Source organism: Pseudomonas sp. NPDC087639 (assembly GCF_044743385.1).
GTDB lineage: Bacteria > Pseudomonadota > Gammaproteobacteria > Pseudomonadales > Pseudomonadaceae > Aquipseudomonas.
Genome location: NZ_JBIUWI010000036.1, coordinates 1 through 54,949, shown reverse-complemented (window position 1 = coordinate 54,949; position 54,949 = coordinate 1). Strand labels below are relative to the sequence as shown.

Genomic DNA, 54,949 nt, shown 5'->3' with positions numbered 1-54,949 from the left:
GTCGGCGTCAACGGCGCCGGCAAGACCACCACCATCGGCAAACTGGCGAAGAAGCTGCAACTGGAAGGCAAGAAAGTCATGCTCGCCGCCGGTGACACCTTCCGCGCCGCCGCTGTAGAGCAATTGCAGGTCTGGGGTGAACGCAACAAGATCCCGGTGATCGCCCAGCACACCGGCGCTGATTCGGCTTCGGTGATCTTCGACGCCGTGCAAGCCGCCAAGGCCCGTGGCATCGACGTGCTGATCGCCGACACTGCTGGCCGTCTGCACACCAAAGACAACCTGATGGAAGAACTGAAAAAAGTTCGCCGGGTAATCGGCAAGCTCGACGCCGACGCGCCGCACGAAGTGCTGCTGGTGCTCGATGCCGGCACCGGCCAGAACGCCATCAACCAGGCCAAGCAATTCAACCAGACCGTCGAACTGACCGGCCTGGCGCTGACCAAGCTCGACGGCACCGCCAAGGGCGGGGTGATTTTCGCCCTGGCCAAGCAGTTTGGCTTGCCGATCCGCTACATCGGCGTCGGTGAAGGCATCGACGATTTGCGTACTTTTGAAGCCGAACCCTTTGTCCAGGCACTGTTTGCCGAGCGGGAGCGTTCATGATTCGTTTCGAACAGGTCGGTAAACGGTATCCGAACGGTCACGTCGGCTTGCATGAGCTGAGCTTTCGAGTCCGTCGTGGCGAGTTCTTGTTTGTCACCGGTCACTCCGGCGCGGGCAAGTCCACGCTGTTGCGCCTTTTGCTGGCGATGGAACGTCCAACCAGCGGCAAATTGCTGCTGGCCGGGCAAGACCTGAGCACCATCAGCAATGCACAGATTCCGTTCCTGCGCCGGCAGATCGGCGTGGTGTTCCAGAATCACCAGTTGCTGTTTGATCGCACGGTGTTCAACAACGTCGCGTTGCCGCTGCAGATTCTCGGGCTGTCCAAGGCCGAGATCGCCAAGCGTGTCGACTCGGCGCTGGAGCGCGTGGCGCTGTCGGATAAAACCGATCTGTACCCCGGCGACCTGTCCACCGGTCAGCAACAGCGCGTCGGCATTGCCCGCGCCATCGTCCATCGCCCGGCCTTGCTGCTGGCGGACGAACCGACCGGTAACCTCGACCCGCGTCTGGCGGCCGAGATCATGGGCGTGTTCGAAGACATCAACCGGCTGGGCACCAGCGTGTTGATCGCGAGTCACGACCTGGCACTGATCGCGCGCATGCGTCATCGCATGCTGACCTTGCAACGTGGCCGATTGATCGGCGACGGGGAGGCCGGCGAATGAGTGCGACACGTAGCCCCAAGGTTTCCGAGCGCGTGGCCCCCAAGGCCGCCGATCCGCAGCCGCCGAAGAAGAAAAAACACGACGATGATGACGGGCCGGACTTCGCCACGCTTTTCCGCGCCTGGGTCGAAAGCCATCGTGCCAGTTTGCTCGACAGCCTGCGTCGTCTCGGCAAGCAGCCGATCGGCAGCTTCTTCACCTGCATGGTGATGGCCGTGGCGCTGAGCCTGCCGATGGGGTTGTCGCTGCTGCTCAACAACGTCGAGCGTCTCGGCGGTTCGTGGCAGCGGGCGGCGCAGATTTCGCTGTACCTGCAACTCGACGCCAGCCCGGAGCAGGGCGAATCGTTGCGCGAGCAGATCAAAGGCATGCCCGGCGTAGCTGATGCTGAATATGTCGGCCGCGATCAGGCGCTGGAAGAGTTCCAGCAGCAGTCCGGATTGGGCGAAGCCCTGCGCGAGCTGCCGGAAAACCCGTTGCCGGGTGTGGTGCTGGTGACCCCGAACGAGGTCGACAAGCCGACCCTGGAAGCATTAAGACAAAAACTTTCCGAGCTGCCCAAGGTACAACAGGCACAACTTGATCTAGTCTGGGTCGAGCGTCTGGCCGCCATCCTCAAGCTCGGCGATCGTTTTGTCTTCGGTCTGACGGTGTTGTTGGTTTCTGCATTACTTTTGGTGATAGGCAATACCATTCGTCTTCATATTGAAAACCGCCGCACCGAGATAGAAGTGATTAAACTCGTCGGCGGCACCGACAGCTATGTACGTCGTCCCTTCCTTTATATGGGCGCGTTGTATGGCTTCGGTGCGGGACTGCTGTCCTGGGGCGTATTGGCGTTCGGCCTGAACTGGTTGAATGATGCGGTGGTTGGACTGGCCGGCTTGTACGGCAGTGATTTCGCACTGGCCGGAGTGCCAGTTGCCGACGGTCTGTCGCTCTTGCTTGGCGCGGTGCTGTTGGGTTATATCGGTGCATGGATTGCAGTCGCACGTCATCTCAGGGAGCTGGCGCCGAAGTAGAATCTTTTTTGCGCGTGATTGGCCTTGCGGTTTTTTTGGGAACTTGTACTTGAGTTCCCGGTCAATTTTTCGCAGTGCCGAAAGGCGCGAGTTATGTAAGTCGGAGGTTTTTTCGTATGACCAATTCTTTGCAACCTGCGTACGCGTTGGTTCCAGGTGCGAACCTGGAAGCCTATGTGCACACCGTGAACAGCATTCCACTGCTGACGCCGGAGCAGGAGCGTGAACTGGCCGAGAGTCTCTACTATGAGCAGGATTTGGGGGCGGCTCGGCAGATGGTGCTCGCCCACCTGCGTTTTGTCGTACACATTGCCCGTAGCTATTCCGGCTACGGTCTGGCTCAGGCTGACCTGATCCAGGAAGGTAACGTCGGCCTGATGAAGGCCGTCAAGCGCTTCAACCCGGAAATGGGTGTGCGTCTGGTGTCGTTCGCCGTGCACTGGATCAAGGCGGAAATTCACGAGTTCATCCTGCGCAACTGGCGCATTGTGAAAGTCGCGACCACCAAGGCCCAGCGCAAGCTGTTCTTCAACCTGCGCAGCCAGAAGAAACGTCTGGCGTGGCTGAACAACGAGGAAGTCCACCGTGTGGCGGAAAGCCTCGGCGTCGAGCCGCGGGAAGTGCGCGAGATGGAAAGTCGCCTGACCGGCCACGACATGGCCTTCGACCCGGCCGCGGAAGCGGACGACGACAGCGCTTTCCAGTCGCCGGCCAACTATCTGGAAGACCACCGGTACGACCCGGCGCGTCAACTGGAAGATGCCGACTGGAGCGACAACTCCAACAGCAATCTGCACGAAGCGCTGGAAGTGCTGGACGAACGCAGCCGTGACATCCTTTACCAGCGTTGGCTGGCAGAAGAAAAAGCCACGCTGCACGACCTGGCGCAGAAGTACAACGTGTCGGCCGAGCGTATCCGTCAGCTCGAAAAGAGCGCGATGAACAAGCTCAAGTTGTCGATTGCCGCGTAACCGGCGCCTCGGCAAATAAAAACGCCCCGATCAGCAATGATCGGGGCGTTTTCGTTCAGCAGATCAAGAGATCGCAGCCTTCGGCAGCTTCTACAGGTGAAATGCAATCCTGTGTAGGAGCTGCCGAAGGCTGCGATCTTTTGCTTTATGGCGCTACTGCGCCCAGGGCGCCCGGCGCGAATCATTGAGCCCGAGCAGATAGCTCGTCCCGCCCAACTGACTCATCTGCTGGCGAATCCACCCGGCTCGGCGCGAAACATACGCTGTCGGATGGCTCGCACTCCAGACCCGTGGGTTCGGCAGGACAGCCGCCAGATAGCTTGCCTGCTGCCGGGACAGCGACTTGGCGCTTACGCCAAAGTGATGCCGGGCCGCCGCTTCAGCGCCAAATACCCCGTCATCCCACTCGACGCTGTTCAGATACACCTCAAGAATCCGCTGCTTGGGCCAGAACACCTCGATCAGCGCGGTAAACCAAGCTTCCAGACCTTTTCGCAGATAACTACGACCGGCCCACAGAAACAGGTTCTTCGACACTTGCTGGCTCAACGTACTGGCGCCGCGAATCGAGCCTCCGAGTTCGTTATGGGCCAGCGCGGCCTGGATGGCGCTGAAATCAAAGCCCCAATGCTCGGGAAACTTCTGATCCTCGCCGGCCATGACCGCCACCTTAAGATCATCGGAGATCTCATCCCACGGTTTCCAGGTGCGTTGCAGGTCGATCGGCTCGCCGTCGACCCAGGATTCGACCTTGCGCTCGACCATCAGCGCCGTGCCGGGCGGCGGCACAAAGCGAAACAACAGGACCAGCAATACGCTGCCGCCCGCGAACCAGAGCAGGGCCTTCGTGAGACGACGGAAAATTGAACGGAGCATAGAGATGGCTTGGCCGAACCCGTGGAGCGGGCCATTATACAGACCCTGCCGATCGAGTCTGACTGGAGTTCCACATGCTGCGTGGCTTTCTGATGCTGGCCGCTTTCTTTGGTTTTACCGGGGTTGCATTGGGTGCATTCGCCGCCCACGGCCTGAAAAACCGCCTGACGCCCGAGTATCTGGCGATTTTCCACACCGGCGTCACCTATCAACTGGTGCACACTTTGGCGCTGTTCGGCGTGGCGCTGCTGGCCACACAGATTCAGGGTCGGCTGGTGACCTGGGCTGGCGTTTCGTTCTCCATCGGCATTTTGTTGTTCTCCGGCAGTCTGTACCTACTGACCATCACCGGCATCAGCAAGCTTGGCATCATCACCCCGTTCGGCGGCCTGGCGTTTCTGATCGGCTGGCTGTGCCTGGGGCTGGCCGCCTGGCGGCTGAGCTGACCGGGTAGTCCATTTCACGATGAATGGCTTGGGTCGCCCCGTCTGATCGGGCTAGAATGCCAGCCCCTAAAAATGATGGCGGCCTTGCGCATGCGCATTCAGTTGAACGGCGAATCCCTTGAACTGCCCGACGGTGAAACCGTTGCGGCCCTGCTGACCCGTCTGGATCTGACCGGACGCCGGGTAGCAGTCGAACTCAATCTGGATATCGTCCCGCGCAGCCAGCATGCCGACACCACGCTCAACGACGGCGACAATGTCGAAGTCGTGCACGCCATCGGCGGCGGCTAGTCGTTCGGCCCGCAAGGGCACAGAATTCTGCAAGACCCTCACCCCTAAAGAGGATTCCCCATGAGCATCGTTCGTAGCGACAAGCCTTTTGTGCTGGCCGGTCGTACTTACCAGTCGCGTTTGCTGGTCGGTACCGGCAAGTACCGTGACATGGAAGAAACCCGCCAGGCGATCGAAGCCTCGGGTGCCGAAATCGTCACCTTCGCCGTGCGCCGCACCAACCTCGGCCAGATCGAAGGCGAGCCGAACCTGCTCGACGTGCTGTCGCCGGATCGCTACACCTTCCTGCCGAATACCGCTGGTTGCTACGACGCCATCGAAGCCGTGCGCACCTGCCGCCTGGCCCGCGAACTGCTCGACGGCCACAACCTGGTGAAGCTGGAAGTGCTGGCCGACCAGAAAACCCTGTTCCCCAACGTGATCGAAACCCTCAAGGCCGCCGAAACGCTGGTCAAGGAAGGTTTCGACGTGATGGTCTACACCAGCGATGACCCGATCATCGCCCGTCAACTCGCGGAAATCGGCTGCATCGCGGTGATGCCGCTGGCCGGTCTGATCGGTTCGGGTCTGGGGATCTGCAACCCGTACAACCTGCAGATCATCCTCGAAGAAGCCAAGATCCCGGTGTTGGTGGATGCCGGTGTCGGTACCGCTTCCGACGCTACCATTGCCATGGAGCTGGGCTGTGACGCGGTGCTGATGAATTCGGCCATCGCCCACGCCGGGCAACCTGTGATGATGGCCCAAGCCATGCAACACGCGATCGTCGCGGGCCGTCTGGCCTACCTCGCCGGCCGCATGCCGAAAAAACTCTATGCCAGCGCCTCCTCGCCGCTGGATGGTCTGATCAAGTAAGAGCCATTGATGACTGAATCGAACGACACGCCTATCCAGACGGAAGAGGGCGACGAGCGCCAACACCGCCGCATCAAGAGTTTCGTGATGCGCGCCGGGCGCATGACCGAAGGCCAGCAGAAAGGCCTGGATCAAGGCACGCCGCTGTTCGTGCTGCCATTGGCTGACGCGCCGGTGGATTACGATCAGGTGTTCGGCCGCTCGGCACCGCGCTCGCTGGAGATCGGTTTCGGCATGGGCCACTCGCTGCTGGAAATGGCCGCGGCGGCGCCAGAGCAGGATTTCATCGGCGTTGAGGTTCACCGTCCGGGTGTCGGCGCGCTGCTCAATGGCGTGCTGACTCAGGGCCTGACCAACCTGCGCGTTTACGACTGCGACGCGATCGAAGTGCTCAACCGCTGCATCGCCGACAACAGCCTTGATCGCCTGATGCTGTTCTTCCCGGATCCGTGGCACAAGAGCCGTCACCACAAGCGTCGTATCGTTCAGGCGTCGTTCGCTGAACTGGTGCGCAGCAAGTTGAAGGTCGGCGGTATTCTGCACATGGCCACCGACTGGGAACCGTATGCCGAATACATGCATGAAGTGATGAGCGTCGCCCCGGGCTACCGCAACCTCGCCGAAGACGGCAAGTGCGTGCCACGCCCGGCCGAACGCCCGATCACCAAGTTCGAACGCCGCGGCGAACGACTTGGCCACGGCGTGTGGGACCTGAAGTTCGAAAAACTGTCCTGAGCCTTACGCAATAAAATCTGTAGATAAACCTGTGGGAGCGAGCTTGCTCGCGAATGCGATGGATCATTCAGCACTGAGTTGACTGACACCAAGTTTTCGCGAGCGAGCTCCCACAATTGTTTTCGGAGTTTGTTCAAGATTGCTGGTGATCCGCCGAAAGATCTTCGTCCCCCCCCCACTTGTAAAGGAAGACGAGTCTTGAAAGCCCTTTTCACCTGCATGCTGTTGTTGGGTCTGCTGTTTTCAGCGGCTTGCGAGCGCGTGGTAACGCCCGATGAATACTTCGCCAGCGCGCAAAGAGTGGCCGAAAAAATCCAGCGTGACGCCGATGAGCGGATCAGGCGGGAAGGCGCCGGGGAGCCGGAACTCGCGTATACGCCGGAGCAGTTGCGCAATGCCGAAGGCGATTTTGCAGCGCTTGCAGACAATCTGAAAAAGGCCTCGGATGGCGGGCATATGCTCGCAACGTACTTGCTGGCCAACCTTCAGGACAATCCGATGTTCTCTGAGCGAACGCGGATGGAGGCCTGTGGCCTTTACCAGAAAGCCATGGATCAGGGGTTGCTGGCGGCTGCGGTGGGTTACTACCATTTATGCGACAAGGCATACGAAAGGTTTGATCTGCAAAACGCGGATCATTTGAAGTTCTTGCAGTCGCTGCAACAGTTATTGAGCAAGCCCGACGCTTATGCCCACGTCTATCCTTTGCAGGCCAAGCGTTCGCTGTGCTTCTTCGACGAGAGGGCGCCCGCCGGACAGCAAGGCAAATTGGCGGCAATGCGGGCCCGCGCTGTCGCGCTGTTATTGTCAGAAGATCAATATCGGGCTGAGGCCAACTACATTCTTGCGCTGACGCGTGTAAACGAGAATGACCGTCACGACGGTCAGAATATTGCGTATCTGGACAATGCAGAAGCGTTGGGCTGTAAGGACTACTACGGGCTCAGTGCGATGATTCGAAGTGAGGTCAAAGCCAGCGCTGAATAGATGACGAACGTGTCGAGGACTACAACGTAGAGATGAAGCGCACTGGTACTTGCTCTGTTAGCCAGACGCCATTCTCGGCCTGATAGAACTTGAAACCTTGTTCCTGCATCTGCCGCGCGGCGACTTTCAGGATCACCACGGTGCCGTAGCGTTGGCCTACGGCTGAGGCGGTGGTGGTTTCTGCCGAGAGATGCACGTGATGACGCGATCCGGGGATCAAGCCTTGCTGGTTGATCGAGTCCATGAAGCGCGTCGCCGTGCCGTGATACAGCGTTTCTGGTGGCTGCTTTTCCTCAAACTGCAGCTCCACGCTCTTGGTCGAGTGACCCTGCACGGCGCGGATCTGCTGGCCGTCCTCGGATATCGAAAAGCGTTTCTTGTCGCTGCTCGCCACGACAGTTTCGATCAGCGCGCGATCGAGAGTGCGACCGTCGCGTGCCGCGCCGCTGATCAGCGCTTCGATATTCGCCCAGCCTTCAGAGTCCAGCCTCAGGCCAATGGCCTGAGGCTCGTGGCGCAACACATAGCTGAGAAACTTGCTCGTTTCGTCCATCTGTTTCTTGCTCATGAACTTCCCTGTTTGAATTCAATGATCAGCGGCGGTCTGCGACTACGCCGATCAACACCAGCACCACCAACAGCACCGGTGCCAAGCTGTAATTGTTGAACTGGCTCAATCCCTTGATTACCCAAGGTGTGGCGTAGATCAGTGCTGCACCGCTGCCAATCAAGCACAGCAGGGCCATGAGCGGTACGCGCAGGGCGCCGGCGATGCTGCCCAAGCGTTGTTCGACCCAGCCTTTGAAGTCGGCGCCGAACAGCACCAGCAGGCAGCCGACCAGCGCCAATGCGATTTCCGAGAGGTTGCTGCGGCTCCAGCGGGAGACGGTAGCGAGCAGGTCGAGTATCAAATCCATGCGTTTTCCCTTGGGACAGAAGTTGAGGGTTGGGCTCAGTTCAGGAATTGTTGCAGCAAGTCGTTGAGGAACAGCTGTCCGCGCTCGGTGGCCGCCAGATGTGACGGTTCGACCTGCAACAGACCGCTTTGTTCTGCCGCTGCCCGGCCTTCGGCGAGGCTTTCCAGCGACAGGCCGGTGCGTTCCGGATATAGGCGCGATTCCACGCCTTCTGTCAGTCGCAAGGCGTTCATCAGGAACTCGAACGGCATCTCATCGTTGGTCAGGGCTTTCTCGCCGGCCTGAAAGCATTTCGCCGGGTTGAGATAGTCCTTCGGCAGGCGCGTCTTCCAGGTACGCACGATGCGCCCGTCCGGATGGCTGAGTTTGCCGTGAGCGCCGGCACCGATGCCGATGAAGTCGCCGAAACTCCAATAATTGACGTTATGCCGCGCCGGGCGACCGGGTTGGGCGTAAGCCGACACTTCGTATTGCGCGTAACCGTGCTCGGCCAGTAGCGCTTGCCCGGCCTCTTGAATGTCCCACAGCGTGTCGTCTTCCGGCAGCACCGGCGGCTGGTTCCAGAACACCGTGTTCGGCTCAAGCGTCAGCTGATACCAGGAAATGTGCGTCGGCTGCAGTTCGATGGCCTGGCGCAGATCGCTCAAGGCGTCGTCCAGCGACTGATCGGGCAAGCCGTGCATCAAGTCGAGGTTGAAGTTATCGAACCCGGCCTGCCGCGCCATGCCTGCCGCGCGTACTGCTTCGTCGCCGTTATGAATACGGCCGAGCGCCTTGAGCTTTTCCTGCTGGAAACTCTGGATACCGATCGACAGGCGATTGATCCCCAGCTTGCGGTACGCGACAAACTTCTCTTGTTCGAAGGTGCCGGGATTGGCTTCCAGAGTGATCTCGATGTCTTTGGCAAACGGAATGCGCTGCTCGACGCCTTCCAGCAAACGCCCAAGGGCTTGGGCGCTGAACAGGCTCGGTGTACCGCCACCGAAGAAAATCGAGCTGATTTCACGGCCATAAACCGCATGCAGGTCCTGATCGAGATCGGCCAGCAACGCGTCGACGTATTCCTGCTCCGGCAGCACCGGGCTGGCGGTGTGCGAGTTGAAATCGCAATACGGGCATTTGCGCACGCACCATGGGATATGGATGTACAGCGCCAGGGGCGGCAGCGTTGGCAGCGGCGCCCGAGGCGAAGAAGCGGCGCCGCCGATGATCAGCGACGACGCAGAGGGGGTGTCGGTCATTTCAGGCCCAGACGCTGGCGCAGCAGATCCATTGCACGGGCGCGGTGGCTGATCTGATTCTTGTCGGCCGGGCTCAGTTCAGCGCTGGAAACATCGCGCTCCGGCACCCAGAACAGCGGGTCGTAACCAAAACCGTGTTCGCCGCTGGCGGCAGTCAGGATGCGTCCGTGCCACAGGCCTTCGCAGAGGATCGGCAACGGATCGTCGGCGTGACGCACCAGTGCCAGCACGCAGACGAACTGCGCGCCGCGTTCGGCTTCAGGCACGTCTTTGAGGGCGTCGAGCAGTTTGGCGTTGTTCGCTGCATCGCCCTTGCCGTCGGCATAACGCGCCGAATAGATGCCCGGTGCACCGCCGAGGAAATCCACTGCCAGACCGGAGTCGTCGGCCAGCGCGGGCAGCCCGGAAATACGTGCGGCGTTACGCGCCTTGAGGATCGCGTTCTCGACGAACGACAGACCGGTTTCCTCCGGCTCGACCTTGCTCCACTCGCCGATCGAGCGCAGTTGCACCGAGTCGCCGAGCATGGCCTGGAGTTCTTTGAGTTTGCCGGCGTTATGGCTGGCCAGTACGAGCTGCTTGAGATTCATCATTCGCCGGGGAAAAGTTCTTGGTTGAAGTTGATGGTGTCGATCTTGTCACCGGTCTGCACCTTGATTTCGAAGGTGCGGGTTTCCTGCTGAGGCACCGGGTATTGGGCGATGTAATAGATCGCACCCTGCTCGGTGACTTGCTTGAAGTTCAGCGGCACGCTCTGGCTGGTCAGGTCTTTGACCGTGCCGGTAACGTTGGCGATCAGCGGTTTGCCGCCCTTGATCACCGAGACATTGATCACGCCCTGATTCTTGCTGCGGATCAGCTCGGCAGCCTTGGCGATGTCCGGCGTCAGGAAGGTGGAGTTGAAAGTGTTGTAGTGCACGGTGACATCACCGAACACTTCCTTTCGCTCGCCCTTGATGACATCGGCGGCCATGGCGCCGACGCTCAGGCAGGCAGTGATTAACAACAACGCTAAACGACCCATGATCATCCTCCTCGAAATGTCGTGGCTCAGACCGCGACCCGATGATCTGCAAGCACCGGGCTGCTGACGCGGTAGATACCAATTTCACCTAACAGATTAGGCCATAGCTTACTGGCCCACCCGTGGCGGTGCTGTTGATCCACGGCAAGCCGATCAATGACCTTCGCATCACGTTCGCGACAAAGTTCTTCAAAGTCTTCGAAGGTGCAGAAGTGGATGTTCGGCGTGTTGTACCAGGTGTACGGCAGAAACTCGGAGACCGGCATCCGCCCCTTGCTCGCCAGATACCAGCGGCAGCGCCAGTGACCGAAGTTGGGGAAGGTGATGATGCACTGACGGCCGACCCGCAGCATTTCGTCGAGGATCTTGTCCGGGTAATGCACGGCTTGCAGCGCCTGGGTCATCACCACGATGTCGAAACTGTTGCTGGCGAAGTTGCCCAGGCCTTTATCCAGATCCTGCTCGATGACGTTGACGCCTTTGGCCACGCATTGAGCGATGTTGTCGGCGTCGTTTTCCAGGCCATAACCGGTGACCTGCTTGTGGTCGCGCAGCCAGGTCAGCAACTCGCCGTCACCACAGCCCAGGTCGAGGACGCGGCTGCCGGCGGGGATCCATTCCTGGATGATTTCCAGATCAGCTCTCATGGCTTTCTCACAACGAAATGCGGTTCATGTAATTGCCGAACGCCTGCAAATAGCGCGGGATCGGAATCAGGAAGGCGTCGTGGCCCTGCGGCGCGTCGATTTCCAGGTAGCTGACGTCTTTACGTGCTGCCATCAGCGCGTCCACCAGTTCGCGTGAACGAGCCGGGGAAAAACGCCAGTCGGTGGTGAACGACATCACGCAGAACTTGGCCGTGGCGTTCTCGAAGGTTTTCGCCAGGTTATCGTCGAAGTTCGCTGCCGGATCGAAGTAATCCAGCGCCTTGGTCATCAATAGATAGGTGTTGGCGTCGAAGCGTCCGGAGAACTCTTCGCCCTGGTAACGCAGGTAGCTTTCGACCTGGAACTCGACACTGTGGAAGTCGTAGTTGAGCTTTTCGCTCTTCAGGCCTCGGCCGAATTTCTCGCCCATGGAATCGTCGGACAGGTAGGTGATGTGCCCGACCATCCGCGCCAGCATCAGGCCGCGTTTGGGGATCACGCCCGCTTCCTGGAACGAACCGCCGTGGAATTCCGGGTCTGTAAGAATCGCCTGGCGCGCCACTTCGTTGAAGGCGATGTTCTGCGCCGACAACTTGGGGGCCGAGGCGATCGCCAGACAATGGCGCACGCGATCCGGGTAGGTGATGGTCCATTGCAGCGCCTGCATGCCGCCGAGGCTGCCGCCGATCACCGCTGCCCATTGGCCGATGCCGAGCAGGTCGGCCAGACGCGCCTGGCTGTGTACCCAGTCTTCCACGGTGAGTACCGGGAAGTCGGCACCGAACGGTTTGCCGGTCTCCGGGTTAATACTGCTCGGGCCGGTGGAACCGTTGCAGCCGCCCAGATTATTCAGGCTAACCACGAAGAATTTGCTGGTGTCGATCGGTTTGCAGGGGCCGATGCAGCTGTCCCACCAACCGGGCTTGCGGTCGTCGGGGCTGTGATAGCCAGCGGCGTGGTGATGGCCGGACAAGGCGTGGCAGATCAGCACGGCGTTGCTCGCCTGCGCGTTCAGCGTGCCGTAGGTTTCGTAGATCAGGTCATAAGCGGCCAGCGAACGGCCACAGGCCAGGGCCAGCGGTTCGCTGAAGTGCGCCGTTTGCGGCGTCACCAGACCAACAGAATCGGGGGGAAAGGCAGTTGGCATCGACCCTGCTCTCGTTGAAATGAGGCGTAAGTCTAAAGACCGGGGGGGTTAGCGGCAAGCAACGATCGGGCATGATCGTTCATTGAGCGAAGTCCCCTGTGGTGAGGGGATTTATCCCCGATGGGCTGCGTAGCAGCCCTGTAATCACTTGGCAGTGCCAAGTGATTGGGGTTGGCAACAACCAGGGGGCCGCTCCGCGACCCATCGGGGATAAATCCCCTCGCCACAGGGTGATCAGGAGCGCATCAGGTCAGGCAATTCCGGCAACTTCTTCGGCGAGCAAATCTTCACCCGCTTCTGCCGGTTCAACTCACCGCTGAGTAAGCTGACCTGGCTCTTGGATACCCCAAACGCCTTGGCCAGAAAACCCATCAGATAGGCGTTGGCCTTGCCCTCGACCGGCGGCGCGGTCAGGCGGATCTTCAGCCGATCACCATGCAGCCCGGCGAAGTCATCGCTACGGGCCGCAGGTTGCAGGTGACATTCCAGAATCAGGTCGTCACCGTCCCAGCGAAACCAGCTCACATCAGCAGGCGCAGGATTTCCGGCATCATCGTCATCGCCGCGAGGTTGTTGATCACCAGCATGTCGATCAGCTTCAGCGCCAGGAACGCGAAGATCGGCGACAGGTCGAGCCCGCCGAGGCTCGGCAGGAACTTGCGGAACGGCGCCAGGGCCGGTTCGCAGATCTGGTTGACCAGCTCAGCGCCCGGGTTGTGGCTGCCCGGGGCGACCCACGACAGGATCACGCTGATGATCAGGGCGAAGAAGAAGATCTTCAGGAACAGCGCGGTCACGCCGATCAGCGACCAGATAAACAGTTGCAGCGGGTTACCGGTGGTGCCGTAAGTCAGCAGCAGGGTCAGCGCCATCAACGCCAGTTGAACCAGAATTGCCAGTACCAGCGACGACATGTCGAGGCCAAACATACTCGGGATGATCCGGCGCAGTGGCTTGAGCAGCGGCTGAGTCGCTTTGACGATGAACTGGCAAAGCGGGTTGTAGAAATTCGCCCGTACCAGTTGCAGGACGAAGCGCAACAACACGATCAGCAGGTACAGACTGCCGAGGGTTTGCAGCACGTAAACCGCTGCGGTGTTCAATCCAATCATGTAAGGCTCCTTATTTGCCCAGTTGTTCGGCCATTTCGGCCGAGCGGTGCGCGGCGGCGCCGAGTGCTTTTTCTACCAGGGCTTCGAAACCACCGGCCTGGAACGATTTGATTGCAGCTTCTGTAGTCCCGGCCGGCGAGGTCACGCGACGGCGCAGTTCGGCGGCATCGACGTCACTGGAAGCCGCCATGTGCGCGGCGCCCAGAGCGGTTTGCAACGTCAGTTGTTCGGCAGTTTCTTTCGGCAGACCGAGTTTGACGCCAGCGGCGGTCATGGCTTCGATCAGCAGGAAGAAATACGCAGGGCCGGATCCGGACACGGCAGTCACCGCGTCCAGTTGCTGTTCTTCGTTCAGCCACAAAGCGATGCCGACGGCGGACAGCAGCTCTTCGGCTTGCTGGCGCTGTTGGGCGGTGACTTCGCTGGTGGCGTACAAGCCGCTGACGCCCTGACGCAGCAGCGCCGGGGTGTTGGGCATGCAACGCACGATCGGCTGCTCGCCGAGCCATGCGGTCATGCTGGCGCAAGTGATGCCGGCGGCAATCGAGACCACCAGTTGATTCGGTTTCAGGCTCGGGCGAATCGCTTCGCACACGGCTTTCATCGCCTGAGGTTTGACCGCCAGGACGACGACGTCGACGCCATCGATGGCCTGGGCGTTGTCGGCAAAGGTTTCGATGCCGTGTTCGGCGCTGACTTTGGCGCGGGTTTCTTCACCCGGGTCGCTGGCGCGGATGTGCGCGGCTTCCAGACCCTTGGCCCGCAGGCCGCCGATGAGGCTGGCGGCCATGTTGCCGGCACCGATAAAGGCAATACGTGTGTCGCTCATGTCAGTCCTTATCCAGAAATGTTCAAGATTGGGAATAGTCGCGGGCGCCGAAAAGGGCCGTACCGATACGAACCCGGGTGGCGCCCTGGGCAATGGCCGACTCGAGGTCGTGGCTCATGCCCATGGAAAGTGTGTCGAGCGGTAGATTCAGGCTGTCCTGCAAACGTTGCACGGCAGCAAAAGCGGCATCCTGTTCGGCGCGATCTTCGGTCGGTTCGGGGATCGCCATCAAACCGCGCAGTTTCAAGCGCGGCAGGGCGCTGATGGCGTTGGCCAGGGCCGGCAGGTCGTCCGGGGTGCAGCCGGACTTGCTGGCTTCACCGCTGACGTTGACCTGAATGCAGATGTTCAGTGGCGGCAGATCCGCCGGGCGCTGTTCGGACAGACGCTGGGCAATTTTCAGACGATCCACGGAATGCACCCACTCGAAATGCTCGGCGATGGCGCGAGTCTTGTTCGATTGAATGGGGCCGATGAAGTGCCAGATCAAGGGCAGGTCGGCCAGTTCGAGCTGTTTGCTCAAGGCTTCCTGCAGATAGTTCTCGCCAAAGTCGCGCAGGCCGGCGGCATACGCTTCACGCAGGGCTTCGGCGGGTTTGGTCTTGCTGACCGCGAGCAACTGCACGCTGTTTTCAGTGCGCCCGGCCGCTGCGGTGGCAGCCTGGATGCGCGAACTAACCAGTTGAATGTTGTCTGCTATCGTGGACATCAAGAGGCGCCAGCGGTCTGAAGGTTCGCGGCATTCTACTGGAATTGAGGAGCGCTATGGATATCACTGAACTACTGGCCTTCAGCGCCAAACAGGGAGCTTCCGACCTGCACCTGTCGGCCGGTCTGCCGCCGATGATCCGCGTCGATGGTGATGTGCGGCGGATCAATCTGCCGGCGCTTGATCACAAGCAAGTGCACGAATTGATCTACGACATCATGAACGACACCCAGCGCGTCGACTTCGAGAAACATCTGGAAACCGACTTTTCCTTCGAAGTCCCCGGTGTCGCGCGGTTCCGGGTCAACGCTTTCAATCAGAACCGTGGTGCCGGCGCGGTATTTCGCACCATCCCGTCGAAAGTGCTGAGCATGGAAGACCTCGCCATGGGTGATGTCTTCCGCAAGATCACCGACGCCCCGCGTGGACTGGTGCTGGTCACCGGGCCGACCGGTTCCGGCAAGTCGACCACGCTGGCAGCGATGATCGATTACCTCAACACCCATCGCCATCACCACATCCTCACCATCGAAGATCCGATCGAATTCGTTCACGAATCGCGCAAATGCCTGATCAATCAGCGCGAAGTCCACCGCGATACCCGCAGTTTCGCCACCGCTTTGCGTTCAGCGTTGCGGGAAGACCCGGATGTGATTCTGGTGGGCGAGATGCGCGATCTGGAAACCATTCGCCTCGCACTGACCGCCGCGGAGACCGGGCATCTGGTGTTCGGCACGCTGCACACCACTTCGGCAGCCAAGACCATCGACCGGGTTGTGGACGTATTCCCCGGTGACGAGAAGTCGATGGTGCGCTCGATGCTGTCGGAGTCGTTGCTGGCGGTGGTGTCGCAGACGCTGATCAAGAAGATCGGCGGCGGGCGCGTGGCAGCGCACGAGATCATGCTCGGCACGTCGGCGATCCGTAACCTGATCCGCGAGGACAAGGTGGCGCAGATGTATTCGTCTATTCAGACGGGTGGGTCGTTGGGGATGCAGACACTGGACATGTGCCTGAAGGATCTGGTGACCAAGGGCTTGATCAGCCGGGAGCATGCGCGGGAGAAGGCGCGTACGCCGGATAACTTCTGAGAGAGGCGTGATCGTTCCCACGCAGAGCGTGGGGACGATCTGCGGTGTTAGCGTTGAACTACACGCAGCTGCTTGCTGGCAGGTTCTTTCGGCAACACCCGCTTGGCAACCACGTAATGCTTTTGCCAATACGGCTTGTTCAGCGTATCGATGCTCACCGATTTGCCACGGCGCGGGGCGTGGATGAAGCGGTCGTTGCCCAGGTAGATGGCAACATGGTTGACCTGACGGCTCTTGATATTGAAGAAGATCAGGTCGCCCGGTTTCAGATCCTTGCGCTCGACTTTCTCGCCGTGGCCGCTGGCCATGGCGTTGGAGGTGCGTGGCAGGTCGAACGTGGCGTCGTTGAACGCGTATTTCACCAGACCGCTGCAGTCGAAGCCTTTACTTGGGCTACTGCCGCCCCAACGATAAGGAGTACCGAGGACGTTCACCGCGCGGCTAAGGACATTGCTGCTTTCCTTGCTCGCCATCGGTGGCACCAGCTTGCTGTTGCCCTTGCTGCTCAGCGTGGTGACTTTGCTTTGCTTGCTTTTGCTCGAAGGGGCAGAAGCATGGGATTTAGGGGTAAAGCCGTTAACGTTGGGAAGACGTTGCTCACGATTGGTGGCGTGGGCGGCCAGTGGCATTAATAGGCAAATAGTTAGCCATGTCTTGAAAAATGGTCGCATTAGGCGTGGCTCTTAAGTGGTAGCGCGCAACTTTATAACAGCTTTTTTGTCCCTTCCGAGTCCGTTGGTCGATTCAATCGGCAGGCAACGGAACCAAATAAGCGGCAAATTGACGCGATTGTCTGACAGAAGTCCGGTGCTATAAGGCTTTGACGGTTGCAACGGTAACATTTGCCATACGTCGGCTACCTGTAAAAAAGTCACAAAGAATTCAAGAATATTTATCTATCGAGTGAAACGAGGTCTTCATGAACAGCTATCAGCTACCCCGTGTGAAGGAAAAAGACACCCACAGCAAACTCATCGGTTACCTGCTGTGGATCTTCGGATTTACCGGCGCTCACCGTTTTTATTACGGCAAGCCAGTGACCGGAACGATCTGGTTCTTCACCTTCGGTTTGCTGGGCATTGGCTGGCTGATCGACGTGTTTCTGATCCCGGCGATGGATCGCGAGGCAGATTTGCGGTTTGCCGAGGGGCCGATCGAGTACAACGTAGCGTGGATTCTGCTGACGTTCCTTGGGGTGTTCGGTGTGCACCGGATGTATCAGGGGAAGTGGATCAGCGGGTTGATCTACCTGCTGACGGGCGGGTTGTTCTTTATTGGCGTGCTGTATGACTTCTGGACGCTGAATGACCAAGTGTCGGTGCGCAACATGCAGAATCGCGGCGCCTTCCAGTAAGTCTTCGCGAGCAAGCTCGCTCCCACAGGGGATTTGTGTCGTTCACAGATCCAATGTGGGAGCGAGCCTGCTCGCGAATGGGGCAACCCGGTATCAAGCCTGGTGGCTGATCCGCCCATCCACCAGGGTGTAACGAACCACACCCGGCAGACTGTGCCCAAGGAACGGGCAGTTCTCACCCTTCGACAACCAGCCTTCGCCAGCCACCGTCGACGCTTTCGGGTCGAACAGCACGATATCCGCTGCACCCCCCACCGTCAGTTTGCCCGCCGGCAGGCGCAGCGCCTCAGCCGGGCCAGCGCTCAGGCGCGCTAGCAGTGTCGGCAGATCGAGCAGACCATCCTCAACCAGCGTCATCGCCAGCGGCAGCAGCAATTCAACGCTGCTGATGCCTGGCTCGGTCGCGCCGAACGGTGCTAGTTTGGCATCGCGCTCGTGGGGTTGGTGATGGCTGGAAATCGCCGAGACCACACCGGACTTCACTGCTTCACGCAGGGCATCGCGATCCGCGCGGGTGCGCAGCGGCGGCTGGACGTGATAGAGGCTGCTGAAATCGATCAGTGCTTCGTCAGTCAGGATCAGTTGATACAGCGCGACATCCGCCGTCACCTTCAAACCACGAGCCTGCGCCTGAGCGATCAGGGCCACGCCGCGAGCGCTGGTCAACTGGCTGAAGTGCGCGCGCACGCCGGTTTGCTCTACCAGCAGCAGATCACGGGCCAGCGCCACGGTTTCAGCAGTTTCCGGAATCCCCGGCAGGCCAAGGAAACTGGCGACGGCGCCTTCGTGGGCCAGGCCACCTTCGGCCAGATCGTGATCCTGCGAGTTGAAGATCACCGTCAGGTCGAACGTCGCCGCGTAATCCAGCGCCCGGCACAGGGTGCGGGTGTTGCGGAAACTCTCCAGACCGTTGCCGAACGCCACACAACCGGCGTCGCGCAACGCAACCAGTTCCGCCAGTTGCTCACCGTCCAGACCTTTGCTCAGTGCGCCAATCGGGAACACCTTGGTGTTGCCGGCCTCGCGGGCGCGGTCGAGGATCAGTTCGGCCACGGCGGAGGTGTCGAGCACCGGTTTGGTTTTTGGTGGGCAGCACAGGCTGGTCACGCCGCCGGCCGCTGCCGCGCGGGTTTCGCTGGCGATCGAACCTTTGCGGCTGTAGCCCGGCTCGCGCAGGGCGACGTTTAGATCGACCAGCCCCGGAGCGGCCACCAGACCTGTGGCGTCGATAGTTTCTACAGCGGTGAAACCGGCCGGTGCCGCGCCGAGGGCGACGATCTTGCAGGCTTCAACGTGAATGTCGGTGATTTGATCCAGGCCGCTGCTTGGATCGATGACGCGGGCGCCGAGAATGCTGAGCTTCACTGGGCGTTCTCCTGCTCGAATTGGCGCTGGGCTGTTTGCCCGCTCATGGCCATGGACAACACAGCCATACGAATCGCGATGCCGTAAGTGACCTGATTGAGGATCACCGAGTGCGGGCCGTCGGCCACTGCCGACTCAATCTCCACCCCACGGTTGATCGGCCCCGGGTGCATGACGATGCAATCGGGCTTGGCCCCGGCCAGGCGCGCGGTGGTCAGGCCGAACAGGCGGTAGAACTCGCCTTCGCTTGGCAGCAGGCCGCCGGTCATGCGTTCACGCTGCAGGCGCAGCATGATCACCACGTCGACGTCTTTCAGGCCTTCGGTCATGTCGGTGTAAACCTTCACGCCGTATTGCTCGATGCCGATCGGCAGTAGGGTTTTCGGCGCGATCACGCGGATGTCCGGGCAGCCGAGGGTTTTCAGTGCAAGCATGTTCGAACGCGCGACCCGCGAGTGCAGGATGTCGCCGACGATGGCCACCGAGAGGTTTTCGAAACCGCCCTTGTGCCGACGGATTGTCAGCATGTCGAGCATGCCCTGCGTCGGGTGAGCGTGACGGCCGTCGCCGCCGTTGATGATCGCCACTTGTGGGCAGACATGCTCGGCGATGAAGTGCGCGGCGCCGGAATCCCCGTGACGCACGACGAACATGTCGGCGGCCATGGCTTCAAGGTTGCGCAGGGTGTCGAGCAGGGTTTCACCTTTACTCGCCGACGAGGTCGACACGTTCAGGGTGATCACGTCCGCCGACAGCCGCTGGGCCGCCAGTTCAAAGGTAGTGCGGGTGCGCGTGGAGTTTTCGAAGAACACGTTGCACACGGTCTTGCCGCGCAGCAACGGGACTTTTTTCACGGCCCGGGCTCCGACTTCGAGGAACGAGTCGGCAGTGTCGAGGATTTCCGTCAGCAACTCGCGGCGCAGGCCGTCGAGCGAGAGGAAGTGGCGCAGCTGGCCCTGATCATTGAGCTGCAGCGGGCGCTTGGTATCTAGAGGCGTCATCGCGAGGGGGACTCTCAATAGGGCGGATTAAAGGGCAAAGTCTTGCAGTTCGAGCGTCAGCGGCTCGGGGCCGGACAGCTTCACGCGCTCGTGGGTGGCCAGCGACAGGGTCGCGCCCACCACGTTCGGGCGGATCGGCAGCTCGCCGGCGTCCAGGTCAAGCAGGCAGACCAGCGTCACGCTGGCCGGGCGGCCGTAGTCGAACAGTTCGTTCATGGCGGCGCGGATGGTGCGGCCGCTCATCAGTACGTCGTCGATCAGCACCAGATGCTGGCCTTCGATCTCGAAGGGCAGGGCGGACGGGCGCACTTGTGGGTGCAGGCCGTTCTGGCTGAAGTCGTCGCGGTAGAAGGAAACATCCAGCGTGCCCAGCGGCGCGTCGCTGCCCAATTCCTTGAGCAAGGCTTGCGCGACCCAGATGCCGCCAGTGCGGATGCCGATGTAACGCGGTTCGCTGATGTCGCGCTGTGCAAGGTGCGCCTTGAGGCGTGTCGCCATCTGGCTGATCAGATCGGCGGGATTGGGCAGGCTCATGGTTGCTCCTTCTTCGACCCGAGCCGCGTCCTGCCGGACGTGGCTGGGGGTTTAGCCAAAAGAAAAGCGCCGTAGCGCTTTTCAGAATTAAATGCAGTCAGGATTGAAACAGTGCGGTGTTTTCATCGAGCCAGCCCTGCAACAGCAGAGCGGCGGCGATGGCGTCCACCGGGTTGTCGCGGTAACTGCCCTTCTGGCCGCCACGCACCAGACGTTCGCCCTTGGCCTCGAAAGTGGTCAGGCGTTCGTCGTGGGTATAGAAGGGCACATTGAAGCGGCCGTTGAGGCGGCGGGCGAACTTCTCGGCGCGCAGGCACATCTCGCTGGGCGTGCCGTCCATGTTCAGCGGCAGGCCAACGACGACGGCGTCGGGTTTCCATTCCTTTATAAGGGCTTCGACCTGATTCCAGTCGGGCACGCCGTTTTGTGCTTTCAAGGTGCACAGTTCGCGGGCCTGACCGGTGATCACCTGGCCGACGGCAACGCCGATCTGTTTGGTGCCGTAGTCGAAGCCGAGAATCAAGCGCAGGGCCATCAGGCGTGACCTGCCTGGCTGGTCAGCAGGTTGAGGTCGATCCCCAAGTGCCTGGCTGCCGCGTCCAGACGCAGTTCGCTGCTGGTGTTAAACAGAATGTCGGTGTCATACGGGCAGGTCAGCCAGGCGTTGTCGGCCATTTCGGCTTCCAGTTGCCCGGCTTCCCAACCGGCGTAACCGAGGGCGATCAGGCTTTTTGCCGGGCCCACGCCGTCAGCGATGGCGAACAGCACGTCCTGCGAAGTGGACAGTGCCAGGTCGCCGTCGAGCTGGGCGGTGGCCTGGAAGGTCTTACCTGCCGGGTGCAGGACAAAACCGCGATCGGTCTGCACCGGGCCGCCAATGAAGATCGGTACATGCTGGCAGAGGCCCGGCGGATCGATGTCCGGTCGCAGTTGCTCGAGGATGTCAGCCAGATTCAACTCTTGCGGCCTGTTGACCACAATCCCCATGGCGCCATTGGCCGTGTGCTCGACGATGTAGGTCAAGGTGTGGGCAAAGTTCGGGTCGGCCATGTGCGGCATGGCGATCAGGAAGTGATGCTTGAGGTAGCTGGGGCTGACGTTTTTCATGTGCGCTAGTGTGGCGTTCAAGGGGCGAACTGACAAGCTGGGGATGTAAGCAGTACACAGATCAAATGTAGGAGTGTCAGTTGCTGGAGAGCTTGTCGCCCCGGGCGAATTTCCAGGTGCGGATGATTTCCAGTCGGTCGATATCCGACAGATCACCGGTAAACGGTGCAAATGGCGCCGCCAGTCGGACAATGCGCTGTGCCGCCTGATCCAGCAGCGGCTGCCCCGACGATTCCAGCACCAGCACCTCATACAGCGAGCCGTCGCGGTTGATCGAGACCATCAGGCGCAAATTGCCGTAGATCTGCTTGCGCCGTGCTTCTTCCGGATAGTTCAGGTTGCCGATGCGCTCGACCTTCTTGCGCCAGTCGTCCTTATACCAAGCGCCTTTGTCACGCATGGTCGACGCCGCGCTCAAGCGGTGAATTCGCGGGCGCTTGGCGTACAGCTGTTGTTCCTTGGCCAGTTCCGCTTCGAGGCTGGCGATGTCGCTGGACAACTGCGAGCTGTCGAACTCCGGCGCGTCGACGGTCGGTTTGACCTCGGTCTTGGTTTCTTCTTTTTTGGTCGGGGCTTTTTTCGGCTTAGGCGCGACAGTCGTCACCGCAGCCTTGGGCGCGGCTTCCTGTACTTCAGGCTTGGCGGCGGGCGGGGGCGTGACCTTTTTGACCTGATTGTCCTGGAACGGCGCGACCTCGGTGGTCTTCGGAATCGCCTTCTTGTCCAGCGTGCCGCTGCCTTCCTGGTGTTCCTGCGCGAGGAAATCAGCCTTCTCGGGCTTCTTTTCGCTCTTGAAGGTGGCGAGGGTGATTTCCAGGGTTTTGCTGATCTGCTTGGGCTCGACCATGGTGAAGCCGACGCCCAGCAGCAGCGCCAAGTGAATCAGCGCTGCGAGAAACAGGGTAAATCCGAGGCGATCGGCCGGGCGCACGCCACGATGGGCGAGTTCTGCGGGCAGATCGGACGGGAGGGTCATGACAAGAAAACCAACATCGCGCTTTTCAGAGGCTGCGCATGATAACGCAATGTTGGTTTCACGCCTTGGGCTTCACGCTTCAAGCGACAGACTGCATGTGACACACATCAAGCTTGCGGCTTTTTGCCGGCGGCTTGCAGCTTCTTGTCGATGGCATCCATCAGCATGCCGCCGATGTCGGTGCCGAAAGCGTTGTCGATTTCGCGGATGCAGGTCGGGCTGGTGACGTTGATTTCGGTGAGGCTTTCGCCGATCACGTCCAGACCCACGAACAGCAGGCCCTTCTCGCGCAACGTCGGGCCGACCTGAGCGGCAATCCAGCGATCCTTTTCAGTCAGCGGACGCGCTTCACCACGACCACCGGCCGCGAGGTTGCCACGGGTTTCGCCCTGGGCCGGAATCCGCGCCAGGCAGTAATCCACCGGCTCGCCGTCAATCATCAGGATGCGTTTGTCGCCGTCCTTGATCGCCGGCAGGTAGGCCTGGCCCATGATCTGCTGGCCGCCGAGGGCAGTCAGGGTTTCGAGAATCACCGACAGGTTCGGATCGCCGGCACGGTGACGGAAGATCGAGGTGCCGCCCATGCCGTCCAGCGGCTTGAGGATCACGTCGCCGTGCTTGGCAGCGAATTCGCGCAGGACATCGGCGCGGCGGCTGACGATGGTCGGTGGCGTGCACTGCGGGAACAGCGTGGCGAACAGCTTTTCATTGCAGTCGCGCAGGCTCTGCGGTTTGTTGACCACTAGCACGCCGGCGGTTTCTGCCTGCTCGAGCAGGTAGGTGGAGTAGACGAACTCCATGTCGAACGGTGGGTCCTTGCGCATCAGGATCACGTCGAGATCGCTCAGCAGGTTGTCCTGCTCGGCGTCCAGTTCGAACCATTTTTCCGGGTTGGCGAAGACTCGCAGCGGCTTCATCCGCGCCCGTGCCTGACCTTCGGCCTGATACAGGTCGCGCTGTTCCATATAGAACAGTTCCCAGCCGCGCTTCTGCGCAGCCAGCAGCATGGCCAGCGAGCTATCCTTTTTATAGGAAATGCTGGCGATAGGGTCCATGACAATCCCGACGCGAACGCTCATTGGGTTTTCCTCGAAAATTGGCTACCGGATCGGTATGAAAAAAGTGCCGCCAGAGTGGCGCCGGGCGGGTTTGCGGTCAAGGGAAAACCCGTCGATAGATTGCATCTGGAGACTGTGCTAAAAAGGCTGCCATGCAGTGCTGGCCCTTGAACATCAAGGGTTTCCAGCCATTACTCATCGCAAAACGGACAATTTGATTCGCAAAGGCGACGGTAGAGCCCCCTTATGGAACAGCAGTCCAGCGCCTTGAAGGTCATGGTGATCGACGACTCGAAAACGATTCGCCGCACCGCTGAAACCTTGTTGAAAAATGTGGGGTGCGAAGTCATTACGGCGATCGACGGTTTCGACGCTTTGGCGAAGATCGCCGACAACCATCCCGGCATCATCTTTGTCGACATCATGATGCCGCGTCTGGATGGTTATCAGACCTGCGCTTTAATCAAGAACAACAGTGCGTTCAAGGCCACGCCGGTGATCATGCTGTCGTCCCGTGACGGGCTGTTCGACAAGGCCAAGGGGCGGATTGTCGGCTCCGATCAATTTTTGACCAAGCCTTTCAGCAAGGAAGAACTGCTCAGCGCGATCCAGGCCCATGTTCCGGGCTTTGCCGCCGCTTTGCCGCAGTAAGACACGTACAGTGACGCTCGGCCAGCGGGCCGGATGTCGACAAGAAAAATGGGGAAAACCATGGCACGTATCCTGATCGTCGATGATTCGCCGACTGAAATGTACAAACTGACCGGCATGCTGGAAAAGCACGGCCATGAAGTGCTCAAAGCCGAAAATGGCGCCGACGGCGTTGCCCTGGCCCGTCAGGAAAAACCCGACGCGGTGCTGATGGACATTGTCATGCCCGGCCTCAACGGCTTTCAGGCGACCCGTCAGTTGACCAAGGACCCGGACACCGGGCATATCCCGGTGATCATCATCACCACCAAGGATCAGGAAACCGACAAGGTCTGGGGCACCCGCCAAGGCGCCAAGGACTACCTGACCAAACCGGTCGATGAAGAGACTCTGATCAAGACCCTGAACAACGTGCTGGCCGGTTGATCGCGCGGCCATGAGCGAATCGCTGACCGCGTTCGAACTGCTCTGGCAGATTGACCAGCGCTGCCGCTTGCTCGCGGCCGACCTGCCATCGCAACCGGCGCGTCAGGATCGCTGGAGCGGTATCGGTTTTCGCCTCGGCGAACACTGGTATGTCGCGCCGATGGGCGAAGTCAGCGAAGTGCTGCACGAACCGCGCTGCACTCAGTTGCCTGGGGTAAAACCTTGGGTCAAAGGGGTGGCTAACCTGCGTGGGCGGTTGCTGCCGATCATGGACCTGTGCGGTTTCTTCGGGCATGAGCTTTCACCGCTTCGTAAGCAGCGGCGGGTATTGGTGGTGGAGCATGGCGACGTGTTTGCCGGGCTGATGGTCGATGAGGTCTTCGGCCTGCAGCATTTCGAGCAAGACAGCTTTGAACCGCTGTCGATCAGCAAGCGCCAGGGTTCCAAGGCCGAATTCGTCAAAGGGTACTTCCGGCGTGAGCAGAACTGGCGGGTGTTCAGCCTGTTTGCGCTGGCCAAATCCCCGGTGTTCATGAGCGTCGCAATTTAGTCGAAACACCACCCAAACCTGTGGGAGCGGGATTTGTGGTGAGGGGATTTATCCCCGATGGGTCGCGCAGCGGCCCCAAAACCTGAATTGAATCTGGGACATCGCAGGTGCAGGTTTTGGGTCGGCTTCGCCAACCATCGGGGATAAATCCCCTCGCCACAGAGCTCGTTCCCACAGTGGGCCGTTGCAGGTTTCATAGGCGAGGACCGATGACAAAAGCAAAAACAGGCAAGCCGGCGGAAGGATCGCGCAGTCGCTCGCAGATCATCGTGCTGTTCATCGCACTGATCGTGTTCATCATGCTGCTGTTCGCCAACTTCGCTTACCTCAACACCCAGGCGAACTACGACAAGCAGTACATCGGTCACGCCGGTGAGCTGCGCGTGCTGTCGCAACGCATTGCCAAGAACGCCACTGAAGCCGCCGCCGGCAAGGCTGCCGCGTTCAAGTTGCTCAGCGATGCGCGCAACGATTTCGCCCAGCGCTGGAGTTACCTGAAGAAGGGCGACCCGGCCACCGGTCTGCCCCCGGCGCCGTCGACCGTGCGCCCGGAAATGCGCGCCGTGCAGCTCGACTGGGAACGCCTGCTGAAAAACACCGACGCCATTCTCTCCAGCGAACAGACCGTGCTGTCGCTGCATCAGGTCGCCGCGACCCTGGCCGAAACCGTGCCGCAGTTGCAGATCGAATACGAAAAAGTCGTCGAGATCCTGCTCCAGCGCGGCGCTCCGGCGGCACAAGTGGCGATGGCCCAGCGCCAATCGTTGCTGGCCGAACGCATTCTCGGTGCGGTGAACACCGTGCTGGCCGGCGATGAAAACTCGCAGCAGGCTGCCGATGCGTTTGGCCGCGATGCCACTCGCTTCGGCCAAGTCCTCAACGGCATGCTTCAGGGCAACCCGGCGCTGAAGATCAGTCAGGTCGAAGACCGTGATGCCCGCGCGCGCCTGAGTGAGATTTCCGAGCTGTTCCAGTTCGTTTCCGGCTCTGTCGATGAAATCCTCGAAACCTCGCCGGAGCTGTTCAAGGTTCGCGAGTCGGCCAGCAACATCTTCAACCTCTCGCAAACCCTGCTCGACGAAGCCTCGCACCTGGCCAACCGTTTCGAAAACCTCGCGGGTGGGCGCAACACCGACACCATCGGTGGCTACGTGCTCGGCTTGCTGGCGCTGGCGTCGATCATCCTGATCGGTCTGGTCATGGTCCGCGAAACCAATCGCCAGTTGCGCGAGACCGCCGAGAAGAACGAACGCAATCAGAACGCGATCATGCGTCTGCTCGATGAAATCGAGGATCTGGCCGACGGCGACCTCACCGTGACCGCCTCGGTGACCGAAGACTTCACTGGCACCATCGCCGACTCGATCAACTATTCCGTCGATCAACTGCGCGATCTGGTGGCGACCATCAACCTCACCGCCGGCCAGGTCGCGGCGGCAGTGCAGGAAACCCAGGCCACCGCCATGCACCTGGCCCAGGCCTCGGAGCATCAGGCCCAGCAGATTTCCGAAGCCTCGACCGCGATCAACGATATGGCCCAGTCCATCGATCAAGTCTCGGCCAACGCCGCCGAGTCCTCGGCGGTAGCGGAGCGTTCCGTGGAAATCGCCAACAAAGGCAACGAGGTGGTGCACAACACCATCCACGGCATGGACAACATTCGCGAACAGATTCAGGACACCGCCAAACGCATCAAGCGTCTAGGCGAGTCGTCGCAGGAAATCGGCGATATCGTCAGCCTGATCGACGACATTGCCGACCAGACCAACATCCTCGCCCTCAACGCCGCGATTCAGGCGTCGATGGCCGGCGATGCCGGGCGTGGTTTTGCCGTGGTCGCCGACGAAGTACAACGGCTGGCCGAGCGCTCGTCCGCTGCCACTCGGCAGATCGAAACGCTGGTGCGGGCGATCCAGACCGACACCAACGAAGCGGTCATCTCCATGGAACAGACCACCACCGAAGTGGTGCGCGGCGCGCGGCTGGCGCAGGATGCCGGGGTGGCCCTGGAAGAAATCGAAGGCGTGTCGAAGACCCTTGCGGCGCTGATTCAGAGCATCTCCAACGCGGCGCAGCAGCAGACGACGTCGGCCGGGCAGATCTCGCTGACGATGAACGTGATCCAGCAGATCACCACGCAAACGTCGTCGGGCTCCACGGCCACCGCCGAGAGCATCGGCAACCTGACGAAAATGGCCAGTCAGTTGCGTCGTTCGGTGTCAGGTTTCACCTTGCCGGCGGCATCCGCGTCGGCGACGGATAAAGTGTGATTGGAGCGGTTATGGGTGATCGCCACGACTACGTGGCCCTCGAGTGGGTCAAAGGCGAAATTGCCGAAACGCTGAAACTGGCGCATCAGGCGATTGAAGCCGTGCTCGATGATCCGCACGCATCCGGCGGGCTGGACGAGTGCCTGGCGTACATCCATCAGGTTCACGGCAGCTTGCAGATGGTCGAGTTCTACGGCGCCGCGCTGCTCGCCGAAGAAATGGAGCATCTGGTCGAAGCCTTGCAGCAGGGTCGCGTCAGCCATCGCGACGAAGCCCTGCACTTGCTGTTGCAAGCCTTGGGGCAATTACCGATCTACCTCGACCGCGTACAGAGCGCCCGCCGTGATCTTCCTCTGGTCGTGCTGCCGCTGCTCAATGATTTGCGCAGCGCTCGCGGCGAAAGCCTGCTGTCGGAAACCAGTCTGTTCAGCCCGCAACTGCCCGAGCTGCCGCCGCTTGGCGAAGAGGCGCTGGCGCTGCTGGAACCGGCAGAGCTGCCGAATGTGCTGCGCAAGTTACGCCAGATGCTGCAAATGGCGCTGGTCGGTTTGCTGCGTGAGCAGGATGACCAGACGCACCTGGGTTATCTGGTGAAAGTCTTCACCCGTCTCGAAGCGCTGAGCGGCGACGCCCCGTTAAGTCCGTTGTGGCAGGTCGCATCCGCCTTGGTCGAAGGTATGCGCGAAAGCGTGATCGCCAACAGCCCGGCACTGCGCAGCCTGTTCAAGGACGCCGACAAGGAGCTCAAACGCTTGCTCGAACAAGGCATGGCGGGCCTCAACCAGCCGCCCCCGCCAGAGCTGCTCAAAAGCCTGTTGTTCTATATTGCCAAAGCCGAACATCCCACCAGGCAGATGCTGACCATGAAAGATCGCTACTCCCTGGACGACGCCTTACCCGACAGCGCGATGGTCGATGAAGAACGCGCGCGCCTGGCCGGCCCCGACCGCGATGCGATGCGCTCGGTGCTGGCGGCATTGTGCGAAGAACTGGTGCGGGTCAAGGAACGCCTCGACCTGTTCGTGCGCAGCGACCGCCAACATACGTCGGACCTGGAAAGCCTGCTGGCGCCGTTGCGGCAGATCGCCGACACCCTCGCGGTGCTCGGTTTCGGCCAGCCGCGCAAGGTCATCATCGATCAACTGGCGGTGGTGCTCAGCCTCGTCCAAGGCCAGCGTGAACCCAACGACGCGATCCTGATGGACGTTGCCGGCGCCTTGCTCTACGTCGAAGCGACACTCGCCGGGATGGTCGGCACCGTCGAGCCGGAAAGCCCCGAAGACTCGCGCCTGCCCACCACCGACCTGACGCAGATTCATCAGATCGTGATCAAGGAAGCGCGCATCTGCCTGCAACAGGCCAAGGACATGATCGTCGACTACATCGACGCCGATTGGGATCGCCAGCAACTGCAACCGCTGCCGGAACTGCTAACCCAGGTGCGCGGGGCGCTGGCGATGATTCCGCTGAGTCGTGCGGCGAATCTGGTCGAGGCCTGCAACGGTTTCATCCGCGAACATCTGCTGCTCGATCCGCACGAACCAGGCTGGCAGCAACTGGACAACCTCGCCGACGTCATCACCAGCCTCGAGTATTACCTTGAACGCTTGAGCGATGACCCGCTGGCGCCGAGCGAACAATTGCTGGATGTCGCGCAGAAGAGCCTCGCCAGTCTCGGTTATTTTGCAAACGAAGAGGCCAATGAGCAGCCCGGCGAACAGCGTGTGCCAGTGCTCGATGACGTGCTCAGCCCAAGCGAAGCACTGGTGATGCAGGACCTGCAGGCGCTGGACGACCCGGACATCGTGCAGTCGCTGGCCGATGTGTTGGCCAGCCCGGTGCCGGCGATCAATCCGCCCGCCGTGGTCACACCCGGCAGCCTGATGCCGCCACCGGCCGATGAAGAACCGGTGGACGACGAACTGCGCGAAGTGTTCCTCGAAGAGACCGATGAGGTACTTGAGGTTCTCCACGAATACCTGCCGCGCTGGACAGCCAATCCGCAGGATCGCGCCGCGCTGACAGAGCTGCGCCGCGCCTTCCACACCTTGAAAGGCAGCGGACGCATGGTGCGTGCGCTGATCCTCGGTGAACTGGCCTGGGCGGTGGAAAACCTGCTCAATCGCGTGCTGGAACACAGCGTCGAACCCGGCGCCGTGGTGCCGCAATTACTCACCGACACGGTGTTGCTGCTGCCGGAACTGGTCAGCGAATTCGCCACCAACAGCCAGCGTCAGCGCAGCGATGTCGATCAATTGGCGGCGCGCGCCCATGCCTTGGCCAAGGGTGAAGAACCGCTGGCTGCCGAAGACGTCGATGACGTTGCGGCGCTCGATCCGCTGTTGCTGGAGATCTTCCGCAACGAAGCCGAAACCCACCTCGCCAGCCTCAACCGCTTCCTCGATCAAGCGGCCGAGCATGTTCCGCTGCCGGCCAGCGACGAGTTGCAGCGCGCTTTGCACACCCTCAAGGGCAGCGCGTCGATGGCCGGTGTGTTGCCGATTGCCGAACTGGCGGCATCGCTTGATCAATTGGCCCGAGAGTTCAAGGCCCATCAGTTGCCGCTCGATCTCGATGAAGTCGAGTTGCTGCTCGAAGCCGAAGGGCTGTTCCGTGTCGGCTTGCGCCAGCTCAAGCATGATCCGCTGGCGCCGATTGTCGGCGCGCAGTCGCTGATCAAACGCACCGATGCACTGCTCGGCGAGCGTCTGGAAGCGATCCTCAATGCGCCGAACACTGGCCTGCGGATCAAGCACGATCCGCAACTGATCAACAACTTCCTTGCCCAAGGCATGGACATCCTGTTCGACGCCGAAAACCTTTTGCAGCGCTGGCAGCAACACCCCGGCGAACGCCAGGAACTCAGCGCGTTGCTGGATGAGCTGACCACCCTCGGTGAAGGCGCGCACTTGGCGGATCTGCTGCCGGTGGATGTTCTGTGCGAAGCCTTGCTCGATCTCTATGGCGCCGTGGAAGAAAGCAGCCTGGCGGTCAGCGACCGGTTTTTCCACGAAGCGCAGAACGCCCACGAAGCGCTGATCAACATGCTCGACGAACTGGCCGCCGGCCAGGAAGTCACGCCGCAGCCGGAGCGCATTCGCGCCTTGCATGATCTGCTCGACGAAAGCCTCGACCCCTCGTCCATGGGCCTGATTCGCAGCGACGGCAGCCGCACCTTGAGCATCCGCGAGCTGGGCGCGGCCACCGCCGAGCTTTCGCAAACCAGCGCTGCCCAGGAGCCGGACGATGAAATCGTCGAGATCTTCCTCGAAGAGGCAGTGGACATTCTCGACAGCGCCGAGCAAGCCTTGCAGCGCTGGCTGAGCGACCCGGACAATGCCGCGCCGCTGTCCTCGTTGCAGCGTGATTTGCACACCCTCAAGGGTGGTGCGCGCATGGCCGAAGTCGACGCCGTCGGCGATCTGGCCCAGGAGCTGGAAAGCCTTTACGAAGGTCTGGTCGATCGTCGCTACAGCCACAGCGAAGCCCTTGGTCGCTTGTTGCACAAGAGCCATGAGCGTTTCACCCGGCTGCTTGAGCAACTGCAAAACCATCAGCCGCTGGAGCCGGCAGAGGATCTGATCGAAGCGCTTCGCCAGGTACGCCAAGGCTCGCCGACCCCTGCCGAAACGACGCAACCTGCCGTCGATCACGAAGGTACCGGGCACGATCCCGAGTTGCTGGAGATCTTCCTCGAAGAAGGTTTCGACATCATCGAGAACTCCGGCGCCGCGCTGCTGCGCTGGCAGGCTGAGCCGGGCAACCGTCAGGAAGTCGAAACCCTGCTGCGCGACCTGCACACCCTCAAGGGCGGCGCGCGGATGGTCGAGATCGGCCCGATCGGCGACCTCGCCCATGAGCTGGAATACCTTTACGAAAGCCTCTCCGCCGGCTCGCTGCAAGCGTCTGGCGAATTGTTCGCACTGGTGCAGCGCGGCCATGACCGACTGGCGCAAATGCTCGATGGCGTGCGCGCCGGGCAACCGTGTCCGCCGGCGGATCGGTTGATCAATGCGATCCAGAACTTCAGTCATCCCGTGACGCCTGAAGCGCCGCCGTTGCTGCCGCTGCCGGTTAAAACCGAGACCGCAGCACCGGCCGCCGACGCCGGCGCGGACATGGTCAAGGTCTCCGCCGAACTGCTCGACGAATTGGTCAATCTGGCCGGGGAAACCTCGATTTTCCGTGGACGCATTGAACAGCAAGTCAACGACGCGCAAGTCGCGCTCAACGAGATGGAAACCACCATCGAGCGCATGCGTGATCAGTTGCGCCGCCTCGATACGGAAACCCAGGGGCGCATCCTCAGCCGTCAGCAAGTCGACGGCGAACGCCTCGGTTACGAAGAATTCGATCCGCTGGAAATGGATCGCCATTCGCAGTTGCAGCAACTGTCGCGGGCGCTGTTCGAATCCGCCTCCGACTTGCTCGACCTGAAGGAAACCCTCGACCGCCGCAACCACGACGCCGAGAACCTGCTGCAACAACAAGGGCGGATCAACACCGAATTGCAGGAAGGCCTGATGCGCTCGCGCATGGTGCCGTTCGAACGCATGTTGCCGCGCCTCAAACGCATCGTCCGCCAGGTTGCCGAAGAGCTGAACAAAGACGTCGCTTTCGTCGTCGGCAACGCCGAAGGCGAGATGGATCGCAACGTGCTTGAGCGCATGGCCGCACCGTTGGAGCACATGCTGCGCAACGCCGTCGACCATGGTCTGGAGTCCACCGAGGTGCGGCTGGCGGCGGGGAAACCGGCGCAAGGGCAGATCAGCCTCGAGCTGTCCCGCGAGGGCGGCGACATCGTTTTCGACATCCGCGACGACGGCGCCGGTGTGCCGCTGGAAGCGGTGCGGAGCAAGGCGATCAAACGTGGCTTGCTGGCGCCGGACGCCGAAATCAGCGACCGCGATGTGTTGCAGTTCATCCTCCAGCCGGGGTTTTCCACCGCCGAAAAAATCACCCAGATCTCCGGGCGTGGCGTCGGCATGGACGTGGTGCATGAAGAAGTCCGCCAGTTGGGCGGCAGCATGAGCATCGACTCGGTGCCGGGGCAGGGCGTGCATTTTCGCATTCGCCTGCCGTTCACCGTGTCGGTCAACCGTGCGTTGATGGTGCAGTGTGGTGAGGATCAATACGCGATTCCGCTGAACACCATCGACGGCATCGTCCGCGTGTTGCCGAATGATCTGGATGGGCATTTCCGACTCGATCCGCCTAGCTATCAATACGGCGGCCAAAGCTATGAGCTGTGCTACTTGGGCGAGCTGCTGAAAACCGCGCCACGCCCGAAACTGCTCGGCCAGAGCCTGCCGTTGCCGGTGCTGTTGGTGCAGTACAACGACCGGCGCATCGCGGTGCAGGTCGACACCATGGCCGGGACGCGCGAGATCGTGGTCAAAAGCCTCGGCGCGCAATTCGCGGCGGTGCAGGGCGTGTCCGGCGCGACGATTCTGGGCGATGGCCGGGTGGTGCTGATTCTTGATCTGCTGGCGCCGATCCGCGCGATGCAGGCACCGGTTGCGCAGTATCCGATTCAACCGGATATCGACAGCGAACCGCAGAAACCGCTGCTGGTCATGGTGGTCGACGACTCGGTCACCGTGCGCAAGGTCACCAGTCGTTTACTCGAACGCCACGGCATGAACGTGCTGACCGCCAAGGACGGTGTCGACGCCATGCTCCTGCTGGAAGAACACATGCCCGACCTGATGCTGCTCGACATCGAAATGCCGCGCATGGACGGCTTCGAAGTCGCCACCCAGGTGCGCAACGACGAGCGCCTGCAACACCTGCCGATCATCATGATCACCTCGCGCACCGGGCAAAAACACCGCGACCGCGCCATGGCCATCGGCGTCAACGACTACCTCGGCAAGCCGTATCAGGAATCGGTGCTGCTCGAAAGCATTGCCCACTGGAGCAAGAAACATGCATGAGCGCCGCCACAACGCGCGTACCAGCCAACTCACCGGGCTGCTGCTGCCGCTGGCGGATCGTAACCTGATCTTGCCCAACGTCGCGGTGGCCGAGCTGATCGACTATCAGGCCAGCGCCTTCGATCTGGATACACCGCCGTGGTATCTGGGGCGCGTCATGTGGCGCGAGCGGCAGATTCCGTTGCTGAGTTTCGAGTCGGCGTGTGGGCAGAAAGTGGTGATTGGCGAGCGAGCGCGGATTGTGATTCTCAATGCGCTGGGTGGCTTGACGCAGCTGAAATTCATTGCGTTGCTGGTGCAGGGGATTCCTCGGTCTTACAAGCTCGATAGCCAATTGAGCTATGTCGATGTGCCGTTGTGTGCGCTGGAACAGGCGGCGGTGCAGGTGGGGGAGCAAGTGGCGAAAGTGCCGGATTTGTTGGCACTTGAGCAGTTGTTGGTGGAGGCGGGCCTGGTCCACTGATCCAGAGTTTTTAGTGGTCTGACTGGCCTCTTCGCGAGCAGGCTCGCTCCCACATTGGATCACCAGTGAACACAGATCAGGTGTACGACACAGATCCCCTGTGGGAGCGAGCCTGAACCATTACGCTGAGCGTAATGAATCACCACCGCGCTTGATTGATGCCTCCACCCCACACGCCTAACTTAGCTCCACGACAGCGAACCCCGTGGAGTGAGCATGACAACAACAATTTCCCCCGACTCGCGCTGGACGCGGCGGCGTGACGAGAAGCAGCGTCGCCTCGACAAGGTGCGCGGGCTGGCCGACGGTGTGGTGTTGCCCACCGACAAGATCGTCGCCGCGCTCGAAGCGCTGATTCATCCCGGCGACCGAGTGGTGCTGGAGGGCAACAACCAGAAGCAGGCGGATTTTCTTTCTCGCTCGCTGGCCAAGGCTGATCCCGAGAAGCTCCACGACCTGCACATGATCATGCCCAGCGTCGGCCGCTCCGAGCACCTCGACCTGTTCGAACGCGGCATTGCCCGCAAACTCGATTTCTCCTTCGCCGGCACCCAGAGCCTGCGCATCAGCCAGTTGCTTGAAGACGGCCTGCTGGAAATCGGCGCGATCCACACCTACATCGAACTCTACGCCCGGCTGGTGGTGGACCTGATCCCCAACGTCGTGCTCTCGGCCGGTTTCATGGCCGACCGCGCCGGCAACATCTACACCGGCCCGAGCACCGAAGACACCCCGGCGCTGATCGAACCGGCCGCGTTCAGCGACGGCATCGTCATCGTCCAGGTCAACCAGTTGGTCGACGACGTCAGCGAATTGCCCCGTGTGGATATTCCGGCATCGTGGGTCGATTTCGTCGTGGTGGCCGACAAGCCCTTCTACATCGAACCGCTGTTCACCCGCGACCCACGGCACATCAAGCCTGTGCACGTATTGATGGCGATGATGGCGATCCGCGGGATCTACGAAAAACACAACGTGCAGTCGCTCAACCACGGCATCGGTTTCAACACCGCGGCCATCGAACTGATCCTGCCGACCTACGGCGAATCCCTCGGCCTCAAAGGCAAGATCTGCCGCAACTGGACGCTCAACCCGCACCCGACGTTGATCCCGGCGATTGAGAGCGGCTGGGTCGAAAGCGTGCATTGTTTCGGCACCGAACTGGGCATGGAAAACTACATCGCCGCGCGCCCGGACGTGTTCTTCACCGGCCGCGACGGCTCGCTACGTTCCAACCGGATGTTCTGCCAACTGGCCGGGCAATACGCGGTGGATCTGTTTATCGGCGCGACGTTGCAGGTTGATGGCGATGGCCATTCCTCGACCGTCACCCGTGGCCGTCTCGCCGGTTTCGGCGGCGCGCCGAACATGGGCCATGACCCGCGTGGCCGCCGTCACGGCACGCCGGCATGGCTCGATATGCGCCACGACGACTCGCCGCAACCGATGCTCGAACGCGGCAAGAAACTCGTGGTGCAAATGGTCGAGACCTTCCAGGAGGGCGGCAAACCGACCTTCGTCGAAACCCTCGACGCGGTGGAAGTGGCGAAGAAAAGCGGCATGCCGCTGGCGCCGATCATGATCTACGGCGACGACGTCACCCACCTGCTCACCGAAGAAGGCATCGCCTATCTGTACAAGGCGCGTTCGCTGGAAGAGCGCCAGGCGATGATCGCCGCTGTTGCCGGCGTCACCGCCATTGGCCTGCGCCACAACCCGAAAGACACCGAACGCATGCGCCGCGAAGGCTTGATCGCCTTGCCCGAAGACCTCGGCATCCGCCGCACTGACGCTACCCGCGAACTGCTGGCGGCGAAAAGCGTGGCCGATCTGGTCGAGTGGTCCGGCGGCCTCTACAACCCGCCCGCCAAATTCAGGAGCTGGTAATGCACGCACTTAACCTGCAAGCGAAACCGATTTCCCTGGCCGAGCGATTGGCGGACATGGCGGTGGATGCGTTGATCGACGAAGCGGATCTGTCGCCGAAACCGGCGCTGGTCGACCGTCGTGGCAACGGCGCGCACACCGATCTGCACTTGGGCCTGATGCACGCCTCGGCGCTGTCGTTGTGGCCGGCGTTCAAGGAGATGGCCGAAGCTGCCATTGAAGTCGGCGAGATCAATCAAACGCTGCGTGAAAGCATTGGCCGCATCGGCCGTGAAGGCGAGCAAGCGATGCTCGCGACCACCAACGGCGTGAACACTCATCGCGGTGCAATCTGGGCCTTGGGCCTGTTGGTGACCGCCGCCGCGCTCGAAGCGAAATCCACGGGCGCCAACGCCGTCACCCTGCGCGCTGCACGTCTGGCGCTGCTCGATGATCGTTTTGCACCTCGTCCGCTCAGCCACGGTGCACAAGTCGCCCTGCGTTACGGCGCTCGCGGCGCCCGAGAGGAAGCGCAACTCGGCTTCCCGTCCGTGCTGCAACGTGGTTTGCCGCAACTTAAGCGCAGCCGCGCAAACGGCCACGGCGAACAGAATGCCCGGCTCGACGCCTTGCTCGCGATCATGACTGACCTGGCCGACACCTGCGTGCTCTACCGCGCCGGCGAACAAGGCCTGCTAGCCATGCAACACGGCGCGCAAGCGGTGCTCGACGCTGGCGGCAGCGCCAGCCTCAGCGGTCGCCGGCGCCTGCATGAACTCGATCAACAACTCATCGCATTGAATGCCTCGCCCGGTGGCGCCGCCGACTTGCTCGCCGCCACGCTGCTGCTCGACCGAATCGAGTGCGACGGCACCTTTCAGGGAGCGTTTTGATGGAAACCCTATCGTTTGAATTCCCCGCCGGGCAGCCGCCTCGCGGTCGGGCGCTGGTCGGTTGTGTCGGCTCGGGTGATCTGGAAGTGCTGATCGAACCGGGGCTGGCCGGCAAGTTGACGATCAACGTGCAAACCTCGGTCAACGGCGCACAGCTGCGCTGGCAGCATCTGTTTGCGCGGATGTTCGACGGCACCACGCCGCCAGCCATGGCCATCGATATCCACGATTTCGGCGCGACGCCGGGTGTGGTGCGTTTGCGCCTGGAACAAGGTTTCGAGGAGATCGGCCATGACTGACAGCGCAGCGCTTCTCCATAAACACAGCTTCGTCGAACTCGGCGCGCGGCAACGGGCGAAAGCCTTGCTTGATGCCGGCACCTTCCGCGAATTGCTCGACCCGTTTCAACGCGTCATGTCGCCGTGGCTTGAACGCCAGGGCGTGGTGCCGCAATCCGATGACGGCGTGGTGATCGCCAAGGGCAGCCTCGACGGTTTGCCGGTGGTGATCGCGGCCATCGAAGGCGCGTTTCAGGGCGGCAGCCTTGGCGAAGTCGGCGGGGCGAAGATTGCCGGTGCACTGGAACTGGCCGCCGAGGACAACCGCAACGGCATTCCGACCCGCGCCGTGTTGCTGCTGGAAACCGGCGGTGTGCGGCTGCAGGAAGCCAATCTCGGCTTGGCGGCGATTGCCGATATTCATGCGGCGATTGTCGATTTGCAGCAATACCAACCGGTGGTGGGTGTGGTCGCGGGCAGCGTCGGCTGTTTTGGCGGCATGTCGATTGCCGCAGCGCTGTGCAGCTATTTGCTGGTGACCCAGGAAGCACGCCTGGGCCTGAATGGCCCGCAGGTGATCGAGCAGGAAGCCGGGATCGAGGAATACGACTCCCGCGACCGGCCGTTTATCTGGAGCCTGACCGGTGGCGAGCAGCGTTTTGCCAGTGGCTTGGTGGATCGGTTTGCCGCCGATGATGTGGCGCAGATTCGTCAGCAGGTCGGCGAGTTGCTGCAACAAGGCTTGCCAGCCCAACCGCGCAGTCAGCGGGCCGAGTGGTTCCTGCAACGGCTGGCCAGCCTGGACACTGACAAGCAAATCGAGCCTTCGGTGGTTCGCGATCTGTATCAAGGAGAGCGCTCATGAGTGGTTGTTCATTGCGCGGTTTGAACTGGTTCAACGCGTTGAGCGCGGGCGCGAAAGCTGTAGAAGGTTTGCCGCCCTCGTTGAAGGTTGCCGATGCTGAACTCGGGCGTTTTATCGCCGTGGTCGCTGACCCTGACAACCGTTTCCCCCGTGCCCGTAACGGCGAAGTCGGGTTGCTGGAAGGCTGGGGCCTGGCCAAAGCCGTCGACGATGCGATCAACGCTGACCGCGACAAACCACAAAAGCGTCCACTGATTGCCATCGTCGATGTACCGAGCCAGGCCTACGGCCGTCGCGAAGAAGCCCTAGGCATTCATCAGGCGCTGGCCGGTGCGGCGGACAGTTATGCCCGCGCACGCCTGGCCGGGCATCCGGTGATTGCGCTGCTGGTGGGCAAAGCCATGTCCGGTGCGTTTCTCGCCCACGGCTATCAGGCCAACCGCTTGATCGCCCTGCGTGATCCCGGCGTGATGGTGCATGCGATGGGCAAAGCATCGGCGGCGCGGGTGACTTTGCGCAGCGTCGAAGAACTCGAAGCACTGGCCGCCAGCGTGCCGCCGATGGCCTATGACATCGGCAGTTACGCCAGCCTCGGGCTGCTTTGGGAAACCCTGTCGGTGCAGCAGATCGAACAGCCGACAGCCGAGGATCTGACACGAGTGACCGATTGCTTGAAACAAGCCATCAGCGATGTCACTGGCAATGATTTGAGCAATCGTCTCGGTGCGAAAAATCGTGAAGCGTCCAGTCGCGTTCGTGAACTGTTGAGGGCGCAGTGGTGAATACGCCTCTGGCCCACGACCTGCTCTGGGGCATGACCCCGGCGCAGCTACCGGCGGATGCGCCGCAGTGGGCAGTCGAGTCGCTCAGCGCCGGGCAACCGGTGGTGGTGCGCCGTGCGTTAAGTGCTGAGGGTTTTGTCGCCGTGGGCGTGCGCGGTGTGTTGCGCGAGCAACGCTTGGCGGCGTTCATGGCGCTTGATTCGATTGGCTGTCGTGTCAGCCCCGAGGCGCTTTGTCGGGTCGACAGCGAGCGTGATCTGCCGGCCCTGCGTGCGCTCAAGCAACTGCGGCCGATGCTCGATGATTGCGGTTGGGTCTGGGGTGTCAGCGGCAGTGCCGGATTTGAACTGGCCAGTGGTTTTGCGGCGATGCATGAGGGCAGCGATCTCGATCTGATCCTGCGTACACCGCAACTGATGACCCGCAATCAGGCGCGCAAACTGGTGGCGCTTTTCGATCAGGCAGTGTGCCGGGTCGACATGCAATTGCAGACGCCGTTCGGCGCCGTAGCCCTGCGTGAATGGGCCAGCACTTCGGCGCGGGTGCTGCTGAAAAACGCGCATCAGGCGTGTCTGGTTGCTGATCCATGGAACCCGCAGGAGCAGGCAGCATGAGCAGTCTGTTGGTGTTCCCCGGTCAGGGCGCGCAGCAACCGGGCATGCTCCAGCGTTTGCCTCGGGAAACGTTGACCGAGGCCAGTGATGTGCTGGGTGAAGATGTCTTGCTGCTTGATTCTGCCGACGCGCTGCGCAGTACAAGGGCGGTGCAGCTCTGCCTGCTGATCGCCGGTGTCGCGGCTTCGCGACAGTTGTTGCAGGACAGTTTGAACGCGGACTATGTCGCCGGCCTGTCCATCGGTGCTTACCCCGCAGCGGTGGTGGCCGGGGCCTTGAGCTTCAGTGATGCGCTGCATCTGGTCAGCCTGCGCGGTGAGTTGATGCAACAGGCTTATCCACAGCGCTTTGGCATGACCGCGATCATCGGTCTGCAACTGTCCACAGTCGAAACCTTGCTGGCGCAAGTTCACAGCGCCGTAACGCCGGTTTATCTGGCCAATATCAACGCCGATAACCAGGTGGTGATTGCCGGCAGCGACAAGGCGATGCAAGCGGTGGCCGAACTCGCGCGCAGCCGTGGCGCGGGTCTGGCGAAACGTCTGGCGGTCAGCGTGCCGTCGCACTGTCCGCTGCTGGAAAAACCGGCGCAAACCCTCGCCGAAGCCTTCGCCAAAGTACAACTGCAAGCCCCGAAAATCGCCTACCTGAGCGGCAGCCGCGCGCGCCCGGTAATCAAGGTCGATGCCCTGCGCGATGACCTCGCGTTCAACATGTGCCGCGTCGTGGATTGGCGCGGCACCGTGCAAAGCGCCTACGAGCGCGGCGTGCGGCTACAGATCGAACTGCCGCCCGGTGCGGTGCTGACCGGGCTGGCGCGCCGGGTGTTCGAGCAAGGCACCGTCACTGCCTTCGACAGTGCTCGCCTCGACACCCTGCAGGCGCTGTTGCGTGAGGAGGGAAGCCGCCGAACCTAAAACGCCGACTCAAGCTTCGAACAACAAAAACAACATTCGACGATGCACTTTGAGGACTACAACAATGATTATTTACGGTGTGGCGCTGCTGGCGATCTGTACGCTGGCAGGGGTGATCATGGGCGACATGCTCGGCGTGTTGCTGGGCGTCAAATCCAACGTCGGCGGGGTCGGCATCGCGATGATCCTGTTGATCTGCGCGCGGTTGTGGATGCAGAAACGCGGCGGCATGACCAAGGAGTGCGAGATGGGCGTCGGCTTCTGGGGCGCCATGTACATTCCGGTGGTGGTGGCGATGGCCGCGCAACAGAACGTCGTCACCGCGCTGCACGGCGGCCCGGTGGCGGTGCTGGCGGCGATCGGTTCGGTGGTGATTTGTGGTTGCACGATTGCCTTGATCAGCCGCACCCACAAGGGCGAACCGTTGCCCGACGAACCGGCGGAAATCTCCCCGGTCGGCACGCCGGTAGGGGGTCGCTGATATGTGGGATCTCATCGAAAAAGGTCTGGAACATAACGGTCTGATCACTGCCTTCGCTTTTGTCGGCGTGATCATGTGGGTGTCGGTGGTTCTCTCCAAGCGCCTGACCTTCGGACGCATTCACGGCTCGGCGATTGCCATCGTCATCGGTCTGGTGCTGGCGTGGGTCGGCGGCACCATGACGGGCGGGCAGAAAGGTTTGGCGGATCTGACGCTGTTCTCCGGCATCGGCCTGATGGGCGGGGCAATGCTGCGTGATTTCGCGATTGTTGCCACCGCGTTTGAAGTGCAGGCGACCGAGGCGAAAAAGGCCGGGATGATCGGGGTGATTGCGTTGTTGCTGGGCACGATCCTGCCGTTCATTGTCGGCGCGAGCATGGCCTGGGCGTTTGGTTATCGCGATGCGGTGAGCATGACCACCATCGGTGCTGGCGCGGTGACCTACATCGTTGGCCCTGTGACCGGTGCGGCGATTGGTGCGAGTTCGGATGTGATGGCGCTGTCGATTGCCACCGGGTTGATCAAGGCGATTCTGGTGATGGTCGGCACGCCGGTCGCGGCGCGCTGGATGGGCCTGGATAACCCGCGTTCGGCGATGGTGTTTGGCGGGTTGGCCGGGACGGTGAGTGGTGTGACTGCCGGGCTGGCGGCGACGGATCGGCGGTTGGTGCCTTATGGGGCGCTGACGGCGACGTTCCACACCGGGCTTGGATGCTTGCTTGGGCCTTCGTTGTTGTTCTTTATTGTTCGCGCGATTGTTGGCTAGGTTCGGGTTTTGAGTCGTCTGGGCTGACGCCTTCGCGAGCAGGCTCGCTCCCACAGGGAAATGCATTCCAACTGTGGGAGCGAGCCTGCTCGCGAAGGAGACGACTCGGTCTCAAGCCTGCCGATTGGCATACATCCGACACTCCGCCAGCAACGCCAGCAAATTCGGATCGCGCTCCTTGGCCTTCAGAAACACCACGCCAATGTGCTGCTGCAACCGGTACTTCTCCTGCAACGGAATCAGCTTCACCCGATTCTCATACACCGCCGCAATCCTTCCTGGCAGCAACGCATAACCCACGCCGGAACTGACCATGCTCAACAGCGTGAAGATGTCATTCACCTGCATCGCCACCTTCGGTTCGAACCCAGCCTGCTTGAACACCCGGTTACCGTCCTGATGGGTGGCGAAGCCTTGGGTCAGGGTGATGAAGGTTTCGTCGCGAACTTCTGCCAGATCGACTTCACTGCGCTGGGCGAACCGTGAATCTGCTGGCGTGGCGAGGAAGATGTCGTCGGAGAACAGCGCAATCTGCTCGCAGTCCGGGTCGTTGATGCTGTCGTCCAGCGACACCAGGATCGCGTCCACTTCCATGTTTTTCAGCTTGTAGAGCAGGTCGATGTTCGAGCCGAGGATGAGGTCGATGTTGAGTTCGCTGCGGCGGATCTTCAGGCCCATGATCAGTTGCGGCACGGTCTTCACCGTCAGCGAGTACAGCGAGCCCAGCTTGAAGCGTTCTGCGGAGAACCCGGCGGCTTCGCGGGTCAGGCGCACGCTTTCGACCACGTCCTGAATCAGCTTCTGTGCGCGTTCTTCCAGCACATAGGCACTTTCCAGCGGCGTCAGGTTGCGCCCTTCGTGTTTGAACAGCGGGCAGCGCAGGGCGCTTTCCAGCGAATGAATCGCGCGGTGCACGCTGACGTTGCTGGTCTGCAACTCCGCAGCGGCGCGGGCCAGATTGCCGGTGCGCATGAAGGCGAGGAACACCTCGAGTTTTTTCAGGGTCAACTCTTCGTCGATCAACATGGCGCGGACTCTTTTTGGAATGCGTCGATTGTGCCTTGAAGATCAAAAGATCGCAGCCTTCGGCAGCTCCTACCTTTGGAATGCGAGCTTCCTGTAGGAGCTGCCGAAGGCTGCGATCTTTTGATCCTGAGGTTGAACAGAAACATTGCGCTTTTACGCTCAAGGCCCGAGCCTTGTGCGCTGCGGTAACGAATTTGAGGTGAGCGATACATGTATCACGGGGAACGATTGAACGCCTGGACGCATCTGGTCGGGGCGGTGGCGGCTTTTATCGGTGGGGTGTGGATGCTGGTGATTGCCAGTCTGGATGGCAGTCCCTGGAAGATTGTCAGTGTGGCGATTTACGCCTTTACCTTGCTGGTGCTCTATAGCGCATCGACCGTGTACCACAGCGTGCGCGGGCGCAAGAAAGCGATCATGAAGAAGGTCGATCACTTTTCGATCTACCTGCTGATCGCCGGGAGTTACACGCCGTTCTGTCTGGTGACCCTGCGCGGGCCGTGGGGCTGGACGTTGTTCGGGATTGTCTGGGGGCTGGCGCTGATCGGTATTCTGCAAGAGATCAAACCGCGCTCCGAGGCGCGGATTCTGTCGATTGTGATCTACGCGGTGATGGGCTGGATTGTGCTGGTGGCGGTCAAGCCGTTATTGGCGGCACTGGGCACCACCGGTTTCGCCTGGCTGGCCACGGGCGGGGTTTTGTACACCGTGGGGATTATCTTTTTTGCCCTGGATCACCGATTGCGGCATGCGCACGGGATCTGGCATCTGTTTGTGATTGCCGGGAGCTTGCTGCACTTTGTGGCGATTATGTTTTACGTCTTGTAGACCGAATCATCCCCAATCCCCTGTGGGAGCGAGCCTGCTGGCGAAGGCATCAGTCCAGCCGATGCTGATGTTGGCTGATACACCGCTTTCGCGAGCAGGCTCGCTCCCACAGTAGATATCCAGTGAACACAACATTTGTGCACACCCAAGATGTCTTGTGGGAGCTGGCTTGTCAGCTATGGCGCCCTAGAAATCACCCCAAAGTTGCTGGGCCACCGCCAGTGCAACCACCGGCGCAGTCTCGGTACGCAACACTCGCGGCCCGAGGCGGGCCGCGTGGAACCCATTGCCTTTGGCCTGCTCGACCTCGGCGTCGGACAAGCCACCCTCCGGCCCAATCAGAAACGCCAGCGTCGAAGGTTTTGCATGGCTCACCATCGGCTCAGCCACTGGATGCAGTACTAGCTTCAGATCAGCTTCAGTCTGCTTGATCCAGTCTGCCAACAGCACCGGCGGATGAATCACCGGCACCCGCGAGCGCCCGCATTGCTCACAAGCGCTGATCGCCACTTGGCGCCAGTGGAGCCGGCGTTTGTCGGCGCGTTCGTCCTTCAGGCGCACTTCGCAGCGCTCGCTGAAGATCGGCGTGATTTCAGTGACGCCCAGTTCGGTGGCTTTCTGAATCGCCCAGTCCATTCGCTCGCCACGGGACAGGCCTTGGCCGAGGTGGATTTGCAGCGGCGATTCGATCTGACCGGCAAGTTGCTCGTCGATCTGCACGACGACGCGTTTCTTGCCGACTTCCACCAGCGATCCGCGAAACTCATGGCCGGAGCCGTCGAACATCTGCACCGCATCGCCCTCGGCCATGCGCAGCACGCGGCTGATGTAATGCGCCTGGGCTTCCGGCAATTCGTGTTGGCCGGTGCTCAGCGGGGCGTCGATAAAGAAGCGGGACAGTCTCATTTCGGGTCTCTAAAAAATGGCTCATAGTCGCTGTGGTACAGAGCTTATGTGGCGAGGGGATTTATCCCCGATGGGGCGCGGAGCGCCCCCAAAATCAGCAACCGAGTTCTTCAGTTGAAAAGTGCGATCAGGGATTGGGGCGGCTTCGCCACCCATCGGGGATGAATCCCCTCGCCACAGGGTTCTAGTCAAACCATCAATCCAATCAGCCCGGATCACGGAATCCGGGATGGAAATCTTTCGGCACCGCCACGCTGACGCTCTCACGCGTAGCGATGTCGATGCCTTCGCTGGCGACGTCGGCGAGGAAGTCGATCTGCTCCGGGGTGATCACGTACGGCGGCAGGAAATACACCACGCTGCCCAGCGGACGCAGCAACGCGCCACGCTCCAGCGCATGCTGGAACACCTTCAAGCCGCGACGTTCCTGCCAAGGGTAGGCCTCTTTGCTGGCTTTATCCTTGACCATCTCGATGGCCAGCACCATGCCGGTCTGGCGCACTTCCGACACGTTCGGGTGATCGACCAGGTGCGCGGTGGCCGACGCCATGCGTTGGGCGAGCGCCTTGTTGTTCTCGATCACATTGTCCTGTTCGAAGATATCCAGCGTCGCCAACGCAGCCGCACAGGCCAGCGGGTTGCCGGTGTAGCTGTGCGAGTGGAGGAAGGCGCGCAGGGTCGGATAGTCGTCGTAGAACGCGCTGTAGACCTCGTCGGTGGTCAGGCACGCCGCCAGCGGCAGATAGCCGCCGGTCAGGGCCTTGGACAGGCAGAGGAAGTCCGGACGGATACCGGCCTGTTCACAGGCGAACATGGTGCCGGTGCGGCCAAAGCCGACGGCGATTTCGTCGTGGATCAGGTGCACGCCATAACGGTCGCAGGCTTCGCGCAGCAGCTTGAGATACACCGGGTGATACATGCGCATGCCGCCGGCGCCCTGGATCAACGGTTCGACGATCACGGCTGCAACGCTGTCGTGATTCTCAGCCAGTGTCTGTTCCATCGCCGCGAACATATTGCGCGAGTGTTCTTCCCAGCTCATGCCTTCGGGGCGCAGGTAGCAATCCGGGCTCGGCACCTTGATGGTGTCCATCAGCAGGGCTTTATAGGTTTCGGTGAACAGCGGCACGTCACCGACTGCCATCGCCGCCATGGTCTCGCCGTGGTAGCTGTTGGTCAGGGTAACGAAGCGCTTCTTGTTTGGCTGGCCGCGATTGAGCCAGTAGTGAAAGCTCATTTTCAGCGCGACTTCGATGCAGGACGAACCGTTATCGGCGTAGAACACCCGGTTCAGGCCTTGCGGCGTCATCTTTACCAGACGCTCGGACAGCTCGATCACCGGTTGATGGCTGAAACCGGCGAGAATCACGTGCTCCAGTTGATCGACCTGATCCTTGATGCGCTGGTTGATTCGCGGGTTGGCGTGGCCGAACACGTTGACCCACCAGGAGCTGACCGCGTCGAGGTAGCGCTTGCCTTCGAAGTCTTCGAGCCAGACGCCTTCGCCGCGCTTGATCGGGATCAGCGGCAGCTGTTCGTGGTCTTTCATCTGGGTGCAGGGATGCCACAGCACCGCGAGATCGCGTTGCATCCACTGGTTATTCAGGCCCATTTTCAGTCTCCTCGAGGCGGCTCGCGTCAGGCGCGGGCGAACAATCGCGCAAGCCTATGCAATGCATCGCGCGGGGACAACCCATTGTGTCGATTGAGCTACTTTGTATGAGCCGATAGACGTCGCTGGCGGCGTTTTGATGGCTAACGTATTCTTCGCGGTTCTTTGGGTCGTCTGACCCGCAAAACTGCTTTTTCCTATGTGTTTTCCGGAGTTCGCTGAATGTCTGTCGGTTGGCTGCGCGCCTGTGCGCTGGTGATGTTGGGGCTGTTCAGCGTTACGGCGCTGGCCAAGGATAAAACCGCAATCGTGATCGGTGGCGGCCTTTCGGGTCTGACCGCTGCTTATGAGCTGCAAAACAAAGGCTGGCAGGTGACGCTGCTGGAAGCCAAGCCAGGCATGGGCGGTCGCTCGGGCATGGCCACCAGCGAATGGATCGGCAACGACAAGACGCAGCCGGTGCTGAACAAGTACGTCTCGACCTTCAAACTGGGCACCACGCCGGCACCGGAATTCGTGCGCACCCCGGGTTATCTGATCGACGGCGAGTATTTCTCCGCCGCTGATCTGGCGACCAAGCAACCGGCCACTGCCGATGCCTTGAAGCGCTACCAGAAAACCCTCGATGATCTGGCGCGTTCTATCGACGATCCGCAAAACCCGGCGGCGACCAGCACCCTGCACGCGCTGGACCAGATCAACGTGTCGAACTGGCTCGACAAGCAAAACCTGCCAGCCACTGCGCGCCAGTTGATCAACCAGGACATCCGCACCCACTACGACGAACCATCGCGTCTGTCGCTGCTGTATTTCGCCCAGCAGAACCGCGTCTATCGCGGCATCTCCGACCGTGACCTGCGCGCCTCGCGTCTGGTCGGCGGCAGCCAGGTGCTGGCGCAGGCCTTCGTCAAACAGATCAAGACCATCAAGACCAACTCACCGGTATCGGCCATCAGCCAGGACAAGGACGGCGTGACCGTCAAGGTCGGCAGTGTCGGTTATCAGGCCGATTACGTGGTGTTGGCCGTGCCGCTGCGTGCGCTGAGCAAGATTCAGCTGACGCCTGCGCTGGATGCCCAGCATATGGCGGCGATCAAGGGCACCAACTACGGCTGGCGCGACCAGATCATGTTGAAGTTCAAGACGCCAGTGTGGGAAAGCAAGGCGCGTATGTCCGGCGAAATCTACAGCAACGCAGGTCTGGGCATGCTCTGGATCGAGCCGGCGCTGAAGGGCGGCGCCAACGTGGTGATCAACCTGTCCGGCGACAACTCCCGTGTGATGCAGGCGTTCGGCGACAAGCAGATGGTCGATCAGGTGCTGATCCGTCTGCACGCGTTTTATCCACAGGCCCGTGGCTCGTTCACCGGTTATGAAATCCGTCGCTACAGCACCGACCCGTCGATGGGCGGCGCTTACCTGGCCTACGGCCCGGGCCAGATCAGCAAGTTCTGGCGTATCTGGGAACGTCCGCTGCAACGCGTAGCGTTCGCTGGCGAACACACCGACACCTTGTACCCGGGCACGCTGGAAGGCGCTCTGCGCACTGGTCAGCGTGCGGCCAGTCAGGTTGAAGATCTGGCGGCAGGCAAGTCGTTCGAACCGGCCAAAGTGGTGCCGGCCGCCGCAGCGGCAGGCGCGGCGGGTGCCGTGGCGGCGAAGAAGGGCAACTTCTTCAGCAACCTGTTCGGCGGTTCGGATGACGACAAGAAGCCAGAGCCAGCCAAGGCCCCGGAACCGGCTCCAGCGCCAGTAACTCCAGCGCCTGCGCCAACCCCTGCAGCTGCACCAGCTCCGGTGGAAGCACCGAAACCAGCGGCCCCGGTAAAAGCCGAGCCAGCCAAGAAAGCAGCGGCCAAGCCTGCGGCGAAGAAGCCGGCAGCCAAGACCGAAGCGAAAAAAGCTCCGGCAAAACCGGCGGCAAAAAAGGCTGAACCGGCGAAGAAACCCGCGGCCAAGCCTGCTGCAACGACAGAGACCAAGGCGCAGTAAGCCTTCGCTTCAATAAAAAACGCGGCCAAATGGGCCGCTTTTTTTTTGCAATTAAACCTCCACACTTATCTCTGCTGTGCAGTCTCGAGGCTTACCTCTGCATAGGAAGTTTCCCACATAGTATTCAGAGCGAAATGATAGCGGGCACGCGATCTCAAATTTTATGCTTGGATAAATTGGAGGTGACCCGCTATGAAAATACTTACGATACTGCTCGTGTTATTGACACTTTCCGGCTGTGCAAATGGCCGTTTTTTTCCGGGCGGATATAGTTCGGAGCTTGCTCACAAATGCAAGATAGACCCTTATAGCGCAGATTGTTTACAGCCGCCGGCTGTTCTCAAGAACTAATCGAAGATGACAGTGCCGGGCCTGTTAGAAATCCCAATCGTATACTTTCGTACCGTCCGGTAAGTTTCTCAGCCATCTTTCCTTTGGCTTTGAGCTTCGTCCTGGGGTAAAGCCAAAGCGCGCCCAGCGTGGACTGCCGGTGCGTTGATCATAGATGACCAGGTTGCCATCATCCTGAATAGTCATACATGTGTGGTACCAGAGGGATTTGTCAGTGGTGTGAGTACTTTCAGCGATCCAAAGGCGGCGTCTGGACGGATCATAAAGAAAGCCGCTATTGCTGATGACGAACTGCAGAGGATCGCGCATGCGTTTCTGATGCAAGGTTTTACTGTAAGGCTGATTTCCATCTGCCACCCAGATTAATGTTTCACCCTCCTTGATCACCAGATTTCCATCGGCCTGTAAGATCAAACGAAATCGACCGTTATCGGATTGCAGATATTGAGGCGCAGACATTGTTTGATTGGCAGGTAGTGTTGATGATCCACTTGCTTGAAACGGCGTATATCGAAGAGCCATGGTTGTATACCTGATCAATAAGTAATGGAGTCGTTATTTGATCAGGCTTGAAGGTGCAATGAGCTATACATAGTTATTGATTGAAAATTTAGCTGTTTGCGGTCTTCCGTAAAGCCGCCTGCCGAGTTCAATACCCCGTATCGCGCCTGATCAGCTAGTAAAAATCGACCAGTCTGTCCCAAGCGCGATGCGGCAAAATCGCCTTTAATCTTTCCTTAACGCATCACTTCCAGACTCTTCATCGTATTTCTCGATATTTCAAAGCGAAATTTTCCGCTTTAATTCGATAGATAACTCGCTAGTCTTGGTTCGCAGTTCTCACAGGATTTGGGCAATGCAGCTACGTAACTCTTCTTCGCGCTATGGTTGGGTCAGCATCTTCATGCACTGGGGCGTGGCGCTGGTGGTCTTCGGACTGTTCGCGCTGGGTCTGTGGATGGTTGGGCTGGATTACTACAGCAGCTGGCGCAAAGACGCGCCGGATCTACACAAGAGCATCGGTCTGGTGCTGCTGGGTGTGATGGTGTTGCGGGTGTTGTGGCGCTTTATCAGCCCACCGCCGCCAACGCTGCAAAGCTACAGCCGCATGACTCGTATCGGCGCCAGGTTCGGCCACGGGTTTCTGTATGTAGGGCTGTTCGCTGTGATGCTTGCCGGTTACCTGATTTCCACCGCAGACGGTGTCGGGATTCCGGTGTTTGGCCTGTTTGAAGTTCCTGCACTGGTTTCCGGGCTACCGGATCAGGCAGATACCGCTGGGGTGATTCATCTCTGGCTGGCGTGGGCGCTGGTAATTTTTTCCGGTCTCCATGCGTTGGCAGCATTGAAGCACCACTTTATCGATCGTGATGCGACCCTCACTCGAATGCTGGGTCGCAAAGCCTGAAGTTCAACCTCGACTCAAAGGAAAAGAAAGCATGTTGAAAAAGACTCTGGCCGCTCTGGCAATCGGTTCTGCCGTGCTGTCCGCCAACGTAATGGCCGCTGACTACACCGTCGACAAAGAAGGTCAGCACGCCTTCGTTGACTTCAAGATCAGCCACCTGGGCTACAGCTTCATCACCGGTACTTTCAAAGACATCGACGGCAAGTTCAGCTTTGACGCTGCCAAGCCTGAAGACAGCAAAATCGAGTTCAACGTCAATACCGCCAGCGTATTCACCAACCATGCCGAGCGCGACAAACACATCGCCAGCGCTGACTTCCTGGACGTGAGCAAGTTCGCCAAAGCGACCTTCGTCTCTACCAGCGTCAAGCCAACCGGCAAGAATGCCGACGGCAAGGTCACTGCTGACGTGACCGGCGACCTGACCTTTCACGGCGTGACCAAGCCAATCGTGGTCAAGGCCACTTTCCTGGGTGAAGGCAAGGATCCATGGGGCGGCTACCGTGCCGGTTTCGAAGGCACTACCAGCATCAAGCGCTCTGATTTCGGCAAGATGATGGTTCTGGGTCCACAGTCCGATAACGTCGATCTGTACATCACGTTTGAAGGTGTCAAAGCGAAATAACTTTCGCGACGGATAAAAAAATGCCCCTGATCTCGCGATCAGGGGCATTTTTTATGGCTGCGTTAAATCAGCGGTTGCGGGTCAGCAACGCTGGTTTCTCGCCGCGCGGACGGCCTGGCAGTTGATCAAGTTGCTCAGGAGTCGGGAAACGATCGGTTTTTGACTCCTTGTGAATGATCTTCGGTGCCGGGCCGCGCGGATTTTGCACGGCAGGTTCCGAACGCGGCTGGTCGTCGGTGCGAGCCGGGCGACGGTTGCGGGACTCTTCGCGACGGGCCTGGCCGTCACGTGGAGCACCGCTGCGCGGGCCGTTGCGCTTGGCCGGCGGAGTGCCGGTGGTGGCGCCATCGCTGCTGCGTGGGCCGCTTTGACGACCCTGAGGCTTACCGCTGCCGCTGCGCGGAGCACCTGCACCCGCTGTCGTGCCTTGTGCCGGAGCACCCGGACGGCGACCACGGCCCTGAGCCGGTTTGGCTTGAGGAACGTAATCAACGCGGTTACCGAAGTTATCGACATCGTCGTCGAGGAACTCGTCCGGTGCACGATCGGCAGCGGCGCGTGGCGGCTGCGATGGCTGACGCTGTTCACGGGCCGGGGTGCCTTCGCGCGGCTTCTGCTGACGGGCAGGACGCTCGCCACGTTCGCCGGCCGGTTTTTCCTTGCCCTTGTCCTTGCCTTTGTCTTTACGACCGCCGCCACCGCCGCCGCCATTCGGGCCGTCGCCGCGTGGGCCGCGAGGATTGCGCGGGTTGCGCACGTCCGGACGCTCACGTACTTCAGGCTTCTCGGCTTCAATGGTGCTCGAGTCGAAGCCCATCAGGTTGCCATCGGCAATCTTCTGCTTGGTCATGCGCTCGATGCTTTTCAGCAGCTTTTCTTCGTCCGGTGCTACCAGCGAGATCGCCTCACCCGAACGACCGGCGCGGCCAGTACGGCCGATACGGTGTACGTAATCTTCATCGACGTTCGGCAGTTCGAAGTTGACCACGTGTGGCAACTGGTCGATGTCCAGACCGCGAGCGGCGATGTCGGTCGCTACAAGAATGCGCACTTCGCCAGCTTTGAAGTCGGCCAGGGCTTTGGTGCGGGCGTTCTGGCTCTTGTTGCCGTGGATCGCCACAGCCGGCAGGCCGTGCTTGTCCAGGTACTCGGCCAGACGGTTGGCGCCGTGCTTGGTGCGGGTGAACACCAGCACCTGTTCCCAGGCGCCGGCGGTGATCAGGTGCGCCAGCAGTGCACGCTTGTGGCTGGCCGGCAGACGGAACACACGTTGCTCGATGCGCTCGACCGTGGTGTTCGGCGGCGTCACTTCGATGCGTTCCGGGTTGTGCAGCAGCTTGCCGGCGAGGTCGGTGATGTCTTTGGAGAACGTTGCCGAGAACAGCAGGTTCTGACGCTTGGCCGGCAGACGCGCGAGGACTTTCTTCACGTCGTGGACGAAGCCCATGTCGAGCATGCGGTCGGCTTCGTCGAGCACAAGAATTTCGACGTGGGACAGATCGACACTGCCTTGGCCGCACAGGTCGAGCAAACGACCCGGGCAAGCAACGAGGACGTCAACGCCACGGGACATGGCCTGAACCTGCGGGTTCATGCCGACGCCGCCAAAAATGCAGGCGCTGACGAATTTCAGGTCACGGGCGTAGATCTTGAAGCTCTCGTGAACCTGGGCCGCGAGTTCGCGGGTCGGGGTCAGGACCAGTACGCGTGGTTGGCGCGGGCCGTGACGCTGGGATTTGTCCGGGTGACCGTTGGGGAACAACCGCTCCAGAATCGGAAGGGCGAAACCGCCGGTTTTACCAGTACCTGTCTGAGCCGCAACCATCAGGTCGCGACCTTGCAACACGGCGGGAATGGCCCGCTGTTGCACCGGAGTAGGCTCGGTATAGCCCGCATCTTCGATGGCGCGGACTAAAGCCTCGGAGAGACCGAGGGAAGCAAAGGACATGAGTAATCCTGTTTTAGTTAGGGCTTGGCCCAATGGGAGTCTTGCCTGGCGCGAATAGCGTTTAATAGGACGCAATCCCGTCCGGTCCTGCTGCGGTTCCGAAGGCACGTCTGGAGTGCTCGCGCGGGCTGAAAGCTGCGCTGTAGCGGGTCGAGAGGCCTGTTACGGTTCCGGGCGTCCGGGCGTGAGCCTGGCGGGAACGCCGGAGTATAACAGAGCAATCACTGCGCGCTGCTTTCCTGCTGCTCAACGGTTTTGCTGCTCGCCGAGACATTCCCCAGTGGCGTGGCTCCGGTTGGCGCTGCGCCATAACGCGCGCTCAGCTCGGCATAGGCCGGTTCACGCTTGAATCGCTTGAGCTCGGCGCCAAAACGCTGCACCAGTAAATCCATACCAGCATTGCGCCGAACCGCAAGAAATTGGCTCTGACGGCTAATGACAGTGGGGTTTTCGCTGATCTGGTCACGGATATTCAACTGATCGAGCAAATGCTGGCCGACGCGTCGATCAGTAATCAGCAAATCGATGCGCCCGCGCACCAGTTTTCCGAAATTGGCTTCGTGGGTCGGCGCCGGTTCGCGGGTGAACAGAGTCGATTCGCTGAAGTCGGGGCTGTACAGATAACCCGGAGAGGTGCCGATGGTCAGGCCTTTTAGCTCTTCAAGTGTGCTGAACGGGTGCGGCCGGTCGTTGGCGTAGAACATCACGAACTCGACGTCCGACAGCGGTTCGCTGGGGTAGAGCAGGGTGGCGTCGCGCTCGTCGCTGTGAAAAATGTCCAGTGCGCCATCAGCCTGACCGGTTTCAAGCATCGACAGACAACGCTTCCATGGCAGGAATTGCCATTCGACCTCAATGCCCAGGCGCTTGAACACGATGGCCGTGGTTTCGTAGTCCAGCCCGAGGTTCTTGCCGTTCTCCTCATAGACATAAGGCGCCCACGGCTCGGTGACAATACGCAACTTCTCGCCCCGAGCGGCGAAGCTCAGGCAAGCAAAAACCAGCACGGCGAATAACTGCGTGATCAAAGGCATGGCTTGAGATTACGACGAGAAACCGCAAAGAGCCAGAAAGTGACAGCACAAGCTCTAATTCGGGGATTCAAACGCAAAAAATCGCAGCAACAACAACCCCTGTAGGAGTTGCCGAAGGCTGCGATCTTTTGATCTTGCTTGTAGCGTTTAGCGCGGCAACTTCAGGTTATTCCAGATCGCCAGGCTAGGTTCGGCCTGGTTCATGGAATAGAAGTGCAGCCCTGGTGCGCCGCCCTGAAGCAGGCGTTCGCACATTTCGCTGACGACTTGCTCGCCAAAGCGCTGAATGCTTTGGCTGTCGTCGCCGTAGGCTTCCAGTTGCTTGCGAATCCAGCGCGGGATTTCCGCACCGCAGGCATCGGAGAAGCGCGCGAGTTTGCTGTAGTTGGTGATCGGCATGATCCCCGGCACCACCGGAATATCCACGCCCAGCGCCAGCAAACGGTCGACGAAGTAGAAGTAGCTGTCGGCGTTGAAGAAGTACTGGGTGATCGCGCTGTCGGCGCCGGCGCGGGCCTTGCGCACGAAATTGGCGAGATCGTCTTCGTAATTGCGCGCCTGCGGATGCATCTCCGGGTAAGCGGCAACTTCGATGTGGAAATGATCGCCGGTTTCTTCACGAATGAATTCAACCAGTTCATTGGCGTGACGCAGCTCACCGCTGGTCATGCCCATGCCGGACGGCAGATCACCACGCAGGGCGACGATGCGCTTGATGCCGGCAGCCTTGTACTCGTTCAGCAGGCCGCGCAGGTCGTCCTTGCTGTCGCCGACGCACGACAGGTGCGGTGCGGCGGGTACTTTGACTTCGCTTTCCAGTTGCAAAACGGTGTTGAGGGTGCGATCACGTGTCGAACCACCAGCGCCATAGGTGCAGGAGAAGAAATCGGGATTGTACGTTGCCAACTGACGGGCAACGTTGAGCAGCTTTTCATGCCCAGCATCGGTCTTGGTCGGGAAGAACTCGAAGCTGTAGCGACGGTCTTGGGACATGGTCATACCCTTGGAAACACGTAAGCCGGACGCTGCACCCCTGTAGGAGCTGCCGCAGGCTGCGATCTTTGAAAATCAAAAGATCGCAGCCTGCGGCAGCTCCTACACAGAGCGGTCAGCAGCGCCAGTCAGGCAACGCGGTGCGCCAGGCACACCGCGTTGACGCTCAGCCAATCAGTAGCGGTAAGCGTGCGGCTTGAACGGGCCTTCGACGGTCACGCCGATGTAGTCAGCCTGTTGCTTGGTCAGTTGAGTGACCACGCCGCCGAAGCCGCGAACCATTTCCAGGGCCACTTCTTCGTCGAGTTTCTTCGGCAGTACTTCAACGGTCAGACGCTCGGCTTTCTGGGCTGGCGGCAGGTCGGCGTACTTCTGGCCAAACAGGAAGATCTGCGCCAGAACCTGGTTGGCGAACGAACCGTCCATGATGCGGCTCGGGTGACCCGTGGCGTTGCCCAGGTTCACCAGACGGCCTTCGGCCAGCAGGATCAGGTAGTCGTCGTTCTGTGCGTCGAACGCGCCAGCACCGGTACGGTGGATCTTGTGTACCTGTGGCTTCACTTCTTCCCATGCCCAGTTCTTGCGCATGAAAGCAGTGTCGATTTCGTTGTCGAAGTGACCGATGTTGCAGACAACAGCGCGCTTCTTCAGGGCTTTGAGCATGTTGGAGTCGCAAACATTGACGTTACCGGTGGTGGTCACGATCAGGTCGATCTTGCCCAGCAGCGCTTTGTCGATGCTTGCTTCGGAACCGTCGTTGATACCGTCGATGAACGGCGAAACCAGTTCGAAACCGTCCATGCACGCTTGCATGGCGCAGATCGGGTCAACTTCGGAAACTTTAACGATCATGCCTTCCTGACGCAGGGACTGAGCCGAGCCCGTGCCCACGTCACCGT

At 60.6% G+C, this 54,949-nt stretch carries 58 protein-coding genes (1 of these 58 cut by a window edge); 30 read left to right on the top strand and 28 right to left on the bottom strand.

The window, feature by feature from the left end; all coding sequences use genetic code 11:
* The 4 genes from ftsY to rpoH all read left to right on the top strand — a co-directional run.
* Positions 1-606 carry the 3' portion of a signal recognition particle-docking protein FtsY gene (ftsY, locus tag ACIOVB_RS16440; protein ID WP_401269386.1) on the top strand. It extends 912 nt beyond the left edge of the window, so the window shows 606 of its 1,518 coding nt (coding positions 913-1,518); the start codon falls outside the window, past its left edge; its stop codon occupies positions 604-606.
* Positions 603-1,274, top strand: coding sequence for a cell division ATP-binding protein FtsE (ftsE, locus tag ACIOVB_RS16435; protein ID WP_008065082.1), 672 nt, complete (start codon positions 603-605; stop codon positions 1,272-1,274). Before ftsY ends, ftsE begins: the two co-directional genes overlap by 4 nt.
* On the top strand, positions 1,271-2,296 hold the full coding sequence (ftsX, locus tag ACIOVB_RS16430; protein WP_034153670.1) for a permease-like cell division protein FtsX: 1,026 nt from the start codon (positions 1,271-1,273) through the stop codon (positions 2,294-2,296). The genes ftsE and ftsX overlap by 4 nt, the downstream gene beginning before the upstream one ends.
* A 116-nt stretch (positions 2,297-2,412) precedes the next feature.
* Positions 2,413-3,267, top strand: a complete 855-nt coding sequence (rpoH, locus tag ACIOVB_RS16425) for an RNA polymerase sigma factor RpoH (RefSeq protein ID WP_007913617.1) — start codon at positions 2,413-2,415, stop codon at positions 3,265-3,267.
* A gap of 153 nt (positions 3,268-3,420) precedes the next feature.
* Here the strand turns inward: rpoH and mtgA are convergent, their stop codons facing one another.
* Positions 3,421-4,143: a monofunctional biosynthetic peptidoglycan transglycosylase gene (mtgA, locus tag ACIOVB_RS16420; protein WP_187679043.1), complete on the bottom strand. Its 723-nt coding sequence runs from the start codon at positions 4,141-4,143 to the stop codon at positions 3,421-3,423.
* 74 nt (positions 4,144-4,217) lie between these two features.
* Between mtgA and ACIOVB_RS16415 the strand changes: the two genes are divergently transcribed.
* The 5 genes from ACIOVB_RS16415 to ACIOVB_RS16395 all read left to right on the top strand — a co-directional run bounded on the left by ACIOVB_RS16415 (position 4,218) and on the right by ACIOVB_RS16395 (position 7,457).
* The gene (locus tag ACIOVB_RS16415) at positions 4,218-4,589 is read left to right on the top strand and encodes a DUF423 domain-containing protein (protein ID WP_401269382.1); all 372 of its coding nucleotides are present in this window, start codon (positions 4,218-4,220) and stop codon (positions 4,587-4,589) included.
* Between the two features lie 90 nt (positions 4,590-4,679).
* A complete protein-coding gene (thiS, locus tag ACIOVB_RS16410; RefSeq protein WP_167394879.1) occupies positions 4,680-4,880 on the top strand; it encodes a sulfur carrier protein ThiS in 201 nt (66 codons plus the stop codon).
* A gap of 60 nt (positions 4,881-4,940) precedes the next feature.
* A complete protein-coding gene (locus ACIOVB_RS16405; protein WP_042561554.1) occupies positions 4,941-5,735 on the top strand; it encodes a thiazole synthase in 795 nt (264 codons plus the stop codon).
* 9 nt (positions 5,736-5,744) lie between these two features.
* Entirely contained in the window at positions 5,745-6,470 is a 726-nt protein-coding gene (trmB, locus tag ACIOVB_RS16400; RefSeq protein WP_401269379.1) for a tRNA (guanosine(46)-N7)-methyltransferase TrmB, read from the top strand.
* A 198-nt stretch (positions 6,471-6,668) separates the two neighbouring features.
* Positions 6,669-7,457, top strand: coding sequence for a hypothetical protein (locus ACIOVB_RS16395; RefSeq protein ID WP_187679040.1), 789 nt, complete (start codon positions 6,669-6,671; stop codon positions 7,455-7,457).
* Positions 7,458-7,476: 19 nt separating this feature from the next.
* Here the strand turns inward: ACIOVB_RS16395 and ACIOVB_RS16390 are convergent, their stop codons facing one another.
* From ACIOVB_RS16390 to ACIOVB_RS16340, 11 genes are all read right to left on the bottom strand, one after another.
* On the bottom strand, positions 7,477-8,025 hold the full coding sequence (locus ACIOVB_RS16390; protein WP_401269376.1) for an RNA 2'-phosphotransferase: 549 nt from the start codon (positions 8,023-8,025) through the stop codon (positions 7,477-7,479).
* Between the two features lie 25 nt (positions 8,026-8,050).
* Entirely contained in the window at positions 8,051-8,374 is a 324-nt protein-coding gene (locus ACIOVB_RS16385; RefSeq protein ID WP_008083808.1) for a DUF3392 domain-containing protein, read from the bottom strand.
* A gap of 35 nt (positions 8,375-8,409) precedes the next feature.
* A complete protein-coding gene (gene hemW / locus ACIOVB_RS16380) occupies positions 8,410-9,615 on the bottom strand; it encodes a radical SAM family heme chaperone HemW (protein ID WP_401269373.1) in 1,206 nt (401 codons plus the stop codon).
* Positions 9,612-10,208, bottom strand: a complete 597-nt coding sequence (rdgB, locus tag ACIOVB_RS16375; RefSeq protein WP_095186987.1) for an RdgB/HAM1 family non-canonical purine NTP pyrophosphatase — start codon at positions 10,206-10,208, stop codon at positions 9,612-9,614. The genes hemW and rdgB overlap by 4 nt, the downstream gene beginning before the upstream one ends.
* Positions 10,205-10,639, bottom strand: coding sequence for a DUF4426 domain-containing protein (locus tag ACIOVB_RS16370; protein WP_187679038.1), 435 nt, complete (start codon positions 10,637-10,639; stop codon positions 10,205-10,207). The genes rdgB and ACIOVB_RS16370 overlap by 4 nt, the downstream gene beginning before the upstream one ends.
* 26 nt (positions 10,640-10,665) lie before the next feature.
* Positions 10,666-11,286: a methionine biosynthesis protein MetW gene (gene metW / locus ACIOVB_RS16365; protein WP_095186989.1), complete on the bottom strand. Its 621-nt coding sequence runs from the start codon at positions 11,284-11,286 to the stop codon at positions 10,666-10,668.
* A 7-nt stretch (positions 11,287-11,293) separates the two neighbouring features.
* Positions 11,294-12,433: a homoserine O-acetyltransferase gene (locus tag ACIOVB_RS16360; RefSeq protein WP_401269369.1), complete on the bottom strand. Its 1,140-nt coding sequence runs from the start codon at positions 12,431-12,433 to the stop codon at positions 11,294-11,296.
* A gap of 234 nt (positions 12,434-12,667) precedes the next feature.
* Complete coding sequence (locus ACIOVB_RS16355; protein WP_401269367.1) at positions 12,668-12,958, bottom strand: DUF167 domain-containing protein; 291 nt, start codon at positions 12,956-12,958, stop codon at positions 12,668-12,670.
* Entirely contained in the window at positions 12,955-13,545 is a 591-nt protein-coding gene (locus ACIOVB_RS16350; RefSeq protein WP_187679035.1) for a YggT family protein, read from the bottom strand. The genes ACIOVB_RS16355 and ACIOVB_RS16350 overlap by 4 nt, the downstream gene beginning before the upstream one ends.
* Positions 13,546-13,555: 10 nt before the next feature.
* A complete protein-coding gene (proC, locus tag ACIOVB_RS16345) occupies positions 13,556-14,374 on the bottom strand; it encodes a pyrroline-5-carboxylate reductase (protein WP_401269364.1) in 819 nt (272 codons plus the stop codon).
* A 22-nt stretch (positions 14,375-14,396) separates the two neighbouring features.
* A complete protein-coding gene (locus ACIOVB_RS16340; RefSeq protein ID WP_401269361.1) occupies positions 14,397-15,083 on the bottom strand; it encodes a YggS family pyridoxal phosphate-dependent enzyme in 687 nt (228 codons plus the stop codon).
* A 56-nt stretch (positions 15,084-15,139) separates the two neighbouring features.
* On the opposite strand from ACIOVB_RS16340, the gene ACIOVB_RS16335 reads away from it, so the two are divergent.
* On the top strand, positions 15,140-16,174 hold the full coding sequence (locus ACIOVB_RS16335) for a type IV pilus twitching motility protein PilT (RefSeq protein WP_187679032.1): 1,035 nt from the start codon (positions 15,140-15,142) through the stop codon (positions 16,172-16,174).
* A 47-nt stretch (positions 16,175-16,221) separates the two neighbouring features.
* On the opposite strand, the gene ACIOVB_RS16330 is transcribed toward ACIOVB_RS16335, so the two are convergent.
* The gene (locus ACIOVB_RS16330; protein ID WP_187679031.1) at positions 16,222-16,845 is read right to left on the bottom strand and encodes a C40 family peptidase; all 624 of its coding nucleotides are present in this window, start codon (positions 16,843-16,845) and stop codon (positions 16,222-16,224) included.
* A 248-nt stretch (positions 16,846-17,093) separates the two neighbouring features.
* Here ACIOVB_RS16330 and ACIOVB_RS16325 point away from each other — a divergent pair, with 248 nt between their 5' ends.
* Positions 17,094-17,528 (top strand): TM2 domain-containing protein, encoded by a 435-nt coding sequence (locus tag ACIOVB_RS16325; RefSeq protein ID WP_187679030.1) that lies wholly within the window; start codon positions 17,094-17,096, stop codon positions 17,526-17,528.
* Positions 17,529-17,621: 93 nt separating this feature from the next.
* Here ACIOVB_RS16325 and ACIOVB_RS16320 read toward each other — a convergent pair whose 3' ends face one another.
* The 7 genes from ACIOVB_RS16320 to gshB all read right to left on the bottom strand — a co-directional run bounded on the left by ACIOVB_RS16320 (position 17,622) and on the right by gshB (position 23,590).
* Positions 17,622-18,893, bottom strand: a complete 1,272-nt coding sequence (locus ACIOVB_RS16320) for a dihydroorotase (protein ID WP_401269357.1) — start codon at positions 18,891-18,893, stop codon at positions 17,622-17,624.
* Positions 18,890-19,894 carry an aspartate carbamoyltransferase catalytic subunit gene (locus tag ACIOVB_RS16315; RefSeq protein WP_007913665.1) on the bottom strand — a complete coding sequence of 335 codons (1,005 nt, stop codon included), beginning with the start codon at positions 19,892-19,894 and terminating at the stop codon, positions 18,890-18,892. Before ACIOVB_RS16315 ends, ACIOVB_RS16320 begins: the two co-directional genes overlap by 4 nt.
* A gap of 27 nt (positions 19,895-19,921) precedes the next feature.
* Positions 19,922-20,428 carry a bifunctional pyr operon transcriptional regulator/uracil phosphoribosyltransferase PyrR gene (gene pyrR, locus ACIOVB_RS16310; protein ID WP_187679028.1) on the bottom strand — a complete coding sequence of 169 codons (507 nt, stop codon included), beginning with the start codon at positions 20,426-20,428 and terminating at the stop codon, positions 19,922-19,924.
* Between the two features lie 97 nt (positions 20,429-20,525).
* Complete coding sequence (ruvX, locus tag ACIOVB_RS16305; protein WP_401269353.1) at positions 20,526-20,963, bottom strand: Holliday junction resolvase RuvX; 438 nt, start codon at positions 20,961-20,963, stop codon at positions 20,526-20,528.
* Positions 20,963-21,535, bottom strand: a complete 573-nt coding sequence (locus ACIOVB_RS16300; RefSeq protein WP_100846946.1) for a YqgE/AlgH family protein — start codon at positions 21,533-21,535, stop codon at positions 20,963-20,965. Before ACIOVB_RS16300 ends, ruvX begins: the two co-directional genes overlap by 1 nt.
* Positions 21,536-21,611: 76 nt before the next feature.
* The gene (locus tag ACIOVB_RS16295) at positions 21,612-22,511 is read right to left on the bottom strand and encodes an energy transducer TonB (RefSeq protein WP_008077848.1); all 900 of its coding nucleotides are present in this window, start codon (positions 22,509-22,511) and stop codon (positions 21,612-21,614) included.
* 107 nt (positions 22,512-22,618) lie between these two features.
* Complete coding sequence (gene gshB / locus ACIOVB_RS16290) at positions 22,619-23,590, bottom strand: glutathione synthase (RefSeq protein WP_401269350.1); 972 nt, start codon at positions 23,588-23,590, stop codon at positions 22,619-22,621.
* Between the two features lie 225 nt (positions 23,591-23,815).
* Between gshB and pilG the strand changes: the two genes are divergently transcribed.
* The 15 genes from pilG to madM all read left to right on the top strand — a co-directional run bounded on the left by pilG (position 23,816) and on the right by madM (position 41,327).
* On the top strand, positions 23,816-24,220 hold the full coding sequence (gene pilG, locus ACIOVB_RS16285) for a twitching motility response regulator PilG (RefSeq protein WP_187679026.1): 405 nt from the start codon (positions 23,816-23,818) through the stop codon (positions 24,218-24,220).
* A gap of 60 nt (positions 24,221-24,280) precedes the next feature.
* The gene (gene pilH, locus ACIOVB_RS16280; protein WP_027926574.1) at positions 24,281-24,646 is read left to right on the top strand and encodes a twitching motility response regulator PilH; all 366 of its coding nucleotides are present in this window, start codon (positions 24,281-24,283) and stop codon (positions 24,644-24,646) included.
* A 10-nt stretch (positions 24,647-24,656) separates the two neighbouring features.
* On the top strand, positions 24,657-25,196 hold the full coding sequence (locus ACIOVB_RS16275) for a chemotaxis protein CheW (protein WP_187679025.1): 540 nt from the start codon (positions 24,657-24,659) through the stop codon (positions 25,194-25,196).
* A 209-nt stretch (positions 25,197-25,405) separates the two neighbouring features.
* A complete protein-coding gene (locus ACIOVB_RS16270) occupies positions 25,406-27,466 on the top strand; it encodes a methyl-accepting chemotaxis protein (RefSeq protein WP_401269345.1) in 2,061 nt (686 codons plus the stop codon).
* An 11-nt stretch (positions 27,467-27,477) separates the two neighbouring features.
* Positions 27,478-33,402, top strand: a complete 5,925-nt coding sequence (locus tag ACIOVB_RS16265) for an Hpt domain-containing protein (protein WP_401269343.1) — start codon at positions 27,478-27,480, stop codon at positions 33,400-33,402.
* Positions 33,395-33,865: a chemotaxis protein CheW gene (locus ACIOVB_RS16260; RefSeq protein ID WP_401269341.1), complete on the top strand. Its 471-nt coding sequence runs from the start codon at positions 33,395-33,397 to the stop codon at positions 33,863-33,865. Before ACIOVB_RS16265 ends, ACIOVB_RS16260 begins: the two co-directional genes overlap by 8 nt.
* A gap of 216 nt (positions 33,866-34,081) precedes the next feature.
* Positions 34,082-35,752 (top strand): malonate decarboxylase subunit alpha, encoded by a 1,671-nt coding sequence (gene mdcA, locus ACIOVB_RS16255; protein ID WP_401269338.1) that lies wholly within the window; start codon positions 34,082-34,084, stop codon positions 35,750-35,752.
* Positions 35,752-36,624, top strand: a complete 873-nt coding sequence (locus ACIOVB_RS16250; RefSeq protein ID WP_401269336.1) for a triphosphoribosyl-dephospho-CoA synthase — start codon at positions 35,752-35,754, stop codon at positions 36,622-36,624. The genes mdcA and ACIOVB_RS16250 overlap by 1 nt, the downstream gene beginning before the upstream one ends.
* The gene (locus ACIOVB_RS16245) at positions 36,624-36,923 is read left to right on the top strand and encodes a malonate decarboxylase subunit delta (RefSeq protein ID WP_007913697.1); all 300 of its coding nucleotides are present in this window, start codon (positions 36,624-36,626) and stop codon (positions 36,921-36,923) included. The genes ACIOVB_RS16250 and ACIOVB_RS16245 overlap by 1 nt, the downstream gene beginning before the upstream one ends.
* Entirely contained in the window at positions 36,916-37,767 is an 852-nt protein-coding gene (locus ACIOVB_RS16240; protein WP_401269333.1) for a biotin-independent malonate decarboxylase subunit beta, read from the top strand. Before ACIOVB_RS16245 ends, ACIOVB_RS16240 begins: the two co-directional genes overlap by 8 nt.
* Entirely contained in the window at positions 37,764-38,549 is a 786-nt protein-coding gene (mdcE, locus tag ACIOVB_RS16235) for a biotin-independent malonate decarboxylase subunit gamma (RefSeq protein WP_401269330.1), read from the top strand. Before ACIOVB_RS16240 ends, mdcE begins: the two co-directional genes overlap by 4 nt.
* Positions 38,543-39,163: a malonate decarboxylase holo-ACP synthase gene (locus ACIOVB_RS16230; protein WP_401269327.1), complete on the top strand. Its 621-nt coding sequence runs from the start codon at positions 38,543-38,545 to the stop codon at positions 39,161-39,163. The genes mdcE and ACIOVB_RS16230 overlap by 7 nt, the downstream gene beginning before the upstream one ends.
* Positions 39,160-40,080: a malonate decarboxylase subunit epsilon gene (gene mdcH / locus ACIOVB_RS16225; RefSeq protein WP_401269324.1), complete on the top strand. Its 921-nt coding sequence runs from the start codon at positions 39,160-39,162 to the stop codon at positions 40,078-40,080. Before ACIOVB_RS16230 ends, mdcH begins: the two co-directional genes overlap by 4 nt.
* 64 nt (positions 40,081-40,144) lie before the next feature.
* The gene (gene madL / locus ACIOVB_RS16220; protein WP_401269322.1) at positions 40,145-40,561 is read left to right on the top strand and encodes a malonate transporter subunit MadL; all 417 of its coding nucleotides are present in this window, start codon (positions 40,145-40,147) and stop codon (positions 40,559-40,561) included.
* Between the two features lies 1 nt (position 40,562).
* Positions 40,563-41,327, top strand: a complete 765-nt coding sequence (madM, locus tag ACIOVB_RS16215) for a malonate transporter subunit MadM (RefSeq protein ID WP_401269319.1) — start codon at positions 40,563-40,565, stop codon at positions 41,325-41,327.
* Between the two features lie 111 nt (positions 41,328-41,438).
* Here madM and ACIOVB_RS16210 read toward each other — a convergent pair whose 3' ends face one another.
* Complete coding sequence (locus tag ACIOVB_RS16210; protein WP_095187015.1) at positions 41,439-42,353, bottom strand: LysR substrate-binding domain-containing protein; 915 nt, start codon at positions 42,351-42,353, stop codon at positions 41,439-41,441.
* Between the two features lie 210 nt (positions 42,354-42,563).
* On the opposite strand from ACIOVB_RS16210, the gene ACIOVB_RS16205 reads away from it, so the two are divergent.
* Positions 42,564-43,181 (top strand): hemolysin III family protein, encoded by a 618-nt coding sequence (locus ACIOVB_RS16205; protein WP_401269315.1) that lies wholly within the window; start codon positions 42,564-42,566, stop codon positions 43,179-43,181.
* A gap of 186 nt (positions 43,182-43,367) precedes the next feature.
* Here the strand turns inward: ACIOVB_RS16205 and ACIOVB_RS16200 are convergent, their stop codons facing one another.
* On the bottom strand, positions 43,368-44,087 hold the full coding sequence (locus ACIOVB_RS16200; protein ID WP_401269313.1) for a 16S rRNA (uracil(1498)-N(3))-methyltransferase: 720 nt from the start codon (positions 44,085-44,087) through the stop codon (positions 43,368-43,370).
* A gap of 205 nt (positions 44,088-44,292) precedes the next feature.
* Entirely contained in the window at positions 44,293-45,699 is a 1,407-nt protein-coding gene (locus tag ACIOVB_RS16195; RefSeq protein WP_401269311.1) for an adenosylmethionine--8-amino-7-oxononanoate transaminase, read from the bottom strand.
* Positions 45,700-45,921: 222 nt separating this feature from the next.
* Here ACIOVB_RS16195 and ACIOVB_RS16190 point away from each other — a divergent pair, with 222 nt between their 5' ends.
* Complete coding sequence (locus ACIOVB_RS16190) at positions 45,922-47,691, top strand: flavin monoamine oxidase family protein (RefSeq protein ID WP_401269309.1); 1,770 nt, start codon at positions 45,922-45,924, stop codon at positions 47,689-47,691.
* Positions 47,692-48,066: 375 nt separating this feature from the next.
* On the opposite strand, the gene ACIOVB_RS16185 is transcribed toward ACIOVB_RS16190, so the two are convergent.
* On the bottom strand, positions 48,067-48,564 hold the full coding sequence (locus ACIOVB_RS16185) for a hypothetical protein (RefSeq protein ID WP_401269308.1): 498 nt from the start codon (positions 48,562-48,564) through the stop codon (positions 48,067-48,069).
* A gap of 334 nt (positions 48,565-48,898) precedes the next feature.
* Here ACIOVB_RS16185 and ACIOVB_RS16180 point away from each other — a divergent pair, with 334 nt between their 5' ends.
* Both ACIOVB_RS16180 and ACIOVB_RS16175 read left to right on the top strand, forming a co-directional pair.
* Entirely contained in the window at positions 48,899-49,450 is a 552-nt protein-coding gene (locus ACIOVB_RS16180; RefSeq protein ID WP_401269305.1) for a cytochrome b, read from the top strand.
* A 31-nt stretch (positions 49,451-49,481) separates the two neighbouring features.
* A complete protein-coding gene (locus ACIOVB_RS16175; RefSeq protein ID WP_401269302.1) occupies positions 49,482-50,075 on the top strand; it encodes a YceI family protein in 594 nt (197 codons plus the stop codon).
* Between the two features lie 67 nt (positions 50,076-50,142).
* Here the strand turns inward: ACIOVB_RS16175 and ACIOVB_RS16170 are convergent, their stop codons facing one another.
* From ACIOVB_RS16170 to ACIOVB_RS16155, 4 genes are all read right to left on the bottom strand, one after another.
* Positions 50,143-52,023, bottom strand: coding sequence for a DEAD/DEAH box helicase (locus ACIOVB_RS16170; protein WP_401269299.1), 1,881 nt, complete (start codon positions 52,021-52,023; stop codon positions 50,143-50,145).
* A gap of 221 nt (positions 52,024-52,244) precedes the next feature.
* Entirely contained in the window at positions 52,245-53,057 is an 813-nt protein-coding gene (locus ACIOVB_RS16165) for an ABC transporter substrate-binding protein (RefSeq protein ID WP_187679007.1), read from the bottom strand.
* A gap of 147 nt (positions 53,058-53,204) precedes the next feature.
* Positions 53,205-54,050, bottom strand: coding sequence for a methylenetetrahydrofolate reductase [NAD(P)H] (gene metF / locus ACIOVB_RS16160; protein ID WP_401269295.1), 846 nt, complete (start codon positions 54,048-54,050; stop codon positions 53,205-53,207).
* Between the two features lie 174 nt (positions 54,051-54,224).
* Positions 54,225-54,949, bottom strand: a 725-nt coding sequence (locus ACIOVB_RS16155) for an adenosylhomocysteinase (protein ID WP_401269292.1), incomplete at its 5' end; no start/stop codon positions are given.

What these genes read in the sequence shown, in the direction of transcription:
- ftsE (WP_008065082.1), top strand. Translation starts at nt 603, where the DNA reads ATGATTCGTTTCGAACAGGTCGGTAAACGGTATCCGAACGGTCACGTC.
- ftsX (WP_034153670.1), top strand. Translation starts at nt 1,271, where the DNA reads ATGAGTGCGACACGTAGCCCCAAGGTTTCCGAGCGCGTGGCCCCCAAG.
- rpoH (WP_007913617.1), top strand. Translation starts at nt 2,413, where the DNA reads ATGACCAATTCTTTGCAACCTGCGTACGCGTTGGTTCCAGGTGCGAAC.
- mtgA (WP_187679043.1), bottom strand. Translation starts at nt 4,143, where the DNA reads ATGCTCCGTTCAATTTTCCGTCGTCTCACGAAGGCCCTGCTCTGGTTC.
- ACIOVB_RS16415 (WP_401269382.1), top strand. Translation starts at nt 4,218, where the DNA reads ATGCTGCGTGGCTTTCTGATGCTGGCCGCTTTCTTTGGTTTTACCGGG.
- thiS (WP_167394879.1), top strand. Translation starts at nt 4,680, where the DNA reads ATGCGCATTCAGTTGAACGGCGAATCCCTTGAACTGCCCGACGGTGAA.
- ACIOVB_RS16405 (WP_042561554.1), top strand. Translation starts at nt 4,941, where the DNA reads ATGAGCATCGTTCGTAGCGACAAGCCTTTTGTGCTGGCCGGTCGTACT.
- trmB (WP_401269379.1), top strand. Translation starts at nt 5,745, where the DNA reads ATGACTGAATCGAACGACACGCCTATCCAGACGGAAGAGGGCGACGAG.
- ACIOVB_RS16390 (WP_401269376.1), bottom strand. Translation starts at nt 8,025, where the DNA reads ATGAGCAAGAAACAGATGGACGAAACGAGCAAGTTTCTCAGCTATGTG.
- ACIOVB_RS16385 (WP_008083808.1), bottom strand. Translation starts at nt 8,374, where the DNA reads ATGGATTTGATACTCGACCTGCTCGCTACCGTCTCCCGCTGGAGCCGC.
- hemW (WP_401269373.1), bottom strand. Translation starts at nt 9,615, where the DNA reads ATGACCGACACCCCCTCTGCGTCGTCGCTGATCATCGGCGGCGCCGCT.
- rdgB (WP_095186987.1), bottom strand. Translation starts at nt 10,208, where the DNA reads ATGATGAATCTCAAGCAGCTCGTACTGGCCAGCCATAACGCCGGCAAA.
- ACIOVB_RS16370 (WP_187679038.1), bottom strand. Translation starts at nt 10,639, where the DNA reads ATGGGTCGTTTAGCGTTGTTGTTAATCACTGCCTGCCTGAGCGTCGGC.
- metW (WP_095186989.1), bottom strand. Translation starts at nt 11,286, where the DNA reads ATGAGAGCTGATCTGGAAATCATCCAGGAATGGATCCCCGCCGGCAGC.
- ACIOVB_RS16360 (WP_401269369.1), bottom strand. Translation starts at nt 12,433, where the DNA reads ATGCCAACTGCCTTTCCCCCCGATTCTGTTGGTCTGGTGACGCCGCAA.
- ACIOVB_RS16350 (WP_187679035.1), bottom strand. Translation starts at nt 13,545, where the DNA reads ATGATTGGATTGAACACCGCAGCGGTTTACGTGCTGCAAACCCTCGGC.
- proC (WP_401269364.1), bottom strand. Translation starts at nt 14,374, where the DNA reads ATGAGCGACACACGTATTGCCTTTATCGGTGCCGGCAACATGGCCGCC.
- ACIOVB_RS16340 (WP_401269361.1), bottom strand. Translation starts at nt 15,083, where the DNA reads ATGTCCACGATAGCAGACAACATTCAACTGGTTAGTTCGCGCATCCAG.
- ACIOVB_RS16335 (WP_187679032.1), top strand. Translation starts at nt 15,140, where the DNA reads ATGGATATCACTGAACTACTGGCCTTCAGCGCCAAACAGGGAGCTTCC.
- ACIOVB_RS16330 (WP_187679031.1), bottom strand. Translation starts at nt 16,845, where the DNA reads ATGCGACCATTTTTCAAGACATGGCTAACTATTTGCCTATTAATGCCA.
- ACIOVB_RS16325 (WP_187679030.1), top strand. Translation starts at nt 17,094, where the DNA reads ATGAACAGCTATCAGCTACCCCGTGTGAAGGAAAAAGACACCCACAGC.
- ACIOVB_RS16315 (WP_007913665.1), bottom strand. Translation starts at nt 19,894, where the DNA reads ATGACGCCTCTAGATACCAAGCGCCCGCTGCAGCTCAATGATCAGGGC.
- pyrR (WP_187679028.1), bottom strand. Translation starts at nt 20,428, where the DNA reads ATGAGCCTGCCCAATCCCGCCGATCTGATCAGCCAGATGGCGACACGC.
- ruvX (WP_401269353.1), bottom strand. Translation starts at nt 20,963, where the DNA reads ATGGCCCTGCGCTTGATTCTCGGCTTCGACTACGGCACCAAACAGATC.
- ACIOVB_RS16300 (WP_100846946.1), bottom strand. Translation starts at nt 21,535, where the DNA reads ATGAAAAACGTCAGCCCCAGCTACCTCAAGCATCACTTCCTGATCGCC.
- ACIOVB_RS16295 (WP_008077848.1), bottom strand. Translation starts at nt 22,511, where the DNA reads ATGACCCTCCCGTCCGATCTGCCCGCAGAACTCGCCCATCGTGGCGTG.
- gshB (WP_401269350.1), bottom strand. Translation starts at nt 23,590, where the DNA reads ATGAGCGTTCGCGTCGGGATTGTCATGGACCCTATCGCCAGCATTTCC.
- pilG (WP_187679026.1), top strand. Translation starts at nt 23,816, where the DNA reads ATGGAACAGCAGTCCAGCGCCTTGAAGGTCATGGTGATCGACGACTCG.
- pilH (WP_027926574.1), top strand. Translation starts at nt 24,281, where the DNA reads ATGGCACGTATCCTGATCGTCGATGATTCGCCGACTGAAATGTACAAA.
- ACIOVB_RS16275 (WP_187679025.1), top strand. Translation starts at nt 24,657, where the DNA reads ATGAGCGAATCGCTGACCGCGTTCGAACTGCTCTGGCAGATTGACCAG.
- ACIOVB_RS16270 (WP_401269345.1), top strand. Translation starts at nt 25,406, where the DNA reads ATGACAAAAGCAAAAACAGGCAAGCCGGCGGAAGGATCGCGCAGTCGC.
- ACIOVB_RS16265 (WP_401269343.1), top strand. Translation starts at nt 27,478, where the DNA reads ATGGGTGATCGCCACGACTACGTGGCCCTCGAGTGGGTCAAAGGCGAA.
- ACIOVB_RS16260 (WP_401269341.1), top strand. Translation starts at nt 33,395, where the DNA reads ATGCATGAGCGCCGCCACAACGCGCGTACCAGCCAACTCACCGGGCTG.
- mdcA (WP_401269338.1), top strand. Translation starts at nt 34,082, where the DNA reads ATGACAACAACAATTTCCCCCGACTCGCGCTGGACGCGGCGGCGTGAC.
- ACIOVB_RS16250 (WP_401269336.1), top strand. Translation starts at nt 35,752, where the DNA reads ATGCACGCACTTAACCTGCAAGCGAAACCGATTTCCCTGGCCGAGCGA.
- ACIOVB_RS16245 (WP_007913697.1), top strand. Translation starts at nt 36,624, where the DNA reads ATGGAAACCCTATCGTTTGAATTCCCCGCCGGGCAGCCGCCTCGCGGT.
- ACIOVB_RS16240 (WP_401269333.1), top strand. Translation starts at nt 36,916, where the DNA reads ATGACTGACAGCGCAGCGCTTCTCCATAAACACAGCTTCGTCGAACTC.
- mdcE (WP_401269330.1), top strand. Translation starts at nt 37,764, where the DNA reads ATGAGTGGTTGTTCATTGCGCGGTTTGAACTGGTTCAACGCGTTGAGC.
- mdcH (WP_401269324.1), top strand. Translation starts at nt 39,160, where the DNA reads ATGAGCAGTCTGTTGGTGTTCCCCGGTCAGGGCGCGCAGCAACCGGGC.
- madL (WP_401269322.1), top strand. Translation starts at nt 40,145, where the DNA reads ATGATTATTTACGGTGTGGCGCTGCTGGCGATCTGTACGCTGGCAGGG.
- madM (WP_401269319.1), top strand. Translation starts at nt 40,563, where the DNA reads ATGTGGGATCTCATCGAAAAAGGTCTGGAACATAACGGTCTGATCACT.
- ACIOVB_RS16210 (WP_095187015.1), bottom strand. Translation starts at nt 42,353, where the DNA reads ATGTTGATCGACGAAGAGTTGACCCTGAAAAAACTCGAGGTGTTCCTC.
- ACIOVB_RS16205 (WP_401269315.1), top strand. Translation starts at nt 42,564, where the DNA reads ATGTATCACGGGGAACGATTGAACGCCTGGACGCATCTGGTCGGGGCG.
- ACIOVB_RS16200 (WP_401269313.1), bottom strand. Translation starts at nt 44,087, where the DNA reads ATGAGACTGTCCCGCTTCTTTATCGACGCCCCGCTGAGCACCGGCCAA.
- ACIOVB_RS16195 (WP_401269311.1), bottom strand. Translation starts at nt 45,699, where the DNA reads ATGGGCCTGAATAACCAGTGGATGCAACGCGATCTCGCGGTGCTGTGG.
- ACIOVB_RS16190 (WP_401269309.1), top strand. Translation starts at nt 45,922, where the DNA reads ATGTCTGTCGGTTGGCTGCGCGCCTGTGCGCTGGTGATGTTGGGGCTG.
- ACIOVB_RS16185 (WP_401269308.1), bottom strand. Translation starts at nt 48,564, where the DNA reads ATGGCTCTTCGATATACGCCGTTTCAAGCAAGTGGATCATCAACACTA.
- ACIOVB_RS16180 (WP_401269305.1), top strand. Translation starts at nt 48,899, where the DNA reads ATGCAGCTACGTAACTCTTCTTCGCGCTATGGTTGGGTCAGCATCTTC.
- ACIOVB_RS16175 (WP_401269302.1), top strand. Translation starts at nt 49,482, where the DNA reads ATGTTGAAAAAGACTCTGGCCGCTCTGGCAATCGGTTCTGCCGTGCTG.
- ACIOVB_RS16170 (WP_401269299.1), bottom strand. Translation starts at nt 52,023, where the DNA reads ATGTCCTTTGCTTCCCTCGGTCTCTCCGAGGCTTTAGTCCGCGCCATC.
- ACIOVB_RS16165 (WP_187679007.1), bottom strand. Translation starts at nt 53,057, where the DNA reads ATGCCTTTGATCACGCAGTTATTCGCCGTGCTGGTTTTTGCTTGCCTG.
- metF (WP_401269295.1), bottom strand. Translation starts at nt 54,050, where the DNA reads ATGTCCCAAGACCGTCGCTACAGCTTCGAGTTCTTCCCGACCAAGACC.